Below are 55,812 nucleotides of genomic sequence, written 5' to 3'. Positions count from 1 at the left end.
CCGAAGTAGGCCGGGTAGTTGCTGACACCGATGTGCTCGGTGAGACCGATCGACGACACCGCGTCGAAGCCGGACTCGGTGATATCGCGGTAATCGCTGTGGCGCACCTCGGCCAAGTCGGTGAGGCCCTCGTCGACGATGGCCTTCTGCGCCCACTCGGCCTGCTCGGCCGACAGCGTCGCGCCGATGGCGTGAACGCCGCGCTTGGCGGCGTAGCGCACCATTCCGCCCCAGCCGCACCCGATGTCGAGCAGCCGGTCGCCCGGCTTGAGGCGCAGCTTCTCGAAGATGAGGCGGTACTTGTTGTCCTGTGCGGTCTCCAGCGACGCGTCGTGGTCGGGGTAGACCGCGCACGTGTAGGTCATCGAGGGGCCGAGGACCCACTCGTAGAAGGCGTTCGACACGTCGTAGTGGTAGTGGATGACCTCGGCGTCACGAGCCTTGCTGTGCCGCAGGCCTTCGGCGAAGCGACGCCAGCGCGGCACGGCCTCCTGCGGGGGCGGGGCGATCGGCTTGAAGTGCTCGATGCCGAGCGAGCGTGCGATCTGCGCCAGGGCCAGCGGTGAGGGGCGGTGGAAGTCCAGGTCGCTCGCGAGGGCCTTGAGTGCGGGGTAGGGGTCGCCGGGATGTGCGCCGACGAGTTCGAGGTCTCCGGCGATGTAGGCGCGGGCCAGGCCGAGATCACCGGGAGCGGTGACGAGATAGGTGGTGCCGCGCGGCGTCTTCAGATTGAGGCCGTACTGGGCGTCTGCCGGGCCGGCGCTGCTGCCGTCGTATGCCGAGATCCGAATCGACAGGTTGCCGCCGAGGAGGGTCTCGAAGATCTCGGACAAGGACATTTTCCAGGTGTGGGGATCCGCACCGGCGGGTGCGCTGTCTTTGAATGTCGTCATTGGCGTTTCACCGCTTTCGAATAGAGGTCCAGAAGACGGCCGCGGGGGTCGTACCGCTTCTTCAGGAGCCGATAACTCTCACCGCCGTAGAGTTCGTCGAACTCGTCCGGCTCGTAGAAACTTTCCGAGTACAGCGATTTGTGGCCGTCGAGTTCGGCGACCTTGCGTTCGATGATCTTGTTGGTGTGCCCGGGATCGCCCGGGGTGACCGGCACGGCCGACCAGAAGCCGACGTTGACGTAGGTGCGTTGCGGTTCGAGCGGGTACAGCGGCCACGGGCGGACCGGGTCCGAGCCGGGCAAGGCGGGTTCGCGGAGACGCAGCGGGCACAACCAGATCGGCTCGATCGGGATGTTGTCCAGGAACCATTCGACGTACTCGGTGGTGCGCTCGATCGGAACCTCGATGTCCTGCACGACGCGTTCACCCGCCGGCAGGCCTTTGCGGGCGTTGAGCCGATCGCCGATGTCGTAGCGCTGGTCGAGTCCGATGAGCTTCCAGTAGAAGCTGCTGCGCAGGTAGCGCTTCGGCCACCAGCGGCGGATCTTCGGGTTCTGCGCACCGAAAGCGCGCGAGCACCAGAACCAGTCGGTGTCCCAGCGCCAGAGGTAGTCGTGGATGGTGAGACGGTCGGTGGTCTTGCTCTGGACGGAGCGGTAGTAGATGTCCATCCCGGTGTAGTCGCTGACTGGGCCCTCCTCGTCGGTCTGGCGTCCGAGTGTGAGGTAGGACTCGTTGGCGGAGAACACGACTCCGTCGAGATAGTCGACGTGCTCGCCGCCGTAGGTCTTGTCGGTGACGATCGCCTCCATCGTCGACTGCAACTCGGCGACGGAGGTGAACCGCACGTGGCGCAGCGCGACGTAGGGCTTCACCGGTTCCAGCTCGATGCGCAGTCGGACCGAATAGCCCAGCGTGCCATAGGAGTTCGGGAAGCCGAAGAACAGATCGGCATGTTCGTTGGTGGGTGTGGCGGTGATGATTTCACCGTCACCGGTCAGGATGTCGATCTCCGACACCGACTCGTGCGGGAGTCCGGAACGGAACGAGGTGCTCTCGATGCCGAGGCCGGTCACCGCGCCGCCGAGGGTGATCGTCTTGAGCTGGGGGACCACCAGGGGCGCCAGACCATAGGGCAGGGTCGCCGCGACGAGGTTTTCGTAGGTGCACATCCCGGCGACGTCGGCGGTTCGGGCGTCGGGGTCGACCGAGATCACCCGGTCGAGTCCGGAGACGTCCAGTCCGGGATGTGGATTGGCTGCGCGTTTGCGGAAGAGGTTGGACGTCTTCTTCGCAAGGCGCACGGTCGCGTTCGGAGGAATGGCACGATAGCTGGCCAGTAGGGTGGACACCCCCTGGTCAAATGCCTGTCCCCCCATCTCCAGCCCAGAGCTCACCCGGCTAGCCTAGGACTTGATCAGTTCGCCCGCCAATCGTTTCGTCCTGAGGAGTGTCCATCGTGGGTCAGGTTTCCGCATCACAATCGATCGACATCACCGCCGCTCCGGACGCCGTCATCGGGGCGCTCGCCGATTACGACGACGTGCGTCCGGCGATCCTCCCGGCGCAGTACCGCGACTACAAGGTCATCAGCGGCGGTAACGGCGACGGCACCGTCGTGCACTGGATTCTGCAGGCCACCTCGAAGCGGCAGCGTGACGTGCAGGCGACCGTCAGCGTCACCCCGGACACCGTCACCGAGCGCGACGCCAACTCCACCATGGTGACGACATACAAGGTCGCCCCGTCGGGCAGCGGTTCGCGCGTCACGACCACCACCACCTGGAACGGTGCCGGCGGCATCGGCGGCTTCTTCGAGAAGACCTTCGCGCCCAAGGGACTCAACCGCATTCAGGCCGAGGTGCTCGGCAACCTCAAGAAGCGCCTAGAGAACTGACGGCGCAGAGAACTGACGGCGCAGAGAACTGACAGGCGCAGAGAACTGACCCCGCGCAGGAGGGGCCGGGCCCGACCGTCGCCGCTTCCGATCAGGGACGGCGTCGACTCCACGCGGGTGGTCTTGCGGTCGGGGCCCGAATCCACCGTCGGCGAAGCGCTCCTCGCGTCCCCGAGTCTCGCGGGCCTCGGCGCCGCGGAACTGCGGGCGCGCGCCGCCGCGGGGGAGATCGTCGACGCCGGCGGTCAACCCGTCGACCTCGACGCGCCGTCGCGGGTGAACGTCTCGCTCTACCTGTACCGCGATCTCCCCGACGAGGTCCCGATCCCGTTCGACGTCCCGGTGCTCTACCGCGACGACAACATCGTCGTCGTGGACAAACCGCACTTCCTGGCGACCATGCCGCGGGGCCGTCACGTGACGCAGACCGCTCTGGTGCGACTCCGGCGCGAGCTGGACAGCGACACGATCTCGCCGGTCCATCGACTCGATCGCCTCACCGCCGGCATTCTGCTCTTCACCTTGCGCCCCGAGGTCCGGGCTGCTTACCAGGACCTCTTCGCGTCGAGGAAGGCGCGCAAGGAGTATCGCGCGCTCGCGCCGGTCGACGAGGCGCTCTCCGACACCGTCACCGTGCGCGACCGTATCGAGAAAACCGCCGGTGATCTGCGGGCGCGCGTCGTCGACGGTCCGGTCAACGCCATCAGCGACATCACCCTCGTCGAGCAGACCGACCGCGGTGGCGTGTACCGGCTGGTGCCGCACACGGGACGTACCCATCAGCTGCGGCTGCACATGTCCTCGCTGGGCGTCCCCATCGTCGACGATCCGCTGTATCCCGATGTCCGCCCGGAGCTGGCGGAACGACCCGACCACGGGGACTTCACGTCCCCGCTGCGGCTGGTCGCGCACGTCCTGGAGTTCACCGATCCGCTCGACGGCACGCCGCGCCGGTTCGAGAGCCGACGCTCGGTGTGGTCGGGCTGACCTCGATACCCCTGTAAACCGCCCCCAAATGCGCCCCCGAAATGCGCCCCCGACATCCGCCCCCGACATCCGCCCTCCAGCAGGACGCCGGCGACATATCGTCCGCGGTGAGCTTCCACAGGGTTCATTCCAGGGGCGGTTTTGCGTGGTGGCTGCGTGGGACCTCGATACGGCCCTCGGCTTGCGCCTCGGACCTACTCGGCCGGCAGGACCACTACCCTGGCCACCGTGACGATTCGAGCGTCGTATGAGCGACACCCCGACCTGGGATGTGAAGCCGTCGTCTTCACCGACGACGAGTCGCTGGCCTGTTTCCAGATCCAGCGCGATCTCACCGGCGGACCGCGCGCCGACGAACACTGCGTCACGACCGGTGCGAGCGCACCCGTCTACGGCGGCATCGTCGAATGGCGGCGCGTCGACGACCGTTTCGAGTTCTCGCTGACCCGCCGGGCAAGCCGACTGTTCGGGGACGAGGTGCTGTCCTTCGAGATCAGCCCGGTCGACGAGGTGACCGTCGACGACATCGCCGCGCATGTCGATCGATTGTTGCGCTGACCCGGGGGCTACCCTGGACGGCGTGACGCAACCATTCGATCCCAGCGCATTGTTCGGCGGCGGCCAGGGCGGCGAGAACCCGATGGCGGGACTGCTGGCCCAGGCGCAGCAGATGCAGGAGAAGCTCCTGTCCGCACAGAACGAGATCGCTGCGGCGGAGATCGTCGGAAGCGCGGGCAACGGCCTGGTCACCGTGACCGGCAACGGCACCGGTGAGGTGACCGCGGTGTCCATCGACCCCAAGGTCGTCGACCCCGAAGACGTGGAGACCCTGCAGGATCTGCTGTTGGGCGCGCTCGCTGACCTGTCGCAGAAGCGTGAGCAGCTCACCACGGAGAAGATGGGTCCGCTGGCCGGAGGCCTCGGCGGCGGCATCCCCGGGCTCGGCGGCTGATCGCGCCCGCCGCGCGATCCTCCCCACGACACCAGAGAACCCGGGCACACGATGTATGAAGGACCGATCCAGGATCTGATCGACGAACTGGCCAAGCAGCCGGGTCTCGGTCCGAAAGGTGCGCAGCGGATCGCGTTCCACCTGCTCGCCGGGGAGAAGTCCGACATCGACCGGCTGATCGCCGCACTCGGACGCGTCCGCGACGACGTCGTGTTCTGCGCCGAATGCGGCAACGTGTCGGCGAATCGGCTGTGCCGGATCTGCTCGGATTCCCGGCGTGACGCCACCAAGATCTGTGTCGTCGAAGAACCCAAGGACGTCCACGCGATCGAGCGGACCAAGGAGTTCACCGGCCGCTACCACGTGCTCGGCGGTGCGCTCGACCCGTTGTCCGGGATCGGGCCCGACCAGCTGCGCATTCGTGAGCTGCTGCGGCGGCTCGCCAATCAGGAGGACGGAGTCGACGTCAGCGAGGTGATCGTCGCGACCGACCCCAACACCGAGGGCGAGGCGACCGCCACCTACCTGCAACGCATGCTCAAAGACTTCCCCGGGCTGTCGGTGACACGGCTGGCGTCGGGTCTGCCGATGGGCGGCGATCTCGAGTTCGCCGACGAACTGACGCTCGGCCGTGCGCTGTCCGGTCGCCGGATTCTGGCCTGAGGACCGCACGCGGGGCGTGTTGCGCCACCCCGGCTAAGGTCGGGAGGTGATATCGCTGAAGCGGGGGCGTCAACGAATCCGGGTGATCGCGGCGGGGATGGCCGCGATCGCCGCCATCGGCCTGGTGGACACGGCACGGGCCGTGCCTTCCGCCGGGGCTGCGGTACCCGAGCTGGAATGGACCTCATGTCCCGCCGTTCACGGTGTTCCGTCGAGCGTCCGGTGTGCCGCGGTCGAGGTTCCGCTGGATCACGCCCAGCCGAACGGGCCCACTATCGAACTCCTGGTGAGCCGCGTCCCAGCCCGCGATCCGGCGCACCGCCGCGGTGTCCTGATGGGCAATCCGGGAGGCCCCGGCGGCGACGGGATCGCGATGTTCAGCCAGTTGCATCCGCCGGCCGAGGTGCGCGACCACTGGGATCTCGTCGCCGTGCAACCGCGCGGCCTGGTGTCGGGCACGCCGCTGAAGTGTGCTCCGATCACCGGAGCGGAACCCGAAATCCTCACCGCCGCAGGAAAACTCAATCGCGAACGGTGCGCGCGGAGGACGCCCGGTCTGGGGTCGACCCTGACGACGGAGAACACCGCGCGTGACATCGAGGTGGTTCGCCGCCGGTTGGGCGAGACCAAGATCAGTCTGTACGGGGTCTCGTACGGGACATTGCTCTTCGCGACCTACGCGACGCTGTTCCCCCAGCGGGTAGACCGCATGGTCCTCGATTCCGGGTTCGATCCGGGCGTCGTGTGGAACAGCCTGCTCGATGTCCAGACTCCCGGCTACAAGGCCCGTGTCCACGCCATGATGGCGTGGATCGCCCGCCATGACCACGTCTACCATCTGGGAACCACTCCGCTCGCCGTGTACCGGAAGTGGAGCAACCGCGTCAGCGCCGAGGCGGGTGTCCCGCCGTCGCTGGTCGCACCGCCGGCGCAGGTCGGGGACGTTCCGCCGGGGCTCCGCGCCGTCGCCGAACAGTACATCGCCGGTACCGACCTGACCGCGGATGCGCGTGCACGGTTCGAGAACTTCGTCGCGACGCTGCTGACACCTGGTTCGGTGCAAGCGAATTCGGGACTTCTGGTCCTGACGCGGGCGTTCGCGCCCGATCGGAACCTCTGGCCGGTCATCGCGATGATGACGGCCGGCGCCCCCGGGAAGTTCGCCAAGCCGTCGCCCGCGGTCCTCGAAGCGGCGACGGTCTCACGAGACATGCAGGCGGCCGTCCTCTGCAACGAGAACCAGGTGCCCGCGGATCCGTCGATGAGTCTTTCGGCGTTCATCACCGGGTACGTCACCGCCGACCCGTTCGAGGCGCCGGGACTCGTCTACCGCTCGGGGATGGCCTGTGCCGGAGCAGCTCCGGTCACCCGTCCGATCCAGATCCGGGATCGGGGACTCGCCGTACGGCCGTTGCAGATCCAGAGCGTCGGGGACCCGCAGACGCCGTACCGCGGAAGTCTGGTCATGCAACGCCGGATGGGCAGTCACCTGATCACCGTCGGCGGAGGCGACCACGCCCAGCTCGGCCGCGGGAACGGGCCACTCGACGCCGCGATCGCCGAATACCTGAGGACCGGACGGACGGCGGTGACCCGGGTTCCGGAGGCGCCCATCACGGCGTCGCTGACCCGGTTCCCGCCGAGCCTGACCGTGGGCGCGACGGCTTGGTGACGGCACCCGACCGCGTCGCGCCCGAGGTCGGCGCGCGTCTCGCCGAGCTCGCTGCGGGGCTCGACTCGGGGATCGTCGCGATCGACGGGCCGTCGGGTGCCGGGAAGTCGACGGTCGCGGATCTGCTCGTCGCCCGGTTGCGCGACCGCGGGGTCGGCGTGACGCTGGTGCGCACCGACGACTTCGCGACCTGGGACGACCCGGTCGCGTGGTGGCCCGAGCTGGAGGCCGATGTCCTGCATTCCTTCGTCCGACGCCGCGACTACCGCTACCGTCCTCGGGTCTGGCGCGACGGCCGTGCGACGCCGGGCCCGCAGGTGTGGATCGAATGGCAGCCACTACTGATCATCGAAGGCGTCTCGTCGGCGCGCCGTCGCATCGCCGACCGGCTGACTCGTGCCCTGTGGCTCGACGGCGGAACCGAGGCGGAGCGTCTGGAGCGGGCGGTCGCGCGGGACGGCGAGGAGTCGCGGGCACACCTGCGGCAGTGGCAGGAGTTCGAACGAGGCTGGTTCGCCGTCGACCGCACCCGCGAACGGTGCGTCCTACTGGACTGACCGGCCGGTCGCGGCTCGCGGTTACTGTCGGATATGGACACTCGACGGCGGTTCCGCGATCTCGCGGAGCTCGATGCGCACCTGATCGACTGTCGCGCATGCCCGCGGCTCGTCGAGTGGCGTGAACAGGTGGCCCGGGAGAAGCGTCGCGCGTTCGCCGACCAGGAGTACTGGGGACGTCCGGTGCCCGGCCTCGGACCGGCCGACGCGCGGTTGCTGATCGTCGGTCTCGCACCTGCCGCGCACGGCGGCAACCGCACCGGCCGGATGTTCACCGGCGACCAGAGCGGCGATTTCCTGTTCTCCGCCATGTATCTCGCCGGCCTGGTGAGTCAACCGCATTCGGTGGCGATGGATGACGGGCTGGAGCTGTTCGGTACGCGGATCACCGCACCCGTGCATTGCGCTCCGCCGCAGAACAAACCGACCGTAGAGGAACGGGACCGGTGTTCGTACTGGTTGCACGGCGAGCTCGAACTGCTCGCTCCGACAGTGCGTTCGGTGATCACGCTCGGGGTTTTCGGTTGGCAGTCGGCACTGCGCACATTCGGTGCGCTCGGCTGGACGGTGCCACGTCCGGCACCGAAGTTCGGGCACGGGGCGTCGACGATCCTGACCCGCGGCGACGCGACACTCGAGGTGTTCGGGTGCTATCACGTGAGCCAGCACAACACCTTCACCGGGCGGCTGACCGTCGACATGCTCGTCGAGGTGTTGCAGCGGGCGGCGAAGTCGGCGGGGATCGCTCTGGGGCAGTGAGCTTGTTGTCCTACCGTCGCCGCCCGGCGGCGAGACGCTCCTTGCGCAGCCGGCTGACCTCGGGCAGATCCAGCGGCGCAAGCGATTCGACGCCCATCGCGGTTGCGAGGAGGTAATCGGCGAGCTCCGGGTTGCGGGCCAGCGCCGGACCATGCATGTAGGTGCCGATCACGCTGCCCTGCACGACGCCCTCGGTGCCGTCGCCGACCCCGTTGCCGACGCCGTGTTTGACGCGACCGAGAGGTGCGGCGTCTGAGCCCAGTGTGCTTCCGCCGCGGTGGTTCTCGAAACCGGTGAGCGGCTGGGTGAGCGCGGCCAGAGTCGGTTCGGTGATCAGCTCGCCGATGCTGCGCTTCGCCTGCGGAGTCGTCGTCAGGTCGAACAGCGAGATGCCGTCGACCCGTTCGCCCGCCGAGGTCTCGTACCAGTGGCCGAGCACCTGGATGGCCGCACAGATCGCCAGGACCGGACGGCCCGCCGCGGCGGCCTGCTGCAGGCCGGGATAGCGGGCCAGGTGCCGGGTCGCGAGACGCTGGGCGTAATCCTCGGCGCCACCGAGGGTGTAGACGTCCAGCGAATCGGGAACCGGGTCGTCGAGCGTGATGTGCACGACTTCGGCGTCGATGCCGCGCATGATCGCGCGGCGTTTGAGGACGAGGGCGTTGCCGCTGTCGCCGTAGGTGCCCATGACGTCGGGCAGGACCAGCCCGATGCGCAGCGTCGACTCGCTCACTGTTCGGCCCTCCGTGCACGTTCCGCACGTTCCATGGCGATCCCCAGATCGCGGAACGCGGTGTAGTTGGCGAGCACTTCGACCCGCCCTGGTGGGCACGAGGCGATCGCGGCCATCGGATCGGGGATCGTGGTGTGCTCGGCGCCCGCGTAGAGCAGACGCACCGACAGGTCGGCGGCCCGCTCGCCGGCGGCCACCACCTGCATCGTCTCGAACGCCTCGAATCGCACGTCCCACAGCCAGGAGAGATCCTCGCCGTCGGGAACCTGGCCGTTCACCGCGATCACCAGGCCGTCGGCGTCCTGGTCGATCATCGACAAGGCCTCCTGCCATCCCGCCGGGTTCTTCGCGAGAAGTGTTCGGACGGAATGGTTTCCGATCTGGTGGATGCCGTAGCGCCCGGCGACCTCGCCGACGGTTCCGACCGCGGCGGCGGCCTTGCCCGGGTCGGCTCCCATCGCGACGGCGGCTGCCACCGCCTGCGTCGCGTTGCCGCGATTGGCCCGGCCGGGGACGGCGAGGGTCAGGGGAGCGGAGAAACCGTCGGGCCCGTAGATGTTCTCGTCGTCGAACCACCAATCGGGCGTGGGCCGACGGAAGTTCTCGTCGCCGGTCGACTGCCAGCCCTCCCCGGACCGCACGATCGGTTCGCCGGTGCGGGGACAGCTCACCGAGTCGCCGACCCAGCCGGCGCCGGCGGCCACCCACACCACGTCGGGGGCGTCGAAGGCAGCGGAGGTCACCAGCACGTCGTCGCAGTTGGCGATGACCGTGGTCGAGGGATGGCGGGCGATGCCCTCGCGGAGCCGTCGTTCGATCATGTTGATCTCGCCGACCCGGTCGAGCTGGTCGCGCGACAGGTTCAGCAGCACCAGCACCTCGGGATCCACCGCGTCGCTGACGTGGGGCACATGCAATTCATCGACCTCGAGGGCGCACAGCGGCGCGGTGCGGCTGAGCGTGAGGGTGGCGATGATGCCGGCGTCCATGTTGGCGCCGTCTGCCTGAGTGGCGACCTCGCCGAGTTCGGCCATCGCAGCGGCGGTCATCCGCGTGGTTGTCGACTTGCCGTTGGTGCCGGTGATGATCGCGGTGTGCTTGCCGGCCGCGAGGCGACGCATGATGTCGGGATCGATCTTGGCGGCGACGAGGCCGCCGATCATCGAACCCTTGCCGCGTCCCGCGGTACGCGATGCCCAACGGGCGGCCGCAGCCGCGACCAGCGCGACCGAGGTGCGGGCGGGCACGCGGGTGCTCCGGGGAGATGCGGATCCGGCGGACGATGGACGGTCGGGCATGGCCACGAGTGTTCCACAGGGTCGATCTTCGGGTTGCTCGTGCCGACCGGCCACCAGCAAGTAAGCTCGGCGACTGTGAGCCGCGACACCTATCTGCGTCTGTCCCTGCCCGCGCGAATCCAACGCGGCGTGCTGATCGCCGCGGGGAGGATTCCCGACGCCGCGCTGTCGGCACTCGGGCGGCGGGCGCCGGTCAACTCCGACGGCGAGCGGGTTGCGCCCGAGCTCGCCGCGATCGGCTGGGCCAACCAGCACGTCCCGGGATTGAATCCCTTCGAGGGCGAGGTCGACCGCTCGCGAACCGCGACCGACGAGAGCGGTGCGTCGATGGCCGAGAACCTGCCGCCCATGGCGGTGGAGGAAGACCTCGTCATCGACGGTCCCGCTGGTCCGATCCCGGCCACGCGATACCGGTCGTCGACCGAGTCGGGCGGGCTGCTCGTCTACTTCCACGGCGGCGGATTCGTCACCGGCAGCCGCATCAGCCATGACACCTTCGTGCGCCGTCTCGCCCACGGCACGGGACTCGACGTCCTGTCGGTCGAGTACCGGCTCGCGCCGGAGCATCCGTTTCCCGGTGGGGTGGAGGACGCGGTGGCGGCCTGGCACTTCGCCGTCGACGTTGCTCCCCGGTGGGGGCTCGATCCGCGGCGCATCGTCGTCGCCGGTGACAGTGCGGGTGGGAACCTGGCCACCGTGGTGGCCCGGCTGGTCCGGGACGAACCGGTGACGCCGGTCTTCCAGCTGCTCATCTACCCCGTCACCGATCTCTCCGCGCAGACCCCGTCGCGACGTGAGTTCGCGACCGGGTTCTTCCTGACCACGGACGGTATCGAGTGGTTCAACGACCACTACGTCCCCGACGTCGAACAGCGCAGCGACCCGCGCTGCTCGCCACTGCTCGCCGACGACCTCGGCGGACTGCCGCCGGCACACGTCATCGTCGCCGGCTTCGACCCGTTGCGCGACGAGGGCCTCGCCTACGCGAAACGGCTCGAGGAAGCAGGGGTCCCCGTCACGCTGCGGCGGGAGGGTTCGATGATCCACGGGTTCGTCAACATGACCCTGATCAGCCCGGGCGCCCGCGCGGCGGTCGACCGGATGTGTGCGGAGGTCCGGCGAGCACTCGACGGGGCTCCGCCGGCGGATCAGCAGTCGATCGCCGGCTGACGGCCAGGCGCGATCGCCCCGACGCACGCCTGGTCGACATCGCCTTCCGATACAGTGCTCGTGGCCTCGGCTGGTGCTCGGTGACGCCTGCGTGACCGCGGACGCGCCATCACGCCGACCGCGCAACCGCTGACGACGATCACCGCTCCGAGGATCTCGCCGATCGTCGGAACCTCGCCGAGGAAGGCGAAGGATGCGCTGATGCCGACGACGGGCACGAGCAGCGACATCGGTGACACCCTGCTCGCGTCGTTGCGGCTCAGGAGCATGGTCCACAGGCCGGCGCCGACGAGGGTGCCGAAGACGGACAGGTAGACGAGTCCGCCGAGCGCACGTAGCCCTGTCTCGGTACCGATCGTCATCAGTGAGTCGAAGCCCGCTGCCGGCCCTTCGATGATCAGGCTCGCCAGGTACAGCGGCGGGGTCGCGACGACGGCCATCCACAGTGTCATGCGTAGCGAGTCGTCGGGCTGGGCCAGGCGCCCGCCGATGTTGCCGATCGCCCAGCTGAGGCCACCCAGGATGGTGAGACCGATGGGGAGGAGGGCGGCCACACCGATATCGCTGCCGGTGGCGCGGTCGACGGCGATCAGGCCCATGCCGCCGACGGCGACCAGCAGGCCGACGACCTGGGCGAACGTCATCCGCTCACGCAGGAACAGCACCCCCAGGATCACCGTGAAGGGCGCCGATGTCTGCAGCACCAGCGAGGCGAGCCCGGCCGGCATGTCCAGGGTCATCGCCAGGAACAGGAACATGAACTGCACGGTTCCGAAACCCGCCACATAGACCAGGAACCACTTGAGGCGGACCTTCGGGAACCGGACGAACAGGGCGACCGGGATCGCCATGACCGCGAAACGCAGCGCAGCCAGGAAGAACGGCGGAAAGTGCTCGAGACTGACGTGGATCGCGACGAAATTCAGTCCCCACAAGAACACGACACCGAGGGCGAGCAACCGGTCACGAGTGGACATGGACACCATCGTCCGAGCGGTGGTGATGAAGGACAATCGAATTTAAACGGATGGATTGTTCAGATCTACTGAACAATCCTTACCGTCGTGCCGCCGTCACTTCTGAGCGGCTGCGACCTTCGCCCGGACGTCGTCCATGTCGAGCGCCTCGACCGCGCCGATCAGTTCCTCGAGCTGTGCAGCGGGCAGCGCGCCCGGCTGGTTGAACACGAGGATGCCGTCGCGGAACGCCATCAGCGTCGGAATCGATTGGATGCCAAGGCTTCCGGCGAGCTGCTGCTGCGCCTCGGTGTCGACCTTGCCGAAGAAGATGTCGGAGTGGGCCTCCGAGGCCTTCTCGAAAACGGGGCCGAACATGCGGCACGGGCCGCACCAGCTCGCCCAGAAGTCGAGCAGCACGATGCCGTCGGCCGAGATGGTGTCTTGAAAGTTTTCCAGGGTTATGTCATGTGATGCCATGCTCCACACAACCGTTTCGGTGGTGGAGACATTCCGCAGGGTGGTTCGGTCGGGTATCGGTACCTTTGGCGCATGGAGGTCCGCCGGCTGCGGTTGCTGCGTGAGTTCGCCGATCGTGAGTCGATCGGTGCGGTCGCCGACGCGATGCACATGACGTCGTCGGCGGTGTCGCAGCAACTCAAGGTCCTCGCCGACGAGGCCGGCGTGCCGCTGTTCGAACCCGACGGGCGGCGCATCCGGCTGACCGAGGCGGGCCGCGCGCTGGTGCTGCGCGCCGACGAGGTGATCGCCGCCGTCGAGCGGGCCCAGGAAGAGATGGCGTCGTATCGGTCGGGCCGGGCTCGCGTGCGGCTGGCGATGTTCCCGTCGGGCTCGACGCTGCTGTTGCCGACCGTTCTCGATCGCGCCGCCGAGTCCGGGATCGAGGTGCACGCCTTTCACCTCGACGTCGGATACCCGGGTGCAGCACCGGCTCTTGCGGACTTCGACATCGTCGTGACCCACCGGGACGAACGGGCGCCCGCCGTCAACCAGTCGCGGGTGCGGGTCGCCGAGCTGATGCGTGAACCGGTCGACGTCATCGTCCCCGTCGACAGCCCGCTCGCCGGGTCCGACGAGGTGGCGGTGTCCGAGCTCGCCGAACACGATTGGATCAGCGTCGAGGGCGGATTCCCGGTCGACGATGTCCTGCAGTCGATCTCGGCGGTCACCGGGGTCGCGCCCCGGGTGACGCAACGCATGCTGGACTTCACCACCATCGAGGCGCTCGTCGCCGGAGGTCATGGGATCGCGTTGATGCCGCGGTTCGCGGTTCGTCACCCGGGCGTGAAACGGCTGGAACTCAAGGGAGTTCGGGCGGCACGGGTGTACGAGGCCCTGGTGCGGCCGCGCGCCCGGTCGGCGGTTGCGCAGGTCGTCGAGCATCTCGAAGCGGCGGGCGCAGAACACGGATGAGGAACGACGATCGGTGAACGACGACGACCGACGAACGACAACGGCCGGTGGTCCGCGCCTCTCGCGCGAACCACCGGCCGTTCCTGCCCGGAGGATCAGACTCCGCTGATCAGACGCCCAGGCTCTTGCCGACGATGTCCTTCATGATCTCGGTGGTGCCACCGAAGATCGTCTGGATGCGGGCATCGGTGTAGGCGCGGGCCACGCGGTACTCGTTCATGTAGCCGTAGCCGCCGTGCAGCTGGAGGCAGCTGTCGATGACGCGCTTGGCGAGCTCGGTGCACCACCACTTGTTCTTGGAGGCGTCGACGGCGTTCAGCTCACCGTCGAGCACACCCTGCAGGCAGCGGTCGATGTAGACCTCGGCGATGTCCAGCTCGGTGGCCATCTCGGCGAGCGTGAAGCGGTTCGCCTGGAAGGTACCGATGGGACGGCCGAATGCCTTGCGGTCCTTGGTGTACTGCAGGGTCTCGTCGAAGATGGCGCGGGCGCCGGCGATCGCACCGATGCCGATCGACAGACGCTCGGAGGGCAGGTTCTGCATGAGGTGGTAGAAGCCCATGCCTTCCTGGCCGAGCAGGTTCTCGACCGGGACGCGCACGTTGTTGAAGTGCAGCTCGGCGGTGTCCTGCGCCTTGAGGCCCATCTTGTCGAGCTTGCGACCGCGCTCGAAGCCTTCCATGCCGCGCTCGACGACGAGGAGCGAGAACGCCTTGTGGCCGGCCTCCGGGTCCGGGTTGGTGCGGCACACCACGACCACGAGGTCGGAGTTGATGCCCGACGAGATGAAGGTCTTGTTGCCGTTGAGGACGTAGTGGTCGCCGTCCAGCTTCGCCGAGGTCTTGATGCCGGCGAGGTCGGAACCGGCGCCCGGCTCGGTCATCGCGACGGCGAGAATCGTCTCACCGGTGGCGATGCCCGGCATCCAGCGCTTCTTCTGCTCGTCGTTGGCCAGGTGGACGAAGTACGGTGCGACGACGTCGTTCTGGAGGCTGAGGCCGGGAGCTGCGCCGTCGAACTTGGCGAACTCCTCGACGACCACCGCATTGAAGCGGAAGTCGTCCATCGCGCCACCGCCGCCGTACTCCTCCGGGATGTTGAAGCCCAGGAGGCCTGCGTCGCCGGCCTTCTTGAAGATCTCACGGTCGACCTGACCGGCCTTGGTCCATTCGTCGTTGTAGGGGAGGCACTCGCGGATCAGGAACTGACGCGCGGTTTCCCGCAGGGCCTCGTGCTCGGCTTCGAAGATGGTGCGTTTCATGGCTTTTCTCCCTTTCGTGAGTCTGCGATGGATGTGTCAGTCGTCGTCGTGCCCTGCGCGCCGACGACCCGTAGCGCGATCAGGGCGTAGGACGCCGCGACCTCGGCGGGTGTCCGCGCACCGGACGGGCGGTACCAGGTGGTCACCGCCTGGCAGGCGCCGAACAGGTAGCGCAGGACGTCCTTGACGTCCTGGTCGAAGCGGAACTCGCCCGATTCCAGGCCCGCCTGGATGACGTCGGCGAGCATGGTCTCGGTCTCGGTCCGCATCGCGATGTAGGGCTCGCGGCGCGGGTCCTCCGGGTCGAGATGACGGAACTCGCTTGCGACACTGGCCAGCTCGAGATCGCTGGTCATGTGCAGGACGATGGACTCGATCGCGTTCGACAGCTTCTCGCTCGGCGTACGTCCCTCCTCGATGGCTGCTCCGACCCAGGCGAGGACCGAGGTCATCGCCGCTTCGAGCAACTCCACGAGGATGCCGAGTTTGTTGTCGTGGTGGTAGTAGAGCGTCGGCAGGGAGACCCCGGCCCGCGAGGCGATGTCGCGGATCGAGGTCCCGTGAAACCCGCGCTCGTAGAACGCGTGCTTCGCCGCGACGAGGGTCGACGGCAGCGGCACGGGTTCGCGCCGCCGCCAGTCGTGTCCCTCGGTGTCGATCGTGAACCGTTTGGCAGCAGCGGTTTTGGCTGCCTCAGACACGTTCGATGATGGTGGCGTTGGCCATGCCGGCGCCTTCGCACATGGTCTGCAGGCCGTAGCGACCGCCGGTTGCCTCCAGGTGGTTGACCAGGGTGCCCAGCAGGCGGGTGCCCGACGAACCGAGTGCGTGACCCAGGGCGATGGCACCGCCGCGCGGGTTCAGCTTGGCCGGATCGGCGCCGAACTCCTGGGCCCAGGCCATCGGGACCGACGCGAACGCCTCGTTGACCTCGTAGGCGTCGATGTCCTCGATGGACAGCCCCGAACGCTGGAGGATCTTGTGGGTGGCCGGGATGGGTGCGGTCAGCATGAAGATCGGGTCGTCGCCGGCGACCGAGAACGAGTGGAAACGGGCGCGCGGGGTCAGGCCCAGCTTCGACGCCATCGTGTCGCTCATGATGAGGGCACCGGATGCGCCGTCGGTGAGCGGCGAGGAGTTGCCCGGGGTGATGTGCCAGTTGATCTCCGGGAACCGCTTGGCCAGATCCTCGTTGTAGAACGACGACTTGAGCCCGGCCAGTCCCTCGGCGGTGGTGGAGGCGCGCACGGTCTCGTCGACCTTGTGCGTGAAGGTCTCACCCGCGGCGTTGACCACGTCGATGGGCAGGATCTCGCGATCGAAGAAGCCATCGGCAGCGGCGGCAGCGGCGCGCTGGTGGGACTGGGCGGCGAAGGTGTCGAGTGCCTCGCGGTCGAACTTCCACTTCGCGGCCACCAGTTCGGCCGAAACGCCCTGGTTGACAAGGCCTTCCGGGTAACGGGCCTCGATGCTCGGACCGTACGGGCTGCGGCCGGCGGTGGAGAAGCCCATGGGCACGCGGCTCATCGACTCGACGCCGGCGGCGATGACGACGTCGTAGGCGCCGGCGATGATGCCCTGTGCGGCGAAGTGGGCGGCCTGCTGGCTCGATCCGCACTGGCGGTCGACGGTGGTCGCCGGGACGGACTCCGGGAAACCGGCCGACAGCAGTGCGGTACGCGAGATGTTGAGGGCCTGCTCGCCCGCCTGGCCGACGCAGCCGCCGATCACGTCGTCGACGATGGCCGGGTCGATGTCGTTGCGCTCGACGAGCGAGCGCAGCACGTGGGCGAGCAGTTCGACCGGCTTGGTCTCCGACAGGGCGCCACCGGGCTTGCCCTTTCCGGATGCGAGGCGGACTACGTCGACGATGACGGCTTCGGGCATGAAGGTTTCCTCTCGAGCATGCGATGTCGCGGACGCGACCGGAGCACAGCATGGCGCCGGTCACTTTATCTAACGATCGTTATACCGGTCTAGCACGTGCCTGTCCGCTGAATCAACAAGGCGTCGGGGGATTCGAGAGGTCCAGGCGCCCTCGCCCGGGCGGATTCGGGCGAGGGCGTTGGCGCGTCAGGGTGTCAGATGGCGCCCTTGTCCGCGTCACCAGCGGGAACGGCGCTGAACGTCTTCACGTCGAGCGGGGCGGCCAGCAGCGGGCCGATCTTCTTGCCGAGTTCGGTCAGCGCCGGTGCGCCGCCGTGCGTCGACAGTGCCTCGAACGACTCCCAGCGTTCGATCATCACGAGATCGGTCGAGTCGCCCGTCGCCTCGTGCAGTGCGTACTTCCCGCAGCCGGGTTCGCCGTGCACCTGGGGGATGGCGGCCAGAACCGCATCGCGGACGGCCTGCTCCTCGCCGGCCTTGGGCGAGATGGTGGCGACGACGATCACTTCGGACATGGGTGAGTCTCCTATGGGATGGGGGTGGGGATGGGGGTAGGTCGTGACGTTAGGGGAGTGTCGCAGGTTCGCGTGGCGGTTTCGCCGAGCCCGCAGTCGATGCCCCATGTCGCGTCGCCGGACCGCACGACGGCACTCCCGGGACTTGCCGAGGTGAGCCGAATGGGCTGCCGTCGGGAAATGAGACCGAGAACACAGTCGAGGGTTCGATGTGACTACGCGTGATGTCGGATTTGGACGGCGGTGAGAGTCCGAGGGTGAAGTGAACCCGCAGGCCAGGTGCCACGGCCCTTGAAAAACCGTGCGGCCAAGGCGGTTCGAACGTGTGCGCGGTCATACCTACTCCACGGTCAGTTTCCAGGCCCCAATCTTGTGGCACGTGACTTATCTGGCTTGCCCGGCAGGATCCCGGCTCCCTATGCTTCGTGCGTTCGGTCACATTTCGTGGCCGGGGGGAGTGTCGGAGCGCAGTTGACGGGGGTGTCGTGAGCACTGCGAGCATCGGGGTCGCGCGTTCGGGTCCCGTCACCTATGTGCTCGGATCGGTCCGCACGTTCGGCCGACTGATCCGGATGACGACGCGGTCGTCGGCGATCGCCGTTGCCGAGATCGTGACCGGCCGATTCCCCCTGCGCGAGAGTCTCGTTCAGGGCTGGTTCTTCGTGTCGGTCTCACTCTGGCCGGCGATCCTCATCTCCATCCCGATGGGGGTCGTGATCGCGGTCCAGATCGGCAGTGTCGCGTCCAACGTCGGCGCCAATTCGATGGCCGGCGCCGTCGGCGGAATGGGGGTCATGCAGCAGATCGCGCCGCTGGCCACGGCACTGCTCGTCGGCGGAGCCGGCGGTTCCGCCATCGCCTCGGACCTGGGCGCCAGGACGATTCGCGACGAGATCGACGCCCTGCGCACCATGGGCATCGATCCTCACCAGCGTCTCGTCGCACCACGCCTCGTGGCGATGTCGGTGGTGGCGCCGGCGCTCTCGGTGCTCGTGATCCTGATGAGCATCCTCTCCAGCTTTGCCGTTGCCGCCCTGGGTCAGGGCGTCGCACCCGGCTCGTACTGGTTGTCGTTCGGCAGCTTCGCGTCGATCACCGACCTGCTGATCTGCCTCGGCAAGGCGGTGGTCTTCGGTTTCGTCGTGGCGGCCATCGCCTGCCACCGCGGGCTGGAGGCGAAGGGCGGGCCCAAGGGTGTCGCCGACAGCGTGAATGCCGCAGTCGTGCTGGGCATCCTGGCCTGCGTCGTCATCAACCTCGCGCTGACCCAGCTGACCATGATGTTCGTTCCCATTCGATTCCTCTGACGGGTAGTACAAGTGATGCCGCGAAGAAGTGTTGGGTCGAGGTGACTGATAGTCGATGAGCACCGAGATCAACGAACCCGCCGTGTACCGGCGTCGCGGGTTCGGCTGGACGCGCTCGATCGAGCGCGCGTGGGAACCGGTCGACGCTCTGGGACGCCAGTTCCATTTCGTGTGGATGGCGCTGCGCGGTGTCGGGCATGCGCTGGCCAAACACCGTCGTCAGACCACCGAGATCTTCACCGACCTTGCCTGGGGCAACGGACGCGCGGTGATCGTCGGTGGCGGTGTGGCACCGGTTCTCGCGCTCATGGGCGTCGTCTCCGGCGCGATGATCGGCATCATCGGCTTCGAGGTTCTCGACATGCTCGGTGTCGGTCCGCTCGCCGGGGCCATGTCGGCGCTGGCCAACCCCCGTGAGCTCGCGCCCCTGATCGCGGCGGTCGGGTTCGCCGCACAGGCCGGGTGCCGGATCACCGCCGAGGTCGGCGCGATGCGGATCTCGGAGGAGATCGATGCCCTCGAGGCACAGGCGATCGATCCGGTGCCGTATGTGGTGTCGACGCGCGTGATCGCCTCGGTGCTGACCGTGATCCCCGCGTACCTGATCGCGCTCGCGCTCGGTTTCGCGACCACCAAACTCACGGTCACCGCGGTGCAAGGCCAGGCGACCGGCGCCTACCAGCACTACTTCGACATGTTCGTGCAGCCTGTCGACCTCGTGTACTCGCTGATCAAGGTTGCGGTGTTCGTCGTGGTGGTCACCCTCGTGCACGCGTACCAGGGCTTCTACGCGTCGGGCGGGCCCGAGGGCGTCGGCGTGGCATCGGGCCGGGCGATCCGCGCCAGCCTTGTCGCGATCACCGTCTGCGACATGGTCCTCACCTTGCTGATGTGGGGTCTCGAATCATCGATCGATTTCGCGGGGTGAGGAGCATGAGCTCGCATCGTGAACCCAGCATCCGCGGATACCGCATCCGTGGTCTCGTCGTCGTCGCGCTTGTCGCGGTCCTCGGGGTCGTGGTGTGGCAGAAGGTCACGCCGGCTCCCGCGGACGGCGTGCGATTCGCCCTGGTGGTCTCCGACCTCGGCGACGGTGTGGGAGAAGCGACACCCGTCCGGTTGCACGGGCTCACGGTCGGCGAGGTCGTCGACCATCGTCCGCACGGGCCGGGTCGTCAGCTGATCACCCTCTCGGTCGATGACGAGCGCTTCGGCGAACTGTCCGACGAACTCGACGTCCGGTTCATCTCGGGCACCGTGTTCGGTTCGACGGCAGTCGAACTGGTTCCCACCGGATCCGGTGATCCGTTGCGTCCTGCGGAGGTTCTCGATCTCGGCAACGGGGCGTCCGACGACACCATCACGACGATCATGCGGGACTCGGGACGACTGATGATCGACGTCGTCAATCGTGACCTCGCGACCTCACTCGACGCCGGTGCCGAGCTCACCGCCGCGTCGGCGCCGCTGATGGCATCCGGATTGGTGATGCTGCGGACCATGCAGCGCAAGATGAACCTGTCGATGGGCGAGCTGCTACCCAAGATCGCCAATGCCTCCGAGGGGGCCGCGGTGTTCACCCCGTCGGCCATCGGCATCCTCAACTCTCTGGCCTCGGTGGAGGATCTCGACGACCCGGCTCAGGTCGAACTGGCCAACGGCACGATCGTCGAGGTCTCGAACCTGGTGTTCTCGTTCGCCGGGCGTCTCGTGGGCGCTCTCGCGCCGATGGCCGGTCTCATGGACGTGATGCTCGACCTGATCGTCCCGCTCAACCAAGGGCTGCAAGGCATCACACCGGCCAAGGTCGAGCGCCTGCTCGACGGAGCCGACGGGGCACTGCATCGTCGCGGCGACCGCGTCGACCTCGACACCGAGATCCTCCTGCAGGGATTCCCGGCATTCGGACAACCCCTGGCCGCACTGGCGAAGACCACCGAAGCACCGACGGAGAGGGGACAGCGGTGAAGAGTCCACGCCAGGCCGCCATCCGGCTCGCCATCCTCGGTGTTGCCGCCGCGCTCATCATCACGCTGATCGTGCAGGCCATCCAGCGTCCCGTGGCCGGCCAGACCGTGGACTACCGTGCCACGTTCGGCGACGTCTTCGGTCTGACCCAGAACGCCGACGTCCGTCTGCGCGGTGTCCAGATCGGCAAGGTGACCGGGATCGACCTGACCGACGACGCCCGTGCGGAGGTCTCCTTCCACATCCAGGACGAACACCGACTGCGTACCTCGGACAAGCTGTCCATCCGATTCCAGAACCTGACCGGGCAGCGCTACATCGAGCTCATCCGGGGCGAGGAGGCCGCGCCGGCGGTGGCCGACGGCGCACTGGTCACCAACACCGCGGACTCCTTCGACATCACCACGGTGTTCAACGGCCTGCGCCCGCTGCTCAGCGCGGCCGATCCCGAGGTCTACAACCGTCTCGCGACCAGCCTGGTCGCACTCATCGACGGTGGGAGCAGCGACATGACGCCGGTGCTCAAGGACGTCTCGCTGCTCACCTCCTACGCCAGTGACCGGACCGCGGTGATGGAGACGATCGTCGGGAACCTGGAACGGATCTCGAAGGAGATCAACGGCCGCTCCGAGAATCTCGCCGCGATCCTCAAGGTCTTCCACTCGATCTTCATCCCCATCGCCACCCGTATGGAGGAGTTCCTGTCCCTGATGGGCAAGGGCTCGATCGAACTCTCCGAGATCCTGCGGGTCACCGATGCCCTCTCGCTGATGGGCCTCGGGGCGACCGGCACCACCGATGATGTGACGCAGAAGATCTCCGAGGTCATCCCGGACACCACCGCGGCGGTGAAGTCGCTGTCGATGCTACCGGGCGTGCTCGAGGGGCTGAATCAGCTCATCCCGAAGGCGAATCCGGCGTCGTCGTGCAGCAACGGGACATTCTCGATGCCCGTCGCCGCGACGGTGCTCATGAACGGTCGAGCCCTCACCGTGTGCAAGGGGGACCGATGAGCGACACCAGGAGCAAGACCCTGATCGGCTCGGAGTATGCGTCGAGCAGATCCCAGATGTGGTGGGCGGCCATCAGTATCGCGGTCGTCGCGATCGTCATCGCGACGACGGGCATCCTGTACCTCAAGCCACCGGGCAACCAGACCTTCCATCTGCAGCTCAGCGAGTCGAGCAACCTGCGCGCGGGTGACACCGTTCGCGTGGCCGGTATCCCGGTCGGCAAGGTCCTCGGGCTCACTCTCGAAGATGACCACGTCGACGTCGAGTTCACCGTGAAGAACGATGTCTTCGTGGGGGATACGACGTCGGTGAGCGTGCGGATGCTGACCCCGGTCGGCGGTCTGTACCTCGCGATGATGCCCTCGGGTTCCAACCCACTGCGTGAACCGATCCCGCAGTCGAGGGCGACGGTGCCGTTCCTCGTCAACGACCTCGTCAAGAGCGCGGTCGAGGTGACCGACGAGATCGACACCAGGGCACTGCGAGACGCGATGTCCGCGTCGTCGGATGCCCTCGCCGACGCGCCCGGGTCGGTGCGCAGCACGGTGACCGACATGCAGCGCATCATCGAACTGTTCGCGGAGCAGAAGAACCAGATCACCGACCTGCTGTCGCTGTCGAATGAGTACGTGGGCGCGGTGCTCGACAACAAGGCGCTGATCACCGAGGTGATCCGGGCGTATGCGGTGCTCGGGCCCTCGACCGTCGCCTCGGCGACCGAGACGAAGATCTTCGCCGACTCGACCTCGGTCCTCGTCGGCGTCGTCTTCGACTTCCTGTCGGGTCCCTACCAGCAGAAGATCGAACCGCTGCTCGGGCCGGTGGTCGAGGCCAGGAACCTGAGCAAGGAGATGGTGGGCTGGTCCGAGCAGGTCGTCGACCAGTTGCGCGCCACGCTGCTCAGCCTCGGCGAGCTCGCCGGTCCGGAGGGCAAGGCCCTCGTCGACCAGAGCGGTCTCACCACCGAACTCCCCGACGTCTGCCTGCCCGTTCCCGGACGGACCTGCTGATGACCACACCCCAACAGCCGCAGAAGATCTCGCCGGCCAGGCGTCGCACACTGGCCGTCTTCACGATCGTCGTCACGGTCGTCGCCGTCTGCAGTGTCGCCTTCACCCGCACCGACAGCGGTTCGGGCAACGGTGTCTGCGCGGCCTTCCAGAGTTCGTTCGGTCTGTACCCGGGTGCGGCAGTGACCATTCGCGGTATCCAGATCGGAACCGTCGAGTCGGTGACCCCGCGCGGCACGCAGGTGCAGGTCGATATGACGATCGACGACCGTACCCTCGGCCGTGACGTCGGTGCGGCGATCGTGAACTCCTCGATCCTCACCGATCGTCGCGTCGAGCTCGTCAACACCGAAGTCCCTGACGGTGGAACCGAATTCGACGGCACCTGCATCCCGGAGTCGCGTACCGCCGAGCCCATCAGCGTGCCGGACGCGTTGAACTCGTTCTCCCGGTTCTTCAAGGACATCACCACGGCCGACGAGTCGGGCCATCTCCCACTCCAGGCGCTGCTCGAGGGCGCCGACCGTGAGATGGGCGGACTCGGACCGACGATCAACCGGCAGCTGCGTGAACTCGGCGACCTGATGGAGTCCCCGGACACCTTCATGAGGGAGTTCGGCACCCTGATCGAGAACAGCGCGGAGCTCACCGAGTTCGTCGATGCCGACTGGGAGAACGTGTCCACCACCATCAAGACGCTGGGTCCCGGCCTGGCACTGATCGAGTACATGCTCGGGCTGGTCAAGACCATCGTCGAGAAGCTCGCCGATGCACTGGATCCGCTGGATCGACTCTTCAACGAGAACTTCCCGTTGATCATGGATGCGCTCAACGCGTCGGTGCCGATCGTCAGCATGGTGCGTACCCAGGCGGAGGAATCGCCGGAGATCCTCGGGAAGATCCCGGGAATCCTCACGATGCTCCACCGCATGATCGAAAGCCCGGGGCGTGGTGTCGGCGTCGACTACCGCGCACCCAAGGCCGCGGTGAAGAGCGCCGACGCGGGAGCGTTGTGTGCAGCGCTCAAGAAGATCCCCGGTAGCCGGTGCGAGGTGACGTCGAAGACGATCACCGTCCCGTTGCCGCAGTTGTTGCTGAACGATCTGGGAGGCCACCGATGACCCACGGCTTCGCCTCGCCGCGTCGTCGCCTGACCGCATGGGCCGGCGTTCTCCTCGCCGCGGTGATCGTCTGTGCCGGTTGCTCGTTCAACCCCAGCAACTACGTCATGCCGGGAACCGGTGTGGGTGGTCCGACCTACCGGCTCGACCTCGAGTTCAGTTCGCTGCTGAGTCTTCCCGCCGGCGCCGAGGTACGAAGCAACGGCGCGAAGGTCGGTTCGATGAGGTCGATCACGCTCACCGACGAGGCCGCGGTCGCGCACATCGACGTCAGCGAGGATGTCGAGCTGCCGCGCGGTACGCGAGCCGAGTTGCGGCAGACGTCGATGCTCGGCGACATCTACATCGCTCTCATCCCGCCGGTCGAGATGGGGCCGGAGCTCCTCGGTGACGGTGACGTGGTCGCCCTCGACGACACCGATCCGGGTCCGCAGATCGAGGATGTGCTGGCGCGCATGGCCGACTTCGTCAACGCCGGGAGCGTCACCCGTCTCCAGGACGCCATCGCCGAGCTGAACAAGACCCTGCCCTCGGATGTCGCGGAGCTGCGTGGCCTGTCCGAATTCGGTTCTGCGGCAGTACGTGAGTCGGCAGACAACCTCGACGCGCTCGGACGGAGCATCGAGGCGGCCGACGAGCTGAGCGGTCGACTGGATGCGATGCGCGACGACCTGGGATTCATCTTCTCCGACCATGCCCGCACCCGGCTGGAGCGCGTCCCGCAGTTCATGAGCGCGGTTCTCAACGTGGTGATCGACGTGAACACCCTGACGACCGGTCTCGAATGGCTGATCCCGCGGTTGCCTCACGTCCGGGAGAATCTCGAACTGATCGCCCCGCTCATCCGGGAACCCTCGGCGAGCCCGCATCAGCTGAACGGCAACGCGGCCACCGTGACGTCGTTCACGAAGAACAAACTGGTTCCGTTCCTGTTGGGGCCCAACGTCAACGTGAAGCAGGTCAGCATGGCCGAGCAGGATGTGAGCGCGAACGCCTTCCTGCTGTTGAAGATGGTGGGGGCGGTCCGATGAGTCGAATCCCCGGATGGCTCTCGGCGGGCGCCCTGATCATGACGACGGTCCTCGGCGTCGGATACCTCCTCATCGGGGTGCTGGCCGTCGATCCGATCGAGAAGCGCACGAGCATCACCGTCGACCTGACCGACTCGTCCGGACTGAAGAGTGGTTCCGACGTGGTGTACCGCGGCGTGAACATCGGCACGGTCGACGAGGTCACCGGACGGACCGGCGGGGTACGTGTTGCGCTGACCTACGCTGCCGACCAACGGGTTCCGGTCGCGACGGACCTGAAGATCGAGCAGCTGTCGTCGCTGGGTGAACCCGTCTTCGCCTTCATGCCCAACACGGACAGTGGACCGTGGCTGGAGGACGGCGCGCACCTGACGCAGACGGTCGAGGTGCCGACGTCGGTGGCGCAGCTCCTCGGTGACACCTCGGCGATGCTCGAACAAGTCGAACCCGAGCGGGTGACGAGCCTGCTCGACACGCTCTCGCAATCGGTCACCGGAGTGGAGTCCGCGGTCACCCCGGCGGTGCGTCGCGGTGCCGACCTCCTGTTGATGACGCTGACATCGCGGCAGGGGCATCTCGATGCGCTGACCGATCACATGACCGAGATCCTCTCCAAGACAGACGAGTTGAAGCCGGCCATGATGGCGGCACCGCCACAGCTCGATGCGTTCGGCGAGTCCCTCGGCGTGTCCTACGAGTACCTCTTCTTCGCGTCACGAAAGCTGCGCGGCAGCGAGGTGATGGGGTCCTGGCGCGACGAGCAGAAGCAGCTGGTCGAGGTGCTGGAGAAACTGTCGCCCGACCTCCTCGCGCTCGGTGGCATCCTTCGCCCCATCTCCAAGGCGACCGGACCGCTGGTCGGCATGATCGACCTCGCCGACCTTCTCGACCACGCCATCCATTCCCTTCCCGGCGACCGGCTGCGTGTCACCCTGACCGCGCCGGGATCATGATCTACGACCCCAAGCAGTACAAGGAGTACCGATGAGCACCCACGACGACCCGACCGCAGGGGCCGACCACGCCGAGGACACGTCCGCAGAAACGGCATCGTCGGCGGTCGCACTCGACGAGGCGCAGCCGGTCGAGGCCGGGGCCGACGGGCCGGTGAAGCCCAAGAAGGACAAGGGCGCGAAGGACAAGTCCGGTAAGGACAAGAACGCGTCTGCCAAGAACGGCAAGAAGAAGGGCGGGAAGAACAAGTCGGGCAGCAAGTCCGGCGCCGCCCCGGCTGCGCGTGTCCCGCTGATCGCGGTGTCGGCAGTGGCCGCGGTCGCCGTCGTACTGGCGGCGGTCTTCGGAATCCTCTGGGCCACCGACGGTTCCGCCGATGAACTGGCCGCGGTCAACGCGAAGATCGCGACCGAGACCGAGGCCGAGAAGGTCGCCGGCGACTACGCGCTCAACGTGTCGAAGGTCGACTACCAGGACATCGACGCGTGGCGTAAGGCGCTCGAGACCCGTGTGACGCAACAGCTCAAGGAGAAGATGGGCACCGCGGTGGACGTCGTCGCACCGCTGCTCACCCAGATGCAGTACGTGTCCACGGCCGAGAAGCTCGCCGCGACCGTCGCCGGCTCGAACGGAAACCAGTACGTGGTCCGCGTTTTCGTCGACATGGACTCCAAGAGCCGCCAGACGCCGGACGGCGTGACCGCCACCGCCAGTTACACGATCACCCTCGACAAGGCCAGCGGCTGGACCATCACCGATGTCGGCGGTCTCGGCGCGGGCCTGCCCGGCCAGCCCGGCAACTGACCGCGATTCTGCGTAGAGCGGGTCAGCGCCAGCCGAGGGCTGGGGCGACGTGGGTGAGGATCGACTCGAGAACGTGGGTGTTGTACTCGACGCCGAGCTGATTGGGCACGGTCAGCAGCAGGGTGTCGGCCGCCGCGATGGCCTCGTCCTCGCGGAGCTGATCGATGAGCTTGTCCGGCTCGTCGGCGTAGCTGCGGCCGAAGCGGGCGACCGTGTTGTCGATGACGCCCACCTGATCCGACTCGGCGCCGCCGCGCCCGAAGTACGCGCGGTCGCGGTCGTCGACGAGCGCGAAGATGCTGCGGCTCACCGAGACCCGCGGTTCGTGCGGGTGTCCGGCGTCGGCCCAGGCCTTGCGGAAGCGCTGGATCTGCTCGGCCTGCAACTGGTGGAACGGAACACCGGTGTCCTCGGTGAGCAGCGTCGACGACATCAGGTTCATGCCCTGCTGGGCGGTCCACTCGGCCGTGGCGCGGGTGCCGGCTCCCCACCAGATCCGGTCGCGCAGGCCGGGTGACTGCGGCTCGACCGGCAGGAGGCCGGGTGGGTTCGGGAACATGGGGCGCGGGTTGGGGCGGGCGAAACCCCCACCCTCGATGACGCGGAGGAAGACCTCGGTGTGCTGGCGGGCCATGTCGGCGTCGGTGGAGCCCTCCGGTGGGACATATCCGAAGTACTTGTAGCCCTCGATGACCTGCTCGGGCGATCCGCGGCTGATGCCGAGCTGTAGACGACCTTCGGCGATGAGGTCGGCCGCACCCGCGTCCTCGGCCATGTACAGCGGGTTCTCGTAGCGCATGTCGATGACGCCGGTGCCGATCTCGATGCGGCTGGTCTTGGCGCCGATCGCGGCCAGCAGCGGGAACGGCGACGCGAGCTGCCGGGCGAAGTGGTGGACGCGGAAGTAGGCACCGTCGACGCCGAGCTCCTCGGCCGCCACCGCGAGGTCGATGGACTGCAGCAGCGTGTCCGATGCCGAGCGGACCTGGGAGCCCGGGGAGTCCGACCAGTGGCCGAACGACAGGAAACCGATCTTCTTCATGGTCGGTAAATGATACCCCGGTCCGTTTTGTTCCCCGGGGACGACGGTGCCGATCCGCGCCACGCTCGTACGTGACCCTTGTCACATCTGACTATACGCTGTATGGTTCGTCGAGAAATTTAGTCGCAATTCAAAAGTAGCCGGAATTCGCGAGCGGATCAGCACCGGGAATCGCCGGCGGACAGGCGGACTGGATCGGATGAACAGCACGGACACGGCGAACTCACCCTCGCAGTTGTTGCATGGAGACAACCCCTTTCGCGTGAATCCCGAAGCGGACCTGCTTCACGGGGTCCCAGATGTGCCGGGGTGGAGCGAGACGATGTTCTTTCACGTCTGGTCGCCCGCGCAGGAGGTGGGCGTCTTCATCCACTGCGGGCGCTGGCCGGACGACCCTGACCTGTGGTGGGCCCAGGTCATCGCGATGCTGCCCGACGGCCGGCTGCTGGTCGACAGATCCTGGGGGCGGGCGCCGGATGATCGGGGACCGGCCACCGGGAACCTCCGGGTCACCTGCGTGGAACCGCTCCGCGCCTGGCGCCTGACCTTCGACGGCGCCGGCGAGAAGACCGACCTGGGCCGGATGGCGACCGGGGCATCGGGCGCGGGTCCGGCCCGAGCCTTCGCGTTCGACATCGACATCGAGGCGGCGGCACCGGTGTGGGACATGCACGGTGCGCTCGGCATCCACGACCTCTCCTGGGCGGCGCTGCACCACACCCAGGGATTCCGCGCGGTCGGCTCGCTTCGCGCCGGGACGGAGAGCTGGGACATCCAGGGCGTTGCGGCGCGAGATCACTCCAGCGGACCCCGCGACGTCAGCAGGCTCGGTGGCCTGCATTTCTTCGTGGTCGTGTTTCCCGACACCGGACGGGTTGCGAACGGACTGGTGAACTGGCGGGTCGACGGCACCGTCGACCATCGGGTCTTCACCGTGTTCGGCCCGACCGGCGCCGAGACCGGTGGCGATGTGCACTGCACCGGGCTCGATGATTTCCGGACGCACGAGCCGAGACTGATCTCGTTGCGCATGACCACCGAGGACGGGCCCTTCGAACTGGAAGGCGAACGGCTGCACGGCTACACGCTGACCTTTCTCGCCCCGAACGAGAACATCAACGGCGTCGCTCGCGACACCGAGCACGACGCCCTCGTGATCACCCAGTCCACCGTCCGGGTCACCGCGCCCGACGGTGACGTCGGCTACGGGGTGTTCGAACGCGACTACCGCCCATCCCAACTCCCATCTCCCGAGGAGCGCTGAACACATGACCGGATCACCAGTGGTCGAGAACGGCTCGACATCCCGACCGACACCCGGACCGACCGCGGATCTCGCGGCGAGCCCGGTACATGTTCCCGGGCACCGACTGCGTTGGACGACAGCGAATGTCGACGAGGGACTGCCCGGCATCGTCACTCCGATGACGTGGTCGCTGTACTTCCCGCCGACCGAACAGACCATGCGCGACTGCTGGGTGGATCTCGGTGTCATGCCGAGGTCCGCACGCGAGATACCGGACGATGTCGACCTGCGGTTCCTGTCTGTCGCTCACGGACATGCCATCGCGAACGTCGACAACATGGGTCAGATGGCCGCCCGCGTGCCCGGCGGTTCGGCCGCCATGATGGAGGAGCAGCTGTTCGGATCCGTTCAGGCAGGCGGACTCCCGGAACCGCGGGGATGGGCCAAGATGCGCCGCTACCCGATCGTCGCGGTCAAGTTCCCCGTTGCGCTGCGCCGGGCGATCAAGGCGCTGCCTGCGCTTGCGGAGGAGAGCGAGCGATGGTGGTCACGTCGCGCGTTCGCACTCGACAGTGCCGGCCTCGACGAGGCCACCGCGGCGCTCGTGGAGGCGCGGGACATGTTCGAGAAGGGCCTCTCGGTGCACATGCCGCTCTCGATGGCGGCGCAGGGCCTCATGGGGCAGGTGCAGAATCTGGCCGAGTCGGCCGGACTCGCATCCGGTGGGGAACTGATCAAGAGCGATGAGGGCACGGCCGAGTTCGAGCTGGTCCGTGACCTGTGGCGACTCTCGCGCGACGAGATCGACGTCAACGGCTTCGTACGGCGCCACGGCTATCACGGGCCACGTGAGGGTCTCGTCGATTCGGTTGTCTGGCGCGAGGATTCGACGATGGTGACGGCGCTGGCCGCGCGATACCGGACGCGGGCCGACGCCGAGAACGTGGACGATCTGGTCGTTCGGCGCCGGCGCGAGCACGACGAGGCGGTCCGACGCCTCCATGCCGGGCTGAGCCCGGCCCGGCGCCGGCTCGCCTCCGCACTGATCGGGTTCGCCGCCCAGGTGCCGACCTGGCGCGAGACCGGACGGGCGAACATCCTGCGCGGCGTGGACGTCACCAGGGCGGCGGCGCGGTCGATCGGGCGACAGCTCGCCGACGCCGGTGTGCTGGCCGAACCGGGCGACGTCTTCTTTCTCACCATCGACGAACTCGCCTCCCGCCGGACCGGTGAGTACGCCGACCTGGTGGCCCGCCGGCGACTCGACCACGAGGCGTACAGCGCGATCGACCTCCCTCATGTGTGGCACGGCGCACCCGAACCGGTCGTCTCGACGGCCCCCCGATCCACCGACGACAGCGACGCCACCGACGACACCGCGGCCGCCTCCACCGGCGACACCCCGGAGATCCGCACGCTGACCGGTCTCGGTGTCAGCGCCGGGGTGGCGCAGGGACGGGTCCAGGTCATCCGGGACCTCGACGACGCCGAGATCGAGGACGGCACCGTGATGGTCTGCAAGGCGACCGACCCGGGCTGGGCATCACTGTTCCCACTCGCCGAAGCAGTCGTGACCGATGTCGGCAGCGCGATGAGTCATGCGGCCATCGTGTGCCGGGAACTGGGACTGCCCTGCGTTGCCAACACCCGGACCGGCACAACGGAACTCAAGGACGGCATGCTCGTCCGCGTCGACGGCACGGCCGGCACGGTCGAGGTCCTGGCACCGCAATGAACCCCTCACCACCGGAAAGGTCACGCCGATGACCCAGCTCGACGACCTCAGCGCCTACCTCATCGCCGGCCGGGTCAGCTCCACTCTGCCCGAGGGCCGACGCAACGAGACGGAGGTCCGGACCGTCCCCCAGGGCATCGCCGACGGCGAGGAGGCCGAGCGTCTCGGCTTCCGCAACGTCTTCCTCTCCGAACGCTGGAATCTCAAGGAGGCCGCGGTGGTGCTCGGCGCGGTGGGGGCGCGGACCGAACGGGTCGGTCTGGCAACCGGTCTCGTCTCCCCGGCCCGCCGTCACGTCCTCCACATGGCGGCCTTCGGGGCCACCATGCACGCGGCGTTCGGTCCACGGTTCATCCTCGGTCTCGGGCGGGGTGACAGCGCTTATCTCCGGCACGAAGGACTCCGGACGGCCGGCTTCGACGGCATCTGCGATTACGTGGACATCCTCCGGAAGCTGTGGCGTGGCGAGAAGGTGTCCTACGACGGTCCGGCCGGCCGATATGAGGGGATCAAGCTCGGTGACGTCTACGACGGCCCGGCCCCGCAGGTCTGGTACGGAACATTCGGTATGCCGCGGGCGGCGGCAGCGGTGGCGCGTGCGTTCGACGGGGTGATCCTGCCGCCGATGATGACCCCGGAAGCCACCGCGGGAAGCGTTGCGCGACTTCGGAAGGCGTGTGAGCAGATCGACCGCGACCCGGCGAGCCTGCGGGTCGTCCAGTGCGTGGTGACCGCGCCGGATCTCGGCGACGAGGAGACCCGGACGCTCGCGCACGCCCGTGCGGTCACCTATCTACAGGCCCAGCAGTACGGCGACGCCCTGACGGCGGTGAACGGATGGGATCCGGGACCGGTGCATCGCCTGCGGACCGCACTGGAAGAGGTTCGGCAGCAGGCGGGGGACGAGTTGGTGGACACCGCATTCCACCGCCGCGAGCTGCTGGAACCGGCGCGCCTGGTACCGGATTCGTGGATGGACGACTCCTGTGCCTTCGGCTCGGCGTCGGACTGCGTGACCGCCCTGGGGTCGTACCGGGACGCCGGCGCGGACGAGGTCGCGACCTATGGCAGCACCCCGGGTCAGAACGCGGCACTGGCCCGGCTGTGGGCGGAGACGAAGGAGCCCGCGATCTCGTCGGTGTGACGCCGAACGGTCCGACCATCGACAACGTCCCCGCGACTCACGAGTCGCGGGGACGTTCTCATCGTGTAGGTGCCGGTCGTCACCCGATGACGGTCACCCGGCCGGTGTCTCCGTCGACGCGCAGCATCTGTCCGTCGCGGATCTGCCTGCTCCCGCTCTCGGTGCCGCAGACGCAGGGGATGCCGATCTCGCGCGCCACGATCGGTCCATGGCTGAGCAGACCGCCGAAATCGGTGACGACGCCGCCGGCGACCATGAACAGCGACACCCAGCTCGGATCGGTGGTCTCGCACACCAGGATGTCCCCGTCGTCGAGTTCGGTCTCGGCGGGATCGCGGACCACACGGGCCCGCCCCTCGACCTGTCCCGCGCTCGCCGCAACGCCGGTGACCACACCGCCCGTTCCGAGGGCGACCTCGTCGTCCTCGTCGACCTTGGTCACCGCGGGATACCCCGCCCACGCCTGAGGAACCCGGATGCCCTGTTGCCGGGCGAACCGATCGATCCGCTCGGTGACGATCGCGCTCTGATCGCCGCTGATCCCGGCCACCAGCGCGTCGTAGCGCAGGTGGAAGACGTGCTCCCGGTCGGTGATGACGCCGCGTTCGACAAGGAGGTCGCCGAGTCTGCGGGCGGCGGCGCGAGCGACGTCGTAGGTGATCAGATATCCGGCCTTGCCCTGCTCGCGCAGTGCGAGGAACCGGCCGGCGATGCGGACCATCCACGCCGTGGCCCGACGCCGTGACCTGGGCGTGGCGCTCAGCAGCCGTTGAACCGCATCGTCGCGGAGCTGCCGCTGTGCCGCACTCCGATGTCGAGGAGCGCGCGGGTTGTCGTCGGCGATCGCGCGGTAGTCCGCCAGCCGCGAACGGATGGGCGCCAGGTTCTCCCGCCAGGTGATCCCGTGGAGCTGGCCCTCGTTGGGGCCGTGGTAACCGTGGCGGTCGACGAACTGCTGCTCGGAGATCGTGCCGTGGGCCAGCGCCCACAGGTCGTAGGCGACCTCGTTCTCGTCCGAACCCACCCCGGAGAGCAGGTGTTGTTCGAGACCGGGGAACCCGCCCGCAGCGGCGGCCTCGGCCACCTTGTCCGCCAGCGCCGAGCTGATGAACGCGACCCCCATGTGGATGGACATGATGTCCTCGAATCGTGTTCGCGCATCGGCGAGTACGGCGAGGCAACCGGCTTCGTCCAGATCGGCGATCCGCGGCAGCCGATCCAGCCGCCAGCGTCGCAGCTCGGCGAACATCGCATCGTGGCGCCTGGGTACCCCGATGACCCACCGCGGTGCCTTCGCCAGGATGGCGGGGTAGCGGCCGACGGTGTTGGCGTCGACCGTGTCGGGGCGTACGTAACCGAACAGTTGCTGTTCGATCGCCGTGGCGGACGTCCCCGGCAGCACGTTCGCGATCTCACGGAACTTGTCGATGTTGCCCGCACCCCAGCCGGCGAAGAGACTCCAAAAGCAGTCACTGACCTCCTCGGGTACCTTCACATCGCTCGACGACAGCGCGCCGAGATCATGGAACATCCGCCGGAAGGCGAGTTCCATCGGCCCGAAGACGAAGCTGATACCGAAGGTGCTGAACACGCCGGGGAACGCCTCGGCGACGTTGCCGGTGGTCCACGTCGTGGATTCGGGCACGTCGGCGCTGTCCAGGGTGTCGAGCATCGTGTCGACCGTGGTGCTCATGAGTCCGAATGCTCCTGTCGTGCATGGGCGTCCAGCAGAGAAGCCAGGTCTCCGGACGGGTCCGCCGTGGGTTCGGCGCCACTGAGCCCCGGATATTCGGTCAACCACCGCCGGATGGTGGCGAGGCCCGGATCGTCGTGGCGACCGTCGACGATGGGAAGCGCGCCGTCGAAGATGATCCCGGCGCCCGCGTCGACGGTCACCGTCCGACCGGCGAGTGTGGTGATGGTGCCGGCGCCGCAGCCGACGACGCACGGCACGGCCATCTCGCGACACACGACCGCAGCGTGGGAGGTCGAGCCGCCGAACTCGGTCAGCACCGCGACTGCCACCGACATGGCGGCGACGTCGTCGGGATCGGTTGTCTGCCTGCCGAGGATCACGTCGGTACCGTCCTCGGCGAGATCCTGGGCGTCGTCGGGATCGGTGACGACAACTCCGGTCCGGATGCCCGGCGATGCGGGTTTGCCGGTCGCCAGCACCTGCGCACGTTCGGCGGCCACGGCGTCGAGGTGTGGTTTCTGCAGTGCGCGAACCTGATCGGCGGTGACCCGCCGCAATGCCTCGGCGGGAGAGATGAGGCCTTCCTCGACCATGTCGACCGCACACCGGACCGCGGCCTCGGGCGTGCGCTTGGCCGCCCGGGACTGCAGCAGCCACAACCGTCCCTCCTCGACGGTGAACTCGATGTCCTGCAGATCCCGTCCCTGTCGCTCCAATGTCTCGCTCACCGCGAGCAACTCGGCGTGGATGCCGGGCATCGTCTCCGCGAGGACGGACAGCGGCACCGCGTCCATGCGCCCGGAGACCACGTCCTCACCCTGTCCGCCGGAGAGCCACTCGCCGTATGCGCCCGGCGCGCCGGTCAGCGGATCGCGGGAGAACAGCACGCCGGTACCGGAATCGGCACCGAGGTTGCCGAACACCATGGCCTGGACGGTGACCGCCGTACCGCTCGTGTCGTCGAGTCCTCGTGCGGCTCGGTAGGAGACCGCGCGTGGCGACTGCCAGGAGTCGAGCACCGCTCGAATCGCCTCGTGCAGCTGTTCTCTGGGGTCCGTCGGCGCCGGCGTGCCCACGACCTTGGCGAACTGTTCGGTGAAGCGATGCCGCGTGTCGGCGGCGTACTGCGCATCACCCGACAGGCCGGCGAGGGCGGTCTCGATCGCGTCGGTCATCCCGAGGTTGAGAACGGTATCCATCATGCCCGGCATGCTCACCGCCGCACCGGACCTCACCGACACGAGCAGCGGCCGCTCGGAGGATCCGAAACTGCGGCCGGTCTCCGACTCGAGGTGCGCGAGAGCGGAGTCGACCTGGTCCCAGAGTCGTTGCGGCACTGTGCGGTCGTGCTCGTAGTACTCGCGACAGACCGCCGTGGTGATGACGAAGGCGGGGGGCACCCGGATGCCCAGGGCACGCATGTGCTGGATGCTCCAGGCCTTTCCGCCGATCAGTTCGCGGTGGTGGTCGGTGGTCCCGTCGAGGATCACGACCTCGGTGGCGACATCGTTGCGATGTCCGGCGATGGTCATAGTGCCCGTCCTGCAGCGGCTTCGGCGGCGCGGGTGCGGCCGGTGAGTCCGATCAGTTCCTCATGGAGTTCGAACCACACGGTGTGGTAGCTGTCGGCGATCGGCCGGGCGAACCAGGAGGTGTCCCCGGACTCCACCTTCCCGAGCGCGGCAGTGAACCGGGCGGGGTAGGGGTGCAGACGCGGTGCATGCTCGACGATGCGCGACAACAGGGGCGCGAACCTCTCGTGAAGCGCACGGAGGTCGGCGACGACCGCGGCGTCGTAGGCGGCGTCGGTGTGGTCGTTCGGGGTGGACTCGTCTTTGAGCTGCCATCGCGACATCAATGCCTTGAGGTCGTCGTTGTGCGCATCGAACTCCTCGTAGGCGTCGGTGAGGGCATCGGTGTCGAGCGTGGCGCGTTCGGCGTCGAGTAGCTCCGACAGGTGGGTTCGACCCTCCGGCGTGGTCTTGTACCGGCCGTTCGCCTCGGCGGCGAAGCCGGCCGCGACCAGCGCATCGAGATCGGTGGTCATCGCGGTCGGGTCGACGCCCACGCTGTCGGCGAGGTCGGTCGCGCGCACACGTCCCTTGAGGCGCAGCGCCTGCAGGACGATCAGTTGTTCGGTCATGGGATCTCCTTGGGTGAACGCGGATCTCAGTGAACGCGGTGGACGATGCCCTGCTCGAAGAAGCCGGCGCCCGGACTCCCGTCGAGCTCGAGCGTCATGAAATCGTCATAGGTGCCGAATGCCGGACCCTCGGTCTCGGCGCCCATCGGGACGAAGAAGCCGGCGTCGCGGTGACGCATGACGCACGTGAGTTCCTGGCCGTCCTCGAGGGTGAAACGCGCGGCCAGGAACTGGGCGGCCGCGGTCCGGCGGAAGGTCACGTCCTCGATGTGGCGGGACCCGGTGGCATCGATCAGGTAACCGTCGGTCGCGAGCCTTCCGTCCATGCCCAGGAACTTCATCACCGACAGGAACGAGTCGCCGAAGACGGCGACGAGCCCCGCGTACTCGGCCCACTGCGCCGCCTCGTCGCGGAAACCCCAGGTGCGATCGCGCATTCCGAATCCGTCGACCTCGGCGCGCGAGCCGCGCAACTCGATGGTGCCGCGCATCGTGCAGGCCTGCTGGAAGTGCTGGAGGGGCTTGCCGGGGACCAGTGGGGGGATGAGTTCGTGCAGGGAGAAGTCGGCCGGGGTGTGCAGGGGCGCGTTGACGAACTGCGCCTGGAGTTCCGGGTGGTCGACGGTGATGGTGCCGTCGAGGCCGAAGGTCAGTGACTCGCTGGCGTACGACCCGCGGTCCAGGGGTTCGATGATCTCGATCTCGTCGCCGCCGACCAGCAGGGAGCACCTGGCCCGCCGCGCTCCGTCGCCGTTGGGGGAGGTGGAGAAGTGGAAGCTTCCGAAGATCCGGCGCTCGACATCCCAGTAGGACAGGTAGGCGTTGTCCTTCCAGATCGGGTCCGACGGGCCGGCCGCGTCGTCGTGCAGGGGCTCGGCCAACGGCCCCCATGCGGTGATCCCGGGTGATGAGGTGGTGACGGTCATGCGTGACCTCCGTGGAGATGGTGTTGAATTTGAATGCGGGATAAAAACTCAGACGGACTCTACAGCGTATAGTCAAACGTGACAAGGGTCACTCGCATCGGTTGATCGGAGAATTCTGTGGCGCGTGGAGCGGGTTTGGACGCTGACCGGATCGTCAAGGCGTGCTTGGCGATAGCGGATGAGGAAGGCATCGGGCAGGTGACGATGCGGCGCTTGTCGCGTGATCTCGACGTCACCCCGATGGCCATCTATCACCATGTCGCCAACAAGGACGAACTGTTCGACCTCGTCCTCGACGAGTCGTTGCGGGCCGTGGAACCCGTCGATCCCGCAGGTGACCCCTTCGATGAGTTGATGCGGTGGGGACGGGCATTCCACCGACTCCTCGTCGACCATCCATCGCTGGCCCAGGAGATGGCATCACGTCGGCTCGAGGGGCCGGTCGCGGTGGGTGCGGCCGGCCGCATCCTCGATCTCCTGGCTCGGGCCGGTACGCCTGACGATCGCGCCGACGAACTGCTGGTCGCCCTGTTCAGCTGCGTTCTCGGTACCGCGCAGTACCGGATCTCGCGAAACGCGGAATCCGCCCGTCGCGGCGGCCGCGCGCTCCCCGAGGATTTCGCCGACGGTAGGGCGGGAATGCGTGATCGGTTGTCCGACACGTCGATCACCGACCAGCGTTTCGCCGCCATTCTCACCGTGCTGATCCGCGGCTATCTACCCGCGGACTGATCGTGGTGCACTGACGCGACGCACTGACGGTCGCGGCTGCGTGTCAGGACGACGGACTGTTCTCCTCGAGAAACCGCATGAGGCGGATCATGATGTCGCGTAGCGCATCCCGATCCTTCGGCAGCGAGGTCTGCTCGTAGCCGACCAGCAGGAAGACCGACCAGTGGGCGAACCGGTGTGCCAGTCGGGTGTCCTCGACGATCTCCGCGACGGACTCGTAGACCACTTCGAACCGCCTGCGATCGACCTCTTCCTGGGTTCGCCGGGCACGTTCGTCGAGATTGCTCCACGTGCGGATGGCCCGCTCGGCGCCGTGCGGCAGGCCCAGGCCGATGTCGATGATCGTCGCCAGGCGTTCGCGCGGGTCCCCGATGGCGGCCAGCCGATCGATCGAGCGGACCGTCCGGGCTTCGAGCCAGTAGGCCAGCAGGCTGCTGGTGTAGTCCGCCCAGTTCGAGAAGTAGTGGTAGAAGGACCCCGAGGTCACCCGGAGGCGTGAGCAGACCTCGGCCAGTTTGAGGCCTCCGTAGCCGAGGTCGGACAGGACGTCCAGGCCTGTTTCGAAATATGCATCGCGTGACAAAACGGTGCTCATGACCTGCTCCTCAACGTTCGGCGGTCGACGGGGTTGACCATAACTGAACTTATGCTATCGTCGTTGTGACTCAGCTCATAGACCCCGCCGAAGAAGCATAGATGCAGGTGGGAGTGCCGCAGACATCGATTTGAATCGAAGTTACATTTAAAAAGGAGGATCTGTCATGGGTTTCACCGACGCTGCCGAGGTCAGGAAGTACATCGGAGGCATCTTCGAGACGGCGTTCGAGGACGCCGAGATCGGACCCAAGCTCGTCGACAGCGGACTCGTGTTCGCCTTCGACTTCAGTAGTCCGGAGGCCGTGGTCGTCGTCGATGCGGTCAACAAGCAGGTGTACGAGGGCTTCGACGGGAGCCCCGAACCGATGGCCACCATGGTCATGCCGGCCGACACCGGAAACGCCTATTGGCAGGGCAAGGTCAATCTCCCCCTGGCGATGGCCAAGAAGAAGATCTCGGTGACCGGCAACGTCGCGAGCCTGCTCAAGCTCGCACCGCTGGGCAAGAAGTTGTTCCCGGTCTACATCAACAACCTCAAGACCGACGGACGCGAGGACCTGCTGGTCTGACGTCGCCGAAACATCCCACACGCAGGAACTCCAGAGAAGAGACAAGCCATGTATCCGGGAACCCACGCGCAGGCGACACCCGACAAGCCGGCGATCATCATGGCCGGCAGCGGCCGGACGGTGACCTACCGAGAACTCGACGATCACTCCGCAGACCTGGCCGCGGCCCTGCACGGAATGGGTCTGCGTAAGGGTGACGTGATCGCGCTGCTGTCGGAGAACGCGCCCGAGTGCCTCGAGATCTACTGGGCGGCAGTCCGTTCCGGCCTGTACGTCACATCGGTGAACTGGCACCTCGCCCCGTCCGAGGTCGCCTACATCGTCTCCGACAGTGACGCACGAGTCCTGTTCGCGTCGTCGGGGGTCGCCGAACTCGCGTCCGCCGTCGTCGAGGAGCTCGGCGACAGTGACATCCGCACCATCGCCTTCGGCGGGAACATCGACGGCTTCGAGGCCTACGGTGACGTGCTCGCCCAGGCCGGTCCGCGGCTCGTCGACCAGCCTCGCGGCTCGGACATGCTCTACTCCTCGGGGACCACCGGCCGACCCAAGGGGGTCAAGCCGTCGTTGCTGCCGATCCAGGTGGACGAGCCCGGCGACCCGATCACGGGTCTGATCCAGCACGTGTTCAAGGTGACCGCCGACGACGTCTACCTCTCGCCTGCGCCGATGTATCACGCCGCGCCGCTCAAATGGTCCGGTGCCATCCACGCCCTCGGGGGCACCGTGGTGATCCTCGAGAAGTTCGACGCCGAGCGCATCCTCGAGGTGATCGAGCAGTACAAGGTGACCATCACGCAGATGGTGCCCACGATGTTCGTCCGGCTCCTGCAGCTGCCGCCGGAGCAGCGGAATGCCCACGACACCTCGTCCCTGCGGTTGGTCGTGCACGCCGCGGCGCCGTGTCCGCCCGACGTCAAGCAGGCGATGATCGACTGGTGGGGACCGATTCTCGTGGAGTACTACAGTGCCACCGAGAACCACGGCACCACCATCATCACGACGCAGGAATGGCTCACCAAGCGGGGATCGGTGGGCAAGTCGGCCATGGGCCCGGTGCACGTCTGTGATGACGACGGCAACGAGCTGCCGACCGGCGAGGTCGGGCTGATCTACTTCGAGCGTGAGACGCGTCCGTTCGAGTACCACAAGGATCCCGAGAAGACCAGGGCCGCCGAGCATCCCGCGCACTCCAACTGGACGACCGTGGGCGATCTCGGATACGTCGACGAGGACGGATACGTCTTCCTGACCGATCGCAAGGCCTTCATGATCATCTCGGGCGGCGTCAACATCTACCCGCAGGAGGTCGAGAACGTCCTCACCCTGCATCCCGCGATCTACGACGTCGCGGTGATCGGCGTCCCCGACGCCGAGATGGGTCAGCAGGTCAAGGCCGTCGTGCAGTTGCGCGCCGGGCAAACCCCCTCCGACGAACTGGCCGACGAGATCATCGCCTACACCCGGGAGCGCATCGCGCACTTCAAGGCACCCCGAACGGTCGACTTCGTCGACGAGTTGCCCCGCACCGCAACCGGAAAGCTCGTCAAGCGTGAGATCGAGAAGCGATACCTGGCGGCAGGAGCACAGGCATGACCAGCACATTGAGCACATCGGCCCGTCCCTACGACCCGCTCAGCATCTCTTCGCTCGACTTCTGGGCGAAGAGCGCGGACGAGCGCGAGCAGACCTTCGCCCAGCTGCGCGCGGCGCGTCCCGTCAGCTGGCACCGGCCGCTCGAGGGCGCCCTGATGCCGCCGGAGAACGACGGCGTGTGGGTCGTCGTCTCGCACGAACACATCACCGAGGTCAGCAAGCATCCCGAATTGTTCTGTTCGGGACAGGGTTTCCAGTTCGAGGAGATCCCCGAGGATCTGCTGTCGGCCGCGGGATCGTTTCTCGGGATGGATGATCCGCGTCATGCGGCCCTGCGCAGGCTGGTCAGCTCCGCGTTCACGCCCAAGCAGGTCGCCAAGATCCACGATCAGATCAAGAACCAGGCGCGGCTGATCGTCGACGGACTCATCGCTCGCAAGGAGGGCGACTTCGTCGAGGCCGTCTCGAAGAAACTCCCGATGTGGACGATCTACGAGATGATGGGCCTCGAGGACCTCGACCAGCGCGAGGAGGCCGCCCATCACGCCGACGGCATGGTGTCCTGGGCCGACGAGGACGTGGCCGCGGGCCGCGAACCCGGTGAGGTCCTGAACGAATCCCTGGTCGGTCTGTTGTCGCTCGGATTCGAGTTCGCCGAGGAGCGCCGCCGCAACCCGAAGTCGGATCTGATGACCGGTCTGGTGAACGCCGAGGTCGACGGGGAGAAGCTCACCGACGAGGAGATCGCGTCGTTCTTCGTGCTGCTGTCGGTGGCCGGCAATGACACCACCCGCAACTCGATCAGCATCACCACCAAGGCCTTCCAGGACTTCCCGGCTCAGCGTGAGCTGCTCCTCTCTGATTTCGACGGGCTGATCAAGCCGGCCATCGAGGAGTTCGTGCGGTGGGCCTCGCCGGTCATGACGTTCCGCCGCACCGCAACCCAGGACACGGTGCTCGGCGGCCAGGAGATCAAGGCCGGCGAGTGGGTGGCGATGATCTATTCGTCGGGCAACCGCGACGAGAAGGTCTTCGAGCGTCCCAACGAATTCGACATCACCCGATCGCCCAACCCCCACGTCGGTTTCGGTGGCGGTGGACCGCACTTCTGCATGGGCAGCTTCGTGGCGAAGATGCAGCTGCAGGAGATCTTCGACCAGCTGCTGCATCGGGCACCCACCCTGAAGGTCGGCGAACCCGAGTATCTCACCGGCAACTTCGTGCGCGCCGTCAAGTCCATGCCCTACACCCTCTGAGCGGAGAATCCATGTCTGAATTCAACGGAAAGCGGTTCGTCGTCACCGGCGCCGCGTCGGGTATCGGCGCCGCGACCGCCGCCAAACTGCTCGACCTCGGTGCCGAGGTGCACAGCCTCGACCGCAACGTGCCGACCGTCCCGGTCACCTCGCACACCGAGGTGGACCTGGCGAACCCGAACAGCATCGACGCCGCGATCGAGTCCCTCGAGGGTTCCTTCGACGGGCTGCTGAACATCGCCGGGGTTCCCGGCACGCTGCCCGGCGAACTGGTGTTCGCGGTCAATTCGCTTGCCGTGCGCCATCTCTCGGAGGCGTTCTTCGACCGCCTCAATCCGGGTGGCAGCATCACCATCGTCAGTTCGACCGCCGGCTTCGGCTGGCCCGCGCGGCTCGAGCAGATCCGCGACCTGCTCAGCACCGACACCTTCGAGGAGGGGCTGGCCTGGTTCAAGGCGAATCCCCAGGAGGGCAACACCTACAACTTCTCCAAGGAGGTCTCCACCGTCTACACCATGTCGATGGGTCTTGCCGTGGCGGAGATGGGTTTCCGCATCAACGCAGTCCTACCCGGCCCGGTCGAGACGCCCATTCTCACCGACTTCGAGGAGTCGATGGGCAAGGACACCCTCGACGGTCTGAAGAATCTGCTGGGTCGCCACGCCGAGCCCGGCGACATCGCCGACACCCTGGTGTTCCTGGTGTCCGACGCCGCGCGCTGGGTCAACGGGCATGCGCTCGTGGTCGACGGCGGCGTCACCGGTTCCGTGCTGTCCGGCGTCGTGCCGGCACCCGAGATCTAGGAGCCGAGACATGGCAACGACGGTCCAGGGACTCGGCGCGGTCGACCACGAGCGCATGATGGCGTCGGTGCGACAGACCTTCGCCTCGGGTCGCACCCGTGACATCAGCTGGCGGCTCGGGCAATTGGCCGCCATCGAGCGGTTGCTCGCCGAACGCGAGGACGAGATCGCCAAGGCCCTGGCCGCCGACCTCGGACGCAGTCCGTCCGAGGCGTGGCTGGGAGACATCGCCTCGACCGCCGGTGAAGCCGCCTATGCGCGGAAGAACCTGAAGAAGTGGATGAAGCGCAAGCGGGTCAAGCTTCCGCTGAACCAGTTGCCCGGGCGCGGCTGGGTGCAGTACGAGCCGCTGGGCGTCGTCCTGGTGATCGGCCCTTGGAATTATCCGGTCTACCTCACGCTGGGCCCACTGATCGCGGCGGTGGCCGCAGGCAACTGTGCCGTGGTCAAACCCTCGGAACTGGCGCCCGCCACCTCGACGCTGCTGACCAGGCTGATCCCCGAGTATCTGGACTCCTCGGCCATCGCGGTCGTCGAAGGGGACGGCCTGGTCACGCAGGAGCTCCTCGCGCTCGGCTTCGACCACGCGCTGTTCACCGGCGGAACCGAGATCGGCAAGAAGATCATGGCGGGAGCCGCGGCCACGCTCACCCCGGTGACCCTGGAACTCGGCGGCAAGAGCCCGGTCATCGTGGCTGCCGACGCCGACCTCGACGTCGCCGCACGGCGGATCGCATGGGTGAAGACCATGAACTCCGGACAGACCTGCATCGCGCCGGATTATGTGCTCGCCCACCGTGACATCGCCGACCGGCTGGTCGAGAAGATCGCCGCGAACATGATCGAGTTCCGATCGGGCGAGGAGGACCCGGCGCTGCGGATCGTCAACCGCCGCCAGTTCGACCGTCTCGCCGGTTACCTGGCGACCACGACGGGTCGGATCGTCGCCGGCGGTGCGACCGATGCCGACCGGTTGACCATCGAACCGACGGTGGTCGTCGACCCGGCGCCGACGGATCCGGTGATGTCCGAGGAGATCTTCGGCCCGATCCTCCCGGTGGTGACCGTCGCGTCCATCCCGGAGGCCGTCGCATTCGTCAACCAGGGGTCGAAGCCGCTGGCGATGTACGCGTTCACCTCGTCGAAAACGCTCGGACAGCACCTGATCGACTCGATCCCCTCCGGGGGAGCGGTGATCAACCACATCGCGATGCACTGTCTCGTTCCCGCCCTGCCGTTCGGTGGCGTCGGGGACTCGGGGATCGGTGACTACCACGGGCAGTGGGGATTCGAGCGGCTCAGCCACCGCAAGGCCGTCCTGTCCAAAACCGCGAAGCCGGACATCCGCCTGATCTATCCGCCCTATTCGGTGCGAGATCTGGCCATCATGCGAAAGCTCTTCTGAATCCACTGATCAGGGCTCTCGCCTCCACATCCACCCAGGAGGGACCATGAAAGTAGTACTCGATCGCGCCCGGTGCACCGGGCTCGGAATCTGCGAATCGCTGGCGTCGGACTTCTTCGAGATCGACGACGACGACGGTTCACTGCTCGTCCTCAAGGACGAGGTCGCAGAGGCCGATCTGATGGAGGTCGAGGAAGCCATATCCGGTTGCCCGACCGAAGCTCTCAGACTTCTCCGGGACAGCGAATGAGAAACCTCGACGGCCGGGTCGTCGTCATCACCGGAGCCGGTGGCGGGCTGGGCCGCGAGTACGCGTTGTGCTGTGCGGGAGAAGGTGCACGGATCGTCGTGAACGATCTGGGCGGTAACCGTGACGGCACCGGTGCCGGGTCGGCCATGGCCGACGAGGTGGTGGCCGAGATCCGTGACCGCGGCGGCGACGCGGTCGCCAATTACGATGACATCTCCGATGTCTCGGGCGCTCTGTCGCTCGTGCGCACCGCCCTCGACCGATTCGGCCAGATCGACGGCGTTATCCACAACGCGGGGATCCTGCGCGACGCCAGCTTCGCCAAGTTGTCGCCGGAGAACTGGGATGCGGTGATGCGGGTGCATCTCTACGGCGGGTTCAACGTGACCAGCGCCGCGTGGCCGCACTTCCGCGAACAGGGTTTCGGCCGGATCGTGGTCGCCACGTCCACCAGCGGCCTGTACGGCAACTTCGGGCAGGCGAACTACGGCGCCGCGAAGTCGGGGCTGATCGGTCTGATCAACACCCTGGCGATCGAAGGCGCCAAGTCGGGGATCACCGCGAATGCCGTTGCGCCGCTGGCAGCCACCCGCATGACTGCCGACGTCGCGCCGCGCGAGATCCTGGACCGGCTTCCGCCCGAGTTCGTCGCCCCGGTCGTCACGCACCTGGTCAACCCGATCTGCACCGAGACCGGATCGATCTTCGTCGTCGGCGGGGGATTGGTGCAGCGCGTGGCGCTCTTCCAGGGGGCCGGGATCACCTTCAGCGAACCGCCGTCGCCGGCCGCCGTCGCCGAGCGGTGGACAGAGATCTGCGATCTGACCGACGCGACCCTCGGCAGCAACCCCCTGGTCTGACGCCCCTGAAACGGCCGGAACCAGAAGAGATCAGAAGAGAGAAGAGTAGTGAGCCCAGCACCGAAGAACACAACCAAGAACACCGCCGACGTCATCGTGGTCGGCGCCGGCCACAACGGCCTCGTGTCGGCCGCCTACCTGGCGCAGGCCGGTCTCGATGTCCTCGTCGTCGAGGCGTCGCCGACCGTCGGTGGAATGACTTCGACGAATCCGTTCGAACCGGAGGCGCCGGGGTACACCATCAACGAGGCATCGATGCAGGCCTCGCTGTTCCGGACCACCACCATCGACAAGGATCTGGGACTGTCGAGGAAGTTCGGGCTCAAGCAGACCGTCATCGACCCCGCCCATGTGCAGCTGAACTACGACGGCACCTCCCTGGCCATGTGGCGGGACCCGCGTCGCACCGCGGATGAACTGCGCTACTTCTCGCCGTCGGACGCCGAGGCGCTGCTGGATCTGTACCGGGTCATCGACGCCGCAGTGGAGATCGGTCTGCCGCTGATGCAGACCAGCCCGGTCAAGCCGGACATCAAGAAGGTTCTGCAGGCCACCAAGGGGATGGTCAAGAACCGCAAGGAACTCGTGGCGGTCGGACGCTGGATGGCGTCGTCGCAGGCGGAGGCGATCGAGGACAGCTTCACCAGCGACGCGATCAAGGCGCCGCTGCTGATCGCGTTGCCGTTCATGCCTTTCGACGCCGACCTCTCGGGCTGGTCGTTGATCTACCTGGGTGTCCTCAGCAAGTACGGGGTGTCGATGTTCCACGGCGGCACGGGCGCTCTCCCGGCTGCGCTGGTCGAGAGCCTGAAGTCCAACGGCGGTCGTGTGCGCACGAGCGCGCCCGTGGACGAACTCGTCATGCACAACGGTCGGGTGACCGGTGTGCGTCTGGTCGGAGGCGAGGAGATCCACGCTCGCCGTGGCGTTCTGACCGCCTGCAGCCCGAAGACGACCCTGACGCGGCTGCTCCCGGAGGGCACACTGCCGCGGGTCCTGCAGAACAAGGCGGACAAGATCCCCACGCGCCGGCGCGGAATCGCCGACTACAAGCTGAACATCGCGCTCAGCGGCAAGATCACGATGGAGAAGCACGAGAAGTGGCGTGGCGACGGAATCGACCTCCGTCTGGGCTGCAACTCGTTCAACACCTACCAGGAGAGCCTCGACGCGGCGAAGGCCTGCATCAGGGGTGATGTGCCCGAACACATTCCGGGACTCGGACATGCGACGACGTCGTTCGACAAGGGATTCGCCCCGGACGGATGCGACATCTTCTGGTTCTGGACCGGGCTGACCCCGTCGGACCCGCGCGAGGGCTGGGAGGTCGCTCGGGACAAGATCACCGAGCGCGTGATCCGCGACGCCTCGCACTACTACAACGGAATCGAGTCCCTCGAGGTTGCGCGACGCCCCCTGGCGCTGCCCGACATCGAGGACCGGTTCTGGGCGATCGACGGCAGTGTCTACCATGTCGATCCGGTGATCTCCCGGTTCGGGCCGCTGAAGCCGGCGGACAAGTTCGCCGGTTACAGCACCCCCATCCCGGGGCTGTACCTCACCGGCGCCGGGACGCATCCGGTCGCGGGGATCTCGGGTATGCCGGGACAGAACGCGGCGCGGGTGATGCTGAAGGAGTTCCGCAAGGAGGACGGCGCGGGTCTGGGTGACCGCCTGCGTTCGGGTCTGGTGCGTGAGAAGACCCTGGAAGCCCGTTACGACAAGGCGGTTTCTGCCGCCCGCTAGATCGGCTCGACGTCACCTGGCGGGCGCCGGCGAACCACCGCCGGCGCTCGCCATCTGGTGTTGGTGGAGTGATTGATCACTGCACTTCAGCGGGGGATTTGTCCGTTTTGATCGCGATCGGCGGGTCGGCCGAAGCCCTGTTGGTCAAATGCCCCAATACGGGGTTGACCATAGGTGGACTTATGGCTAAGGTTCCTTGTGATCCAACGCACATCCACGCATGGGTGTGAACTGCCTACTTAATCAAATATCGATTAAATTCCCGGAGCTGATGTCTCCGAAGATCTTCTGAGAGGAAGGTATGCGCGATCTTCAAGTCTCGGCTGCCGAGGCCGAGATACTCACCTACAAGGATGAGTTCGCCCATCCCGCGCCGCCCTCGGGCGGAGGGGTAGGGGCGGTCGCCGCTCGTGCAGGGGCTCGTACGGTCGAGTACCTGCGGACTGTGCCGAAGGCGTCGATCGCCACCATGGGACGCGCTGCCACCTTGACCGCGGACGTTGTGCGCTACTCGGTCACCGAGACCATCCGGATGCGTCTGCCGATGGTCGAGACTCTCGAGCAGGCTTGGTTCCTGCTGACGGTGACGGCGCTGCCCGCGGTACTCATCGCGTTGCCGTTCGGCACGGAGATCTCGATTCAGGTCGGCGCCGTGGTCAACCAGGTCGGCGCCAAGTCGCTCGCCGGTGCGGCCAGCGGTATCGGGGTGATCTCGCAGGGCGCCCCGATCGCGGCCGGCCTCCTGATGGGAGGTGCCGCGGCGTCGGCGATCGCCGCCGACCTGGGCGCCCGGTCCATCCGTGAGGAGATCGACGCCATGCGGGTGATGGGTGTCGACCCCGTGCAACGCCTTGTCCTGCCGCGCTTCCTGGCCATCCTCCTCATCTCGCCGATCCTCTGCGTCATCATCGTTGCGTCGGCGGTGGCGGCGGGATTCGTTCTCGCCGTCTCGATCAACGGAGTCATCCCCGGCAGCTTCTGGCAGTCCTTCGGAGCGTTCGCCACCCAGACCGACTTCTACTTCGCGATTCTCAAGACGATGCTGTTCGGAATGGAGGTGGTCATCATCGCCAGCCTCCGCGGCCTCGAGGCCAAGGGCGGACCGCGAGGCGTTGCCGACAGCGTGAACGCCTCGGTGGTACTCGGATTCGTCGCGGTGTTCGTCACCAACCTCATGACGACACAGCTCCAGACCATGTTCTTCCCGAGTCAGGTGGGCTGAGGACATGGCATCTCCGACGAAGTACTCCGTGTCCCCGACGCTGTCGCGCACCGGGCGATGGCTCGCCACAAGTGTTTTCACCGTCCAGGAGGGGATCGGCCGGTGGGCGCTGTTCACCCTGCAGACGGTCGTGAACATTCCGTTCACCATCCGGCACTACCGCAAGCAGACCTTCAAGACCATGAACAGCATGGCCTGGGGTCGCGGATCGATCATCGTCGACGGCGGCGTCATCTCGCTGCTGATGATCCTCGGTGTCGCGATCGGCGTCGCGGTGGCGATCGAGGCGTACAACACGTTGAATCTCATCGGTTTCGGACCGCTGACCGGTGTGATCGGCGCCTTCCTCAACATTCGTGAGATGGGTCCGATCATGACCGGCATCGGGTTCGCCGCGCAGGTCGGCTGTCGCATGACCGCCGAGATCGGCTCGATGCGCATCGCCGAGGAGATCGACGCCACCGAGACCCTGGGCATCCGCTCCATCCCGTTCGTGGTCGGCACTCGTCTGGTCGGCGGAATGCTCTGTGTCATACCGGGTTACCTGCTCTCGCTGGCCATCGGGTTCCTGACGGCGAGCGTGTTCGTGAAGGTCGTGCACGGCGCGCCGGCGGGCACCTACGATCACTACTTCTCCCAATTCCTCGACCCGGTCGAGGTCATGTATTCGCTGATCAAGGCGGTGACATTCTGTGCGGTGATCACGATCATCCACTGCTACTACGGCTTCTTCGCGTCCGGAGGGCCAGAAGGGGTCGGACGTGCGTCCGGGCGGGCCATCCGCGCGAGCCTCGTCATGACCATCGTGCTGAACCTCGTGATGACCATCGTGCTGTGGGGTCTTCACCCGGACCTGATCTTCAAGGGGTGAACTGATGGTCTCCGGATTTCTGATCGGATCGGACCGACACCGGCAAAAGGTGTTACGGCGTTCGGGTGCTGTCGTGGTGGCGGTGGCGATCGTCGCCACACTGCTCGGGCTCTACGTCGTCCCGGCGATGACGCCCGACGATCCCGACATCGTGACCGTCACCATCGACACGCCGGCGGTGGGGCCGGGCGTCGAGGCGGGCACCGAGGTGGTCATGTTCGGGGCGCCGGTCGGCAAGGTGACCTCGCTCGACGTCGACCAGGTCGGGGTCACCTCACTGACACTCGAACTCGACCGCAGCTCGGTCGCCGGGCTCGGACGTGACTTCGTCATCGACTTCCGCCCCAAGAATTACTTCGGTATCACCGGCCTGAACATCGCCGACACCGGTGATGCCGCCAGTGGCGAGGTCCGCGACGGCGATCACCTCAGCCGAAGCCCCGGGGCCGACTACACGATGGCCACCATGATCGAGCAGGGTTCGGACGTGGCCAACGGCTCGCTCGTCCCGGAGACGATGGACGCGATCAAGCGAGTCCTGGTGTACACCTCGGCTTTCGAGCCGCTCATCCACACCGGTGTGGTGCTCGCCGACGTCGTCGAGCGTACGCAGCGCGAGATGCCGGCAGAGCTGATCACGAAGTACAACGCCATCGTGGACGCGCTGCCGCCGTTCGTCGACGGATCGATCTCGGCGCTGTTCCACTTCTACAGCAGCGAGTTGCGCGCCGCGGGTGACGAGGTGCAGAACAACTTCACCACCACGCTGAAGGCGATCTCGGACAACTTCTTCTCGATGGTCGGCAGGCTCCTGAAGTCGAACCAGGCAGATCTGACCTCGACGGTTCAGATGGCCACCGAGGCGGCCACCGTGCTGCCGGCCATCGGCCAGGGCGTGATCACTCCGGTCACCGTGCGGGACCTGGTGCGGCGGCTCGACGGCGCCTTCGGCACGAAGGGTGATGGCACAACAGTTCTCAAGGTCGATCTCGCGCTCGAGCGGCTGCCTGCGCTCGCCGTGCCGCTGACCTCGCTGACAGAACGTGGAGGACGCTAGATGAACGGCCGATTCGCCGGTGCGGCTCGGATCATGCGCCCGCTGTGGAAGCTCATCGCCGCGGCCGCGGTGGCGGCGATCCTGTTCGCGGCGATCACCAACGGGATCAAGAACCCCGTGGACGGCACCACCGCCCAGTACACCGCGGACTTCACCGATGCATCAGGTCTGCGACCGAACGCCGACGTTCGTATTCGAGGGGTGAAGGTCGGCAAGGTGACCGCGATCGAGATGCGGCAGTCGGAGGACGCAGCTCACGCCGAGGTGTCGTTCACGTTGCTCGAGCCGCACAAGCTCACGGGTCAGACGAAGGCAGCGGTCAAGTACGCCAACCTGTCCGGTGTCCGGTACGTCGACGTGACCGGTGTGGACGGCCAGGGAGAGTCGGTGACCCACCTCCCGGTGAAGCAGACGATCCCGTCCTTCGACATCACCGAATTGTTCAACGGATTGCAGCCGGTGCTGCAGACCCTCAGCCCCCAGGAGATCAACTCCTTCTCGCAGAACGCCCTCACGCTTCTGCAAGGTGACGGTGGCGGCTTGGCACCGATGCTGAAGAGCGTCGACACCCTCAGTCGCTACGCGACCGACCGTCAGCAGGTCATCTCCGTCCTGGTGGCGAACATGTCGCGGATCTCGGACACGCTGGGCGGAAAGTCTCCCCAGATCCTGGAGTTCCTCCGCGACATCGAGGGACCGGTCGATTCGACTCTCACCGTGCTCGACGAGTTCCGGAAGGCCAGCGAGTACGGGCCGTCGTTCATGGGTGTGCTGAACTCGATCCTGTCCGGTGTCGGAATCCAGCCCGACACCGATGTCGACCGGATTCTCACCGAGGCCTTCCCGACGGTCGACAACCTGTGGCGCTCACTGGAGATGCTCCCGACCATGCTGGAGGGTCTGCAGTCCCCGGTGACCGCACCGATGCCGGAGAAGCGGTGTTCCAAGGGAGAACTCGCTCTCCCCGCCATGGCGAAGGTTCTGATCAACGGAAGTGGAGTGGTCATATGTCGGGCCTGACGCGTGCGTGGGAACGGATACGCGCCAACGATTTCCTGACCGGGATGGTGGCGGTCGGTCTGGCTGCCGTGCTGATCGCCGGCGTGAGTTACTTCTACATGGCGCCCCCCGGGCGGCAGGCGATCACCTTCACGACCCGCGATGTCGCGTCGTTGAGCGGGGGCGAGGACGTCCGCGTGGCGGGTATCTCGGTGGGAAAGGTCGCCGATGTCAGACTTCGCGCCGACGACGTCGAGGTGGAACTCGATGTCACCGACGACGTCGTGGTGGGCGACAGGTCGAGCGTCCGCGTCCAACTGCTCACCGCGGTCGGTGGTTACTTCGTGTCGCTGATCCCCTCGGGTCGGGTCACCGAGACCAGCCGCACGATCCCGGCGGACCGGGTGACCGTGCCCTACACCATCGCCGACACGCTTCAGGAACTGCCGCGCATCACCAACGAGGTGGACGGCGATCCGATCGAGAGCACTCTCGCCCAGGTGGCCGACGGTCTCGGTGAGAACTCGAAATCGTTGCGGCACCTGATCGACGGGATGCGATCGATCTCGACGATCGTCGACAAGCAACGGCGACAGGTCGATTCGATCCTGGCGATGGCGAGCGACTACATGACGACGTTTGCCAACAGCCGGGAGTTCGTCTTCGAGCTGATCCGCAAGGTGAATGTCGCTCTGTCGCAGTTCCACACCTACCGCGCAGGATTCTCGGAGGCCTACCGGCAGCTCGGTGGGGTCCTCCAGCGGCTGGGGGCGGTGTCGAACTTCTATCTCAACCACTCCGACCAGCTCTACGCGGCGGTGGTCGGCGCGCGGAACACCGCGGACCGGCTGCGCAACGGGATGGACGCGATGATCGACAACCTCGGTCCGCTGCAGAGCCGGCTGGCCTCGCTGGTGGCGCCCGAGGGCGCACCGGATGCGGACTCCGCCTTCGTCCTGGACGCGACCGCGATGTGCCTGCCGGTGGCCGGAAGGAAGTGCTGACGTGAAGCGAATGGCAATGAGGTCGGCGGTGTGTCTGGCGATGGCGGCCACGGTCGCCGCCGTGGCGACCACCACCGCCGGCGCGGGCACCGCGCAGGCGCGCGCCGAGGGTGGCTACTGCGCGATGCTGCCCGACTCGATCGGGCTGTACGCGGGCAACAAGGTGACGCAGATGGGTTATCCCATCGGCACCATCGAGTCGATCGAACCGCAGGACATCGGTGTGCGCGTGACCTTCTCGGTCGACAACGACCGACCGATCCCCGCGAACGTCGCGGCGGTGACCCGATCCAAGTCGGTCCTCGCCGACCGCTCACTCGAGCTCGTGGGCAATTACCGGAACGGGGAGCGACTCCGCGCCTCCGAGTGCATTCCCCTCGAACGGGCACACACCCCGCAGAGCATCTCGCAGATCACCGGTTCGGCGGCCGACCTGATCGACCAGCTCGCCCCCGAGGGCGACACCCGGGCACTGGCGGGATCGATCGACGAGATGTCGAGTTCGGTGATCGGTACCGGGCCTCGCGTCGAGACCCTGATGCGCACCGCGGCGTCGGCGGCGCGGAGTCCGGAACGCACCATCGCCGACATCGGCTCCATCATCACGATGACCGCGCCCCTGACGAAGGACGCGCTCGCACGGTGGGGTGACATCTCGTCGATCATCACCAAGCTCCCGCAGGCGACCGACGTTGCGGCGCGGGTCCTCTGGCCCGGAGCCGTGAACATGATCTACGGCATGCAGCCCGTGCTCCTGCTGATCTCCGACATCGAGCCGCGCTACGGCGAGTACCTGTACCCGACACTCGACGTGCTGGCCGACGCGCTTCACGTCGCGGCAACACGTGTGGGGGACGTCCAGAAGGCGCTGTCGGCGATCCCGAGCATGGCGGCCAACGTGGCACTGGTCGCCGAACGCGGACGGGGCGTGGGTCTCCGTGTGCGACCGCCGGAGGTGCGGGTACGCGCCGCCGACGGAAAAGCCTGGTGCGCCCGGGTCAACGCGGTGAAGCCGGGGAGCTGCACCACGGAGCGTGGCGACACCCGGATGGTCCGCGTGGGAGTGCTCGATCTACTGGTGGCTGGAGTTCGACGATGATCGCTCAGATACGAGGCCGGGTGGCGGCGGCTGCTGCCGCAGCACTCGTGGCCGTTGTACTCGGGGGCTGCACGCTCAATCCCGGCGAGCTGGCCTCCTCGGTGCGTTCGGCAGGCGACGGCGAGACGATCACCGTCCAGTTCGACGACACCCTGAATCTCCCGGAGGGCTCCGACGTCACGTTCAACGGGGCGAAGGTGGGTTCGGTGACCGGCGTGGAACTGCGGGGCGATCACGTCGACGTGAACGCCAAACTCACCGGCCGGGTGCGCATCCCGGTCGACGTGACGGCGTCGATCCGCCAGAACACCGTCCTCGGTGATCCCTACGTCGCGCTCGTCGCCACCAGCGGAGGTACGGAAGTCGTCGAATCGGGTGGACTGATCCCGTTGTCGCAGACGACATCTCCGCCACCGCTCGAGGACACCCTCGCCGTGGTCGCGAACTTCGTCAACGGCGGCAGCATCCAGAACATGCAGGATGTGATCCGTACGATGAACACCGCACTGCCCGACATCCGCCAGACCAGGCGCGTCGCGAAGATCTCGGCGATCGACCTGAGCAGTCTCTCGGCGGGCACCGACCTGATCGACGGGATGATCCGCGGGCTCGACGCCACGGCGCTCGCCGTCATACCGCATCTGCCCGCGGCCGAGCAGATGCTCTCCGACGAGGGCATGCACTACTGGAGTCAGCTGGGCAAGCTGTTCTCGGGCATCGGCATCGTGTTGCCGAGTATCGGCAGCGTATTCGAGGGAGGCTACTGGCTGATGCCGTTACTGCGAGGTGTGGACGGGAGCATCGGCACGGTCCGGCAGGGGATCGACGCCATCGGCTCGAATCAGGCTCAGCTGCAACAGTTCCTGTCGAAGAGCCTGTTCCCGTTCCTGCGGAAGCCCGGTCTCGAGATCGTCTCCGCGTCCACCCCGGACGGGCAGGAGATCATCGGCGACGTGACCAAGGTCCTCCGGATGCTCGGAGCGGTCCGATGAGGCGGGGACAGTCCGCCCTCAACGGCCGAACGCTGGTGTCGATCGCCGGGCTGCTTGCCCTGATCGTCGCCTCGCTCGCGTACCTGAACTCACTGGGCCTGTCGGTGACGAACAATGTGAACGTGCGCCACGCCACGATGATGGTGCAGCACACCAACGGTCTGGTCGTCGGTTCCAAGGTCCTGCTGCGGGGCGTGCCCATCGGCCGGGTCACCTCCGTGAAGCCCTCCGTCGAGGGAGTGCGCATCGAATGGAACTACAAGGACAAGTACTCGATCCCGGTGAACTCGGCCTACCGCGTCGACAACCTGTCGGCACTGGGTGAGACCTACCTGGGAATCACCCCGAAGACCGAATCCGGGCCGGTGCTCTCCAACGACGTCGTGCTGACGGCGTCGACGATCACGGTCCCGACCACGGTCGACGAACTGTCGGCGCGGGTCACCCGTTTCCTCGAACAGGTCGACAGCAGGCAGGTCCGCTCGATCGTCGACGAGATCAACGAGGGGCTCCCGGCGGATCAGGAGGTGCTGACCAACATCCAGCACGCGAGCGCACTCCTCGAGGCCACCATCCTGGCCACGCGCGGATCGCTGACCACATTGCTGACCGACTTCCAGCCCCTGCTGACCAAGGGCGCCGGCATCAGCGACTCGCTCGCGGCGTCCGGGGATCCGGTGGAGCGCTTCGCGATCGGACTGGCGAAGTTCCTCAGCGAAGGCGGCAAGAAGGCGTCGACCAGTGCGGACGGCAAGGACGGCTTCATCGTCACCACCAACTCGCCGACCTCGCTCAATCGAGAGGCCAAGCCGCTGCTCGAACACGTACAGAAGTTCCTCGACGAGGCCGCCCCGGACCTCCGGGTCCTCAGTGATGCGGCGCTGCCGTCGGTGGCGTCGGGTGCCCGGAGTCTGCGCAGCGTCGACCTCGGCGCCCTGATGCGGACCGCGCTGGCGACCGCCGGCGACGGCAACGGCCTGGTGGTCAAGGTGGGTGGTAGGTGACCGCTGACCCGGCAGGACCCGATCCGCACGAACCGACTTCGAAATCAGGAGAAGCACCGATGAGCACCCCCACCGTGAAAGCCGAGAAGAACACAACCGACACCGGCGACGACACCGCCACGCCCGCAACCGGATCGGCGACACGCGGCTCCGCGAACGACGAGAAGGGCTCCGACCGGCCCACGGCAGGCGGGGACTCGTTGCTGGCCCGTGCCTCAGGGGTGAAACTCGGCCTGAAGCAGGTCGTCGTCGGTGTGGTGGTCCTCGGTATGGCCGTCGCGATCGGCATCCTCGGGTTCGTCGTCGCGGACAAGTCGGACACCATCAGCGCCATGCAGAGCGAGACCGCCGCCGCGACCACCGCCGAACAGCGCGCTCTCGACTACGCCACCGGTGCAGCCGACATGAATTACAAGGATCTCGGCGCCTGGAACTCCCGGCTGACGGCCAACACGTCGCCGGAACTCACCGCGAAGCTCACCGAGGCATCGACCTCGATGGAACAGGTCATCGTCCCGCTCCAGTGGACCTCCACCGCGCAACCGATCGCTGCCAGCGTCAAGTCCCACGAGGGCGGCGTGTACGTGGTCTCCGCATTCGTGAGCGTGATGACGAAGAACGCCCAGGCACCCGACGGCGTGCAGTCCACGGCGAGTTACACCGTGACCATGGACAGCTCGAAGGACTGGCTGATCACCGACGTGGGCGGCATCGACGGCGCCGTCGCACCCAAGTGACCGGCCGCGACGAGTTCCACCGAGATCAGACCAACAGGAGGACGAGATGGGTGTAGAGGTCAGTGTCGAGGGACTCACCAAGTCGTTTGGCTCGCAGAATATTTGGCGTGATGTCTCCCTGACGCTCCCAGCGGGTGAGGTGTCTGCGCTGCTGGGTCCGTCGGGTACCGGTAAGTCGGTGTTCTTGAAGACGTTGATCGGGTTGCTGCATCCCGAGCAGGGGTCGGTGATCATCGATG

The 55,812-nt window shown here is 66.9% G+C and carries 57 protein-coding genes (1 of these 57 only partly in view); 41 read left to right on the top strand and 16 right to left on the bottom strand.

Translation table 11 applies throughout. The features are described 5' to 3' along the window. Together NWF34_RS17110 and NWF34_RS17105 are read right to left on the bottom strand one after the other, a co-directional pair. Window positions 1–893 carry the 5' portion of a class I SAM-dependent methyltransferase gene (locus NWF34_RS17110; protein WP_258325608.1) on the bottom strand. It extends 430 nt beyond the left edge of the window, so the window shows 893 of its 1,323 coding nt (coding positions 1–893); the start codon lies at window positions 891–893; its stop codon lies beyond the left edge, outside the window. Then, the gene (locus NWF34_RS17105; protein WP_258325627.1) at window positions 890–2,272 is read right to left on the bottom strand and encodes an FAD-binding oxidoreductase; all 1,383 of its coding nucleotides are present in this window, start codon (window positions 2,270–2,272) and stop codon (window positions 890–892) included. Before NWF34_RS17105 ends, NWF34_RS17110 begins: the two co-directional genes overlap by 4 nt. Before the next feature lie 80 nt (window positions 2,273–2,352). On the opposite strand from NWF34_RS17105, the gene NWF34_RS17100 reads away from it, so the two are divergent. From NWF34_RS17100 to NWF34_RS17065, 8 genes are all read left to right on the top strand, one after another. Continuing rightward, window positions 2,353–2,790, top strand: a complete 438-nt coding sequence (locus NWF34_RS17100) for an SRPBCC family protein (protein ID WP_006435163.1) — start codon at window positions 2,353–2,355, stop codon at window positions 2,788–2,790. A gap of 117 nt (window positions 2,791–2,907) precedes the next feature. Continuing rightward, window positions 2,908–3,777, top strand: a complete 870-nt coding sequence (locus tag NWF34_RS17095) for a pseudouridine synthase (RefSeq protein ID WP_258325607.1) — start codon at window positions 2,908–2,910, stop codon at window positions 3,775–3,777. A 228-nt stretch (window positions 3,778–4,005) separates the two neighbouring features. Next, the gene (locus NWF34_RS17090; protein WP_258325606.1) at window positions 4,006–4,335 is read left to right on the top strand and encodes a hypothetical protein; all 330 of its coding nucleotides are present in this window, start codon (window positions 4,006–4,008) and stop codon (window positions 4,333–4,335) included. Next, window positions 4,313–4,729 (top strand): YbaB/EbfC family nucleoid-associated protein, encoded by a 417-nt coding sequence (locus NWF34_RS17085; RefSeq protein ID WP_174324705.1) that lies wholly within the window; start codon window positions 4,313–4,315, stop codon window positions 4,727–4,729. Before NWF34_RS17090 ends, NWF34_RS17085 begins: the two co-directional genes overlap by 23 nt. A 51-nt stretch (window positions 4,730–4,780) precedes the next feature. After that, window positions 4,781–5,392, top strand: coding sequence for a recombination mediator RecR (gene recR, locus NWF34_RS17080; RefSeq protein ID WP_006435159.1), 612 nt, complete (start codon window positions 4,781–4,783; stop codon window positions 5,390–5,392). Window positions 5,393–5,489: 97 nt separating this feature from the next. Continuing rightward, complete coding sequence (locus NWF34_RS17075) at window positions 5,490–7,064, top strand: alpha/beta hydrolase (protein ID WP_258325626.1); 1,575 nt, start codon at window positions 5,490–5,492, stop codon at window positions 7,062–7,064. Beyond that, on the top strand, window positions 7,061–7,621 hold the full coding sequence (locus NWF34_RS17070) for a uridine kinase (RefSeq protein WP_258325605.1): 561 nt from the start codon (window positions 7,061–7,063) through the stop codon (window positions 7,619–7,621). Before NWF34_RS17075 ends, NWF34_RS17070 begins: the two co-directional genes overlap by 4 nt. A 33-nt stretch (window positions 7,622–7,654) precedes the next feature. After that, on the top strand, window positions 7,655–8,380 hold the full coding sequence (locus NWF34_RS17065; protein WP_258325604.1) for a uracil-DNA glycosylase: 726 nt from the start codon (window positions 7,655–7,657) through the stop codon (window positions 8,378–8,380). A gap of 10 nt (window positions 8,381–8,390) precedes the next feature. Here the strand turns inward: NWF34_RS17065 and NWF34_RS17060 are convergent, their stop codons facing one another. Both NWF34_RS17060 and NWF34_RS17055 read right to left on the bottom strand, forming a co-directional pair. Then, window positions 8,391–9,113 (bottom strand): type 1 glutamine amidotransferase, encoded by a 723-nt coding sequence (locus tag NWF34_RS17060; protein WP_258325603.1) that lies wholly within the window; start codon window positions 9,111–9,113, stop codon window positions 8,391–8,393. Then, entirely contained in the window at window positions 9,110–10,411 is a 1,302-nt protein-coding gene (locus NWF34_RS17055) for a MurT ligase domain-containing protein (RefSeq protein WP_258325602.1), read from the bottom strand. The genes NWF34_RS17060 and NWF34_RS17055 overlap by 4 nt, the downstream gene beginning before the upstream one ends. A gap of 75 nt (window positions 10,412–10,486) precedes the next feature. On the opposite strand from NWF34_RS17055, the gene NWF34_RS17050 reads away from it, so the two are divergent. Beyond that, window positions 10,487–11,581, top strand: coding sequence for an alpha/beta hydrolase (locus tag NWF34_RS17050; protein WP_258325601.1), 1,095 nt, complete (start codon window positions 10,487–10,489; stop codon window positions 11,579–11,581). Here NWF34_RS17050 and NWF34_RS17045 read toward each other — a convergent pair. Together NWF34_RS17045 and trxA are read right to left on the bottom strand one after the other, a co-directional pair. Next, window positions 11,560–12,558: an EamA family transporter gene (locus tag NWF34_RS17045; RefSeq protein ID WP_258325600.1), complete on the bottom strand. Its 999-nt coding sequence runs from the start codon at window positions 12,556–12,558 to the stop codon at window positions 11,560–11,562. The genes NWF34_RS17050 and NWF34_RS17045 overlap by 22 nt on opposite strands. Before the next feature lie 96 nt (window positions 12,559–12,654). Then, window positions 12,655–13,017 (bottom strand): thioredoxin, encoded by a 363-nt coding sequence (gene trxA, locus NWF34_RS17040; RefSeq protein WP_258325599.1) that lies wholly within the window; start codon window positions 13,015–13,017, stop codon window positions 12,655–12,657. A 72-nt stretch (window positions 13,018–13,089) separates the two neighbouring features. Between trxA and NWF34_RS17035 the strand changes: the two genes are divergently transcribed. Continuing rightward, complete coding sequence (locus NWF34_RS17035; RefSeq protein ID WP_258325598.1) at window positions 13,090–13,971, top strand: LysR family transcriptional regulator; 882 nt, start codon at window positions 13,090–13,092, stop codon at window positions 13,969–13,971. A gap of 109 nt (window positions 13,972–14,080) precedes the next feature. Here the strand turns inward: NWF34_RS17035 and NWF34_RS17030 are convergent, their stop codons facing one another. The 4 genes from NWF34_RS17030 to NWF34_RS17015 form a co-directional block, all read right to left on the bottom strand. Further along, window positions 14,081–15,232, bottom strand: coding sequence for an acyl-CoA dehydrogenase family protein (locus NWF34_RS17030; RefSeq protein ID WP_024499595.1), 1,152 nt, complete (start codon window positions 15,230–15,232; stop codon window positions 14,081–14,083). Next, complete coding sequence (locus NWF34_RS17025; RefSeq protein ID WP_258325597.1) at window positions 15,229–15,933, bottom strand: TetR/AcrR family transcriptional regulator; 705 nt, start codon at window positions 15,931–15,933, stop codon at window positions 15,229–15,231. The genes NWF34_RS17030 and NWF34_RS17025 overlap by 4 nt, the downstream gene beginning before the upstream one ends. Next, window positions 15,926–17,119 carry an acetyl-CoA C-acyltransferase gene (locus NWF34_RS17020; RefSeq protein ID WP_258325596.1) on the bottom strand — a complete coding sequence of 398 codons (1,194 nt, stop codon included), beginning with the start codon at window positions 17,117–17,119 and terminating at the stop codon, window positions 15,926–15,928. The genes NWF34_RS17025 and NWF34_RS17020 overlap by 8 nt, the downstream gene beginning before the upstream one ends. Window positions 17,120–17,313: 194 nt before the next feature. After that, window positions 17,314–17,634, bottom strand: coding sequence for a putative quinol monooxygenase (locus NWF34_RS17015; protein ID WP_258325595.1), 321 nt, complete (start codon window positions 17,632–17,634; stop codon window positions 17,314–17,316). A 485-nt stretch (window positions 17,635–18,119) separates the two neighbouring features. Here NWF34_RS17015 and NWF34_RS17010 point away from each other — a divergent pair, with 485 nt between their 5' ends. From NWF34_RS17010 to NWF34_RS16970, 9 genes are read left to right on the top strand one after another with little or no spacing between them, the layout of a single operon-like run. Then, window positions 18,120–18,941, top strand: a complete 822-nt coding sequence (locus tag NWF34_RS17010; protein WP_006435145.1) for an ABC transporter permease — start codon at window positions 18,120–18,122, stop codon at window positions 18,939–18,941. Between the two features lie 55 nt (window positions 18,942–18,996). Next, window positions 18,997–19,869 carry an ABC transporter permease gene (locus tag NWF34_RS17005; RefSeq protein ID WP_006435144.1) on the top strand — a complete coding sequence of 291 codons (873 nt, stop codon included), beginning with the start codon at window positions 18,997–18,999 and terminating at the stop codon, window positions 19,867–19,869. A gap of 5 nt (window positions 19,870–19,874) precedes the next feature. Further along, window positions 19,875–20,909, top strand: a complete 1,035-nt coding sequence (locus NWF34_RS17000; RefSeq protein WP_258325594.1) for an MCE family protein — start codon at window positions 19,875–19,877, stop codon at window positions 20,907–20,909. After that, complete coding sequence (locus NWF34_RS16995; RefSeq protein ID WP_258325593.1) at window positions 20,906–21,922, top strand: MlaD family protein; 1,017 nt, start codon at window positions 20,906–20,908, stop codon at window positions 21,920–21,922. The genes NWF34_RS17000 and NWF34_RS16995 overlap by 4 nt, the downstream gene beginning before the upstream one ends. After that, entirely contained in the window at window positions 21,919–22,932 is a 1,014-nt protein-coding gene (locus NWF34_RS16990; protein ID WP_258325592.1) for an MlaD family protein, read from the top strand. Before NWF34_RS16995 ends, NWF34_RS16990 begins: the two co-directional genes overlap by 4 nt. Next, window positions 22,932–24,053 carry an MlaD family protein gene (locus NWF34_RS16985; protein ID WP_258325591.1) on the top strand — a complete coding sequence of 374 codons (1,122 nt, stop codon included), beginning with the start codon at window positions 22,932–22,934 and terminating at the stop codon, window positions 24,051–24,053. The genes NWF34_RS16990 and NWF34_RS16985 overlap by 1 nt, the downstream gene beginning before the upstream one ends. After that, a complete protein-coding gene (locus NWF34_RS16980; protein WP_258325590.1) occupies window positions 24,050–25,084 on the top strand; it encodes an MlaD family protein in 1,035 nt (344 codons plus the stop codon). The genes NWF34_RS16985 and NWF34_RS16980 overlap by 4 nt, the downstream gene beginning before the upstream one ends. Then, the gene (locus tag NWF34_RS16975; protein WP_258325589.1) at window positions 25,081–26,037 is read left to right on the top strand and encodes an MlaD family protein; all 957 of its coding nucleotides are present in this window, start codon (window positions 25,081–25,083) and stop codon (window positions 26,035–26,037) included. The genes NWF34_RS16980 and NWF34_RS16975 overlap by 4 nt, the downstream gene beginning before the upstream one ends. A 31-nt stretch (window positions 26,038–26,068) precedes the next feature. Further along, a complete protein-coding gene (locus NWF34_RS16970; protein WP_258325588.1) occupies window positions 26,069–26,842 on the top strand; it encodes a hypothetical protein in 774 nt (257 codons plus the stop codon). Window positions 26,843–26,864: 22 nt separating this feature from the next. Here the strand turns inward: NWF34_RS16970 and NWF34_RS16965 are convergent, their stop codons facing one another. Then, window positions 26,865–27,884, bottom strand: coding sequence for an LLM class flavin-dependent oxidoreductase (locus NWF34_RS16965; RefSeq protein ID WP_258325587.1), 1,020 nt, complete (start codon window positions 27,882–27,884; stop codon window positions 26,865–26,867). 322 nt (window positions 27,885–28,206) lie between these two features. On the opposite strand from NWF34_RS16965, the gene NWF34_RS16960 reads away from it, so the two are divergent. Genes NWF34_RS16960 through NWF34_RS16950 form a run of 3 tightly spaced genes read left to right on the top strand, consistent with a single transcriptional unit; the run spans window position 28,207 to window position 32,009 of the window. Then, window positions 28,207–29,148 carry a hypothetical protein gene (locus NWF34_RS16960; RefSeq protein ID WP_258325586.1) on the top strand — a complete coding sequence of 314 codons (942 nt, stop codon included), beginning with the start codon at window positions 28,207–28,209 and terminating at the stop codon, window positions 29,146–29,148. A 4-nt stretch (window positions 29,149–29,152) separates the two neighbouring features. Next, window positions 29,153–30,865, top strand: coding sequence for a PEP-utilizing enzyme (locus NWF34_RS16955; RefSeq protein WP_258325585.1), 1,713 nt, complete (start codon window positions 29,153–29,155; stop codon window positions 30,863–30,865). 28 nt (window positions 30,866–30,893) lie between these two features. Further along, entirely contained in the window at window positions 30,894–32,009 is a 1,116-nt protein-coding gene (locus tag NWF34_RS16950; RefSeq protein ID WP_258325584.1) for a TIGR03857 family LLM class F420-dependent oxidoreductase, read from the top strand. A 79-nt stretch (window positions 32,010–32,088) separates the two neighbouring features. Here the strand turns inward: NWF34_RS16950 and NWF34_RS16945 are convergent, their stop codons facing one another. Genes NWF34_RS16945 through NWF34_RS16930 form a run of 4 tightly spaced genes read right to left on the bottom strand, consistent with a single transcriptional unit; the run spans window position 32,089 to window position 36,774 of the window. Beyond that, window positions 32,089–33,702 (bottom strand): PEP-utilizing enzyme, encoded by a 1,614-nt coding sequence (locus NWF34_RS16945; protein WP_258325583.1) that lies wholly within the window; start codon window positions 33,700–33,702, stop codon window positions 32,089–32,091. Next, on the bottom strand, window positions 33,699–35,237 hold the full coding sequence (locus NWF34_RS16940; RefSeq protein ID WP_258325582.1) for a pyruvate, phosphate dikinase: 1,539 nt from the start codon (window positions 35,235–35,237) through the stop codon (window positions 33,699–33,701). Before NWF34_RS16940 ends, NWF34_RS16945 begins: the two co-directional genes overlap by 4 nt. Continuing rightward, window positions 35,234–35,848: a hypothetical protein gene (locus NWF34_RS16935; protein ID WP_258325581.1), complete on the bottom strand. Its 615-nt coding sequence runs from the start codon at window positions 35,846–35,848 to the stop codon at window positions 35,234–35,236. The genes NWF34_RS16940 and NWF34_RS16935 overlap by 4 nt, the downstream gene beginning before the upstream one ends. 26 nt (window positions 35,849–35,874) lie before the next feature. Beyond that, window positions 35,875–36,774, bottom strand: a complete 900-nt coding sequence (locus NWF34_RS16930; RefSeq protein WP_258325580.1) for a hypothetical protein — start codon at window positions 36,772–36,774, stop codon at window positions 35,875–35,877. A gap of 135 nt (window positions 36,775–36,909) precedes the next feature. Between NWF34_RS16930 and NWF34_RS16925 the strand changes: the two genes are divergently transcribed. Further along, complete coding sequence (locus tag NWF34_RS16925) at window positions 36,910–37,506, top strand: TetR/AcrR family transcriptional regulator (RefSeq protein ID WP_309148643.1); 597 nt, start codon at window positions 36,910–36,912, stop codon at window positions 37,504–37,506. A gap of 43 nt (window positions 37,507–37,549) precedes the next feature. Here the strand turns inward: NWF34_RS16925 and NWF34_RS16920 are convergent, their stop codons facing one another. Continuing rightward, on the bottom strand, window positions 37,550–38,101 hold the full coding sequence (locus NWF34_RS16920; protein ID WP_258325578.1) for a TetR/AcrR family transcriptional regulator: 552 nt from the start codon (window positions 38,099–38,101) through the stop codon (window positions 37,550–37,552). Window positions 38,102–38,267: 166 nt separating this feature from the next. Here NWF34_RS16920 and NWF34_RS16915 point away from each other — a divergent pair, with 166 nt between their 5' ends. From NWF34_RS16915 to NWF34_RS16830, 18 genes are all read left to right on the top strand, one after another. Next, on the top strand, window positions 38,268–38,672 hold the full coding sequence (locus NWF34_RS16915) for a sterol carrier protein (protein ID WP_074852034.1): 405 nt from the start codon (window positions 38,268–38,270) through the stop codon (window positions 38,670–38,672). Window positions 38,673–38,720: 48 nt separating this feature from the next. Continuing rightward, complete coding sequence (locus NWF34_RS16910) at window positions 38,721–40,268, top strand: acyl-CoA synthetase (RefSeq protein WP_258325577.1); 1,548 nt, start codon at window positions 38,721–38,723, stop codon at window positions 40,266–40,268. Beyond that, window positions 40,265–41,524, top strand: a complete 1,260-nt coding sequence (locus NWF34_RS16905; protein ID WP_119031004.1) for a cytochrome P450 — start codon at window positions 40,265–40,267, stop codon at window positions 41,522–41,524. Before NWF34_RS16910 ends, NWF34_RS16905 begins: the two co-directional genes overlap by 4 nt. Before the next feature lie 11 nt (window positions 41,525–41,535). Then, window positions 41,536–42,327 (top strand): coniferyl-alcohol dehydrogenase, encoded by a 792-nt coding sequence (locus NWF34_RS16900; protein ID WP_258325576.1) that lies wholly within the window; start codon window positions 41,536–41,538, stop codon window positions 42,325–42,327. Window positions 42,328–42,337: 10 nt separating this feature from the next. Beyond that, entirely contained in the window at window positions 42,338–43,732 is a 1,395-nt protein-coding gene (locus NWF34_RS16895) for an aldehyde dehydrogenase family protein (protein ID WP_119031006.1), read from the top strand. 46 nt (window positions 43,733–43,778) lie between these two features. Then, window positions 43,779–43,982: a ferredoxin gene (locus NWF34_RS16890; protein ID WP_258325575.1), complete on the top strand. Its 204-nt coding sequence runs from the start codon at window positions 43,779–43,781 to the stop codon at window positions 43,980–43,982. Beyond that, window positions 43,979–44,842 (top strand): SDR family oxidoreductase, encoded by an 864-nt coding sequence (locus NWF34_RS16885; RefSeq protein ID WP_258325574.1) that lies wholly within the window; start codon window positions 43,979–43,981, stop codon window positions 44,840–44,842. Before NWF34_RS16890 ends, NWF34_RS16885 begins: the two co-directional genes overlap by 4 nt. Window positions 44,843–44,890: 48 nt before the next feature. Beyond that, entirely contained in the window at window positions 44,891–46,588 is a 1,698-nt protein-coding gene (locus NWF34_RS16880; protein WP_119031009.1) for an NAD(P)/FAD-dependent oxidoreductase, read from the top strand. A gap of 301 nt (window positions 46,589–46,889) precedes the next feature. Further along, the gene (locus tag NWF34_RS16875; protein ID WP_084811855.1) at window positions 46,890–47,810 is read left to right on the top strand and encodes an ABC transporter permease; all 921 of its coding nucleotides are present in this window, start codon (window positions 46,890–46,892) and stop codon (window positions 47,808–47,810) included. 4 nt (window positions 47,811–47,814) lie between these two features. Next, window positions 47,815–48,681 carry an ABC transporter permease gene (locus NWF34_RS16870; RefSeq protein WP_084811854.1) on the top strand — a complete coding sequence of 289 codons (867 nt, stop codon included), beginning with the start codon at window positions 47,815–47,817 and terminating at the stop codon, window positions 48,679–48,681. Window positions 48,682–48,685: 4 nt separating this feature from the next. Next, the gene (locus NWF34_RS16865) at window positions 48,686–49,738 is read left to right on the top strand and encodes a hypothetical protein (protein ID WP_258325573.1); all 1,053 of its coding nucleotides are present in this window, start codon (window positions 48,686–48,688) and stop codon (window positions 49,736–49,738) included. Beyond that, window positions 49,739–50,758, top strand: coding sequence for an MlaD family protein (locus NWF34_RS16860; RefSeq protein ID WP_258325572.1), 1,020 nt, complete (start codon window positions 49,739–49,741; stop codon window positions 50,756–50,758). Then, window positions 50,746–51,741: an MlaD family protein gene (locus NWF34_RS16855; protein WP_258325571.1), complete on the top strand. Its 996-nt coding sequence runs from the start codon at window positions 50,746–50,748 to the stop codon at window positions 51,739–51,741. The genes NWF34_RS16860 and NWF34_RS16855 overlap by 13 nt, the downstream gene beginning before the upstream one ends. Before the next feature lie 10 nt (window positions 51,742–51,751). Further along, complete coding sequence (locus NWF34_RS16850; protein WP_258325625.1) at window positions 51,752–52,840, top strand: MlaD family protein; 1,089 nt, start codon at window positions 51,752–51,754, stop codon at window positions 52,838–52,840. Continuing rightward, window positions 52,837–53,832 carry an MlaD family protein gene (locus NWF34_RS16845; RefSeq protein WP_258325570.1) on the top strand — a complete coding sequence of 332 codons (996 nt, stop codon included), beginning with the start codon at window positions 52,837–52,839 and terminating at the stop codon, window positions 53,830–53,832. Before NWF34_RS16850 ends, NWF34_RS16845 begins: the two co-directional genes overlap by 4 nt. Next, window positions 53,829–54,836, top strand: coding sequence for an MlaD family protein (locus NWF34_RS16840; protein ID WP_258325569.1), 1,008 nt, complete (start codon window positions 53,829–53,831; stop codon window positions 54,834–54,836). Before NWF34_RS16845 ends, NWF34_RS16840 begins: the two co-directional genes overlap by 4 nt. 59 nt (window positions 54,837–54,895) lie before the next feature. Next, window positions 54,896–55,573 (top strand): hypothetical protein, encoded by a 678-nt coding sequence (locus NWF34_RS16835; protein WP_258325568.1) that lies wholly within the window; start codon window positions 54,896–54,898, stop codon window positions 55,571–55,573. 46 nt (window positions 55,574–55,619) lie between these two features. Then, the coding region (locus NWF34_RS16830; RefSeq protein ID WP_258325567.1) for an ATP-binding cassette domain-containing protein at window positions 55,620–55,812 on the top strand (193 nt) is incomplete at its 3' end.

The sequence above is a fragment of the Gordonia sp. GONU genome (assembly GCF_024733855.1).
Lineage (GTDB): Bacteria > Actinomycetota > Actinomycetes > Mycobacteriales > Mycobacteriaceae > Gordonia > Gordonia amicalis.
This window is presented reverse-complemented; position numbering and strand designations above follow the sequence as displayed.

What these genes read in the sequence shown, in the direction of transcription:
- NWF34_RS16950 (WP_258325584.1), top strand. Translation starts at nt 30,894, where the DNA reads ATGACCCAGCTCGACGACCTCAGCGCCTACCTCATCGCCGGCCGGGTC.
- NWF34_RS16865 (WP_258325573.1), top strand. Translation starts at nt 48,686, where the DNA reads ATGGTCTCCGGATTTCTGATCGGATCGGACCGACACCGGCAAAAGGTG.
- trxA (WP_258325599.1), bottom strand. Translation starts at nt 13,017, where the DNA reads ATGGCATCACATGACATAACCCTGGAAAACTTTCAAGACACCATCTCG.
- NWF34_RS16905 (WP_119031004.1), top strand. Translation starts at nt 40,265, where the DNA reads ATGACCAGCACATTGAGCACATCGGCCCGTCCCTACGACCCGCTCAGC.
- NWF34_RS17065 (WP_258325604.1), top strand. Translation starts at nt 7,655, where the DNA reads ATGGACACTCGACGGCGGTTCCGCGATCTCGCGGAGCTCGATGCGCAC.
- NWF34_RS16835 (WP_258325568.1), top strand. Translation starts at nt 54,896, where the DNA reads ATGAGCACCCCCACCGTGAAAGCCGAGAAGAACACAACCGACACCGGC.
- NWF34_RS17045 (WP_258325600.1), bottom strand. Translation starts at nt 12,558, where the DNA reads ATGTCCACTCGTGACCGGTTGCTCGCCCTCGGTGTCGTGTTCTTGTGG.
- NWF34_RS16910 (WP_258325577.1), top strand. Translation starts at nt 38,721, where the DNA reads ATGTATCCGGGAACCCACGCGCAGGCGACACCCGACAAGCCGGCGATC.
- NWF34_RS16980 (WP_258325590.1), top strand. Translation starts at nt 24,050, where the DNA reads ATGACCCACGGCTTCGCCTCGCCGCGTCGTCGCCTGACCGCATGGGCC.
- NWF34_RS16895 (WP_119031006.1), top strand. Translation starts at nt 42,338, where the DNA reads ATGGCAACGACGGTCCAGGGACTCGGCGCGGTCGACCACGAGCGCATG.
- recR (WP_006435159.1), top strand. Translation starts at nt 4,781, where the DNA reads ATGTATGAAGGACCGATCCAGGATCTGATCGACGAACTGGCCAAGCAG.
- NWF34_RS16875 (WP_084811855.1), top strand. Translation starts at nt 46,890, where the DNA reads ATGCGCGATCTTCAAGTCTCGGCTGCCGAGGCCGAGATACTCACCTAC.
- NWF34_RS16845 (WP_258325570.1), top strand. Translation starts at nt 52,837, where the DNA reads ATGATCGCTCAGATACGAGGCCGGGTGGCGGCGGCTGCTGCCGCAGCA.
- NWF34_RS16975 (WP_258325589.1), top strand. Translation starts at nt 25,081, where the DNA reads ATGAGTCGAATCCCCGGATGGCTCTCGGCGGGCGCCCTGATCATGACG.
- NWF34_RS16840 (WP_258325569.1), top strand. Translation starts at nt 53,829, where the DNA reads ATGAGGCGGGGACAGTCCGCCCTCAACGGCCGAACGCTGGTGTCGATC.
- NWF34_RS16920 (WP_258325578.1), bottom strand. Translation starts at nt 38,101, where the DNA reads ATGAGCACCGTTTTGTCACGCGATGCATATTTCGAAACAGGCCTGGAC.
- NWF34_RS16890 (WP_258325575.1), top strand. Translation starts at nt 43,779, where the DNA reads ATGAAAGTAGTACTCGATCGCGCCCGGTGCACCGGGCTCGGAATCTGC.
- NWF34_RS16955 (WP_258325585.1), top strand. Translation starts at nt 29,153, where the DNA reads ATGACCGGATCACCAGTGGTCGAGAACGGCTCGACATCCCGACCGACA.
- NWF34_RS17030 (WP_024499595.1), bottom strand. Translation starts at nt 15,232, where the DNA reads ATGAAACGCACCATCTTCGAAGCCGAGCACGAGGCCCTGCGGGAAACC.
- NWF34_RS17035 (WP_258325598.1), top strand. Translation starts at nt 13,090, where the DNA reads ATGGAGGTCCGCCGGCTGCGGTTGCTGCGTGAGTTCGCCGATCGTGAG.
- NWF34_RS17000 (WP_258325594.1), top strand. Translation starts at nt 19,875, where the DNA reads ATGAGCTCGCATCGTGAACCCAGCATCCGCGGATACCGCATCCGTGGT.
- NWF34_RS16935 (WP_258325581.1), bottom strand. Translation starts at nt 35,848, where the DNA reads ATGACCGAACAACTGATCGTCCTGCAGGCGCTGCGCCTCAAGGGACGT.
- NWF34_RS16915 (WP_074852034.1), top strand. Translation starts at nt 38,268, where the DNA reads ATGGGTTTCACCGACGCTGCCGAGGTCAGGAAGTACATCGGAGGCATC.
- NWF34_RS16960 (WP_258325586.1), top strand. Translation starts at nt 28,207, where the DNA reads ATGTTCTTTCACGTCTGGTCGCCCGCGCAGGAGGTGGGCGTCTTCATC.
- NWF34_RS16885 (WP_258325574.1), top strand. Translation starts at nt 43,979, where the DNA reads ATGAGAAACCTCGACGGCCGGGTCGTCGTCATCACCGGAGCCGGTGGC.
- NWF34_RS16850 (WP_258325625.1), top strand. Translation starts at nt 51,752, where the DNA reads ATGGCAATGAGGTCGGCGGTGTGTCTGGCGATGGCGGCCACGGTCGCC.
- NWF34_RS17105 (WP_258325627.1), bottom strand. Translation starts at nt 2,272, where the DNA reads ATGGGGGGACAGGCATTTGACCAGGGGGTGTCCACCCTACTGGCCAGC.
- NWF34_RS16860 (WP_258325572.1), top strand. Translation starts at nt 49,739, where the DNA reads ATGAACGGCCGATTCGCCGGTGCGGCTCGGATCATGCGCCCGCTGTGG.
- NWF34_RS16985 (WP_258325591.1), top strand. Translation starts at nt 22,932, where the DNA reads ATGACCACACCCCAACAGCCGCAGAAGATCTCGCCGGCCAGGCGTCGC.
- NWF34_RS16945 (WP_258325583.1), bottom strand. Translation starts at nt 33,702, where the DNA reads ATGAGCACCACGGTCGACACGATGCTCGACACCCTGGACAGCGCCGAC.
- NWF34_RS16855 (WP_258325571.1), top strand. Translation starts at nt 50,746, where the DNA reads ATGTCGGGCCTGACGCGTGCGTGGGAACGGATACGCGCCAACGATTTC.
- NWF34_RS16990 (WP_258325592.1), top strand. Translation starts at nt 21,919, where the DNA reads ATGAGCGACACCAGGAGCAAGACCCTGATCGGCTCGGAGTATGCGTCG.
- NWF34_RS17055 (WP_258325602.1), bottom strand. Translation starts at nt 10,411, where the DNA reads ATGCCCGACCGTCCATCGTCCGCCGGATCCGCATCTCCCCGGAGCACC.
- NWF34_RS16930 (WP_258325580.1), bottom strand. Translation starts at nt 36,774, where the DNA reads ATGACCGTCACCACCTCATCACCCGGGATCACCGCATGGGGGCCGTTG.
- NWF34_RS16870 (WP_084811854.1), top strand. Translation starts at nt 47,815, where the DNA reads ATGGCATCTCCGACGAAGTACTCCGTGTCCCCGACGCTGTCGCGCACC.
- NWF34_RS17085 (WP_174324705.1), top strand. Translation starts at nt 4,313, where the DNA reads ATGTCGATCGATTGTTGCGCTGACCCGGGGGCTACCCTGGACGGCGTG.
- NWF34_RS17075 (WP_258325626.1), top strand. Translation starts at nt 5,490, where the DNA reads ATGGCCGCGATCGCCGCCATCGGCCTGGTGGACACGGCACGGGCCGTG.
- NWF34_RS16940 (WP_258325582.1), bottom strand. Translation starts at nt 35,237, where the DNA reads ATGACCATCGCCGGACATCGCAACGATGTCGCCACCGAGGTCGTGATC.
- NWF34_RS16900 (WP_258325576.1), top strand. Translation starts at nt 41,536, where the DNA reads ATGTCTGAATTCAACGGAAAGCGGTTCGTCGTCACCGGCGCCGCGTCG.
- NWF34_RS17005 (WP_006435144.1), top strand. Translation starts at nt 18,997, where the DNA reads ATGAGCACCGAGATCAACGAACCCGCCGTGTACCGGCGTCGCGGGTTC.
- NWF34_RS16970 (WP_258325588.1), top strand. Translation starts at nt 26,069, where the DNA reads ATGAGCACCCACGACGACCCGACCGCAGGGGCCGACCACGCCGAGGAC.
- NWF34_RS16965 (WP_258325587.1), bottom strand. Translation starts at nt 27,884, where the DNA reads ATGAAGAAGATCGGTTTCCTGTCGTTCGGCCACTGGTCGGACTCCCCG.
- NWF34_RS17020 (WP_258325596.1), bottom strand. Translation starts at nt 17,119, where the DNA reads ATGCCCGAAGCCGTCATCGTCGACGTAGTCCGCCTCGCATCCGGAAAG.
- NWF34_RS17015 (WP_258325595.1), bottom strand. Translation starts at nt 17,634, where the DNA reads ATGTCCGAAGTGATCGTCGTCGCCACCATCTCGCCCAAGGCCGGCGAG.